The organism is Catonella morbi ATCC 51271 (genome assembly GCF_000160035.2).
In the GTDB taxonomy this organism is placed as follows: domain Bacteria; phylum Bacillota; class Clostridia; order Lachnospirales; family Lachnospiraceae; genus Catonella; species Catonella morbi.
The window spans coordinates 420,112-477,782 of record NZ_KI535366.1 but is presented as its reverse complement, the minus strand read 5'-3'; the positions used below and the strand labels follow the sequence as shown (position 1 = coordinate 477,782).

47 protein-coding genes and 1 pseudogene (1 of these 48 running past the window's edge) are annotated in these 57,671 nt (G+C 37.9%); 37 read left to right on the top strand and 11 right to left on the bottom strand.

The features are described from left to right. Together GCWU000282_RS02170 and GCWU000282_RS16175 are read left to right on the top strand one after the other, a co-directional pair. On the top strand, window positions 1–121 hold the 3' portion of the coding sequence (locus GCWU000282_RS02170) for a transposon-transfer assisting family protein (protein WP_035039039.1). It extends 86 nt beyond the left edge of the window; only the last 121 of its 207 coding nucleotides appear in the window; its start codon lies beyond the left edge, outside the window; the stop codon is at window positions 119–121. Then, window positions 118–483 (top strand): annotated as a pseudogene (locus GCWU000282_RS16175) (cysteine-rich VLP domain-containing protein). Before GCWU000282_RS02170 ends, GCWU000282_RS16175 begins: the two are co-directional and overlap by 4 nt. A 169-nt stretch (window positions 484–652) precedes the next feature. Here the strand turns inward: GCWU000282_RS16175 and GCWU000282_RS02165 are convergent. From GCWU000282_RS02165 to GCWU000282_RS02145, 5 genes are all read right to left on the bottom strand, one after another. Continuing rightward, entirely contained in the window at window positions 653–1,075 is a 423-nt protein-coding gene (locus GCWU000282_RS02165) for a nuclear transport factor 2 family protein (protein ID WP_023353346.1), read from the bottom strand. A 21-nt stretch (window positions 1,076–1,096) separates the two neighbouring features. After that, window positions 1,097–1,429: a DUF6050 family protein gene (locus GCWU000282_RS02160; RefSeq protein ID WP_023353345.1), complete on the bottom strand. Its 333-nt coding sequence runs from the start codon at window positions 1,427–1,429 to the stop codon at window positions 1,097–1,099. 114 nt (window positions 1,430–1,543) lie between these two features. Continuing rightward, window positions 1,544–2,887 carry a relaxase/mobilization nuclease domain-containing protein gene (locus GCWU000282_RS02155; protein ID WP_023353344.1) on the bottom strand — a complete coding sequence of 448 codons (1,344 nt, stop codon included), beginning with the start codon at window positions 2,885–2,887 and terminating at the stop codon, window positions 1,544–1,546. After that, the gene (locus GCWU000282_RS02150) at window positions 2,848–3,177 is read right to left on the bottom strand and encodes a plasmid mobilization protein (protein WP_009220372.1); all 330 of its coding nucleotides are present in this window, start codon (window positions 3,175–3,177) and stop codon (window positions 2,848–2,850) included. The genes GCWU000282_RS02155 and GCWU000282_RS02150 overlap by 40 nt, the downstream gene beginning before the upstream one ends. Before the next feature lie 564 nt (window positions 3,178–3,741). Further along, the gene (locus tag GCWU000282_RS02145; RefSeq protein WP_002982989.1) at window positions 3,742–4,356 is read right to left on the bottom strand and encodes a TetR/AcrR family transcriptional regulator; all 615 of its coding nucleotides are present in this window, start codon (window positions 4,354–4,356) and stop codon (window positions 3,742–3,744) included. A gap of 199 nt (window positions 4,357–4,555) precedes the next feature. Between GCWU000282_RS02145 and GCWU000282_RS02140 the strand changes: the two genes are divergently transcribed. The 21 genes from GCWU000282_RS02140 (at window position 4,556) to GCWU000282_RS02045 (ending at window position 28,727) form a co-directional block, all read left to right on the top strand. Next, on the top strand, window positions 4,556–6,343 hold the full coding sequence (locus tag GCWU000282_RS02140; RefSeq protein ID WP_023353342.1) for an ABC transporter ATP-binding protein: 1,788 nt from the start codon (window positions 4,556–4,558) through the stop codon (window positions 6,341–6,343). Beyond that, a complete protein-coding gene (locus GCWU000282_RS02135; protein WP_023353341.1) occupies window positions 6,336–8,078 on the top strand; it encodes an ABC transporter ATP-binding protein in 1,743 nt (580 codons plus the stop codon). The genes GCWU000282_RS02140 and GCWU000282_RS02135 overlap by 8 nt, the downstream gene beginning before the upstream one ends. Window positions 8,079–8,113: 35 nt before the next feature. Beyond that, entirely contained in the window at window positions 8,114–8,716 is a 603-nt protein-coding gene (locus GCWU000282_RS02130; RefSeq protein ID WP_009220375.1) for an MptD family putative ECF transporter S component, read from the top strand. Further along, on the top strand, window positions 8,716–9,447 hold the full coding sequence (locus GCWU000282_RS02125; protein WP_009220376.1) for an energy-coupling factor transporter transmembrane component T: 732 nt from the start codon (window positions 8,716–8,718) through the stop codon (window positions 9,445–9,447). The genes GCWU000282_RS02130 and GCWU000282_RS02125 overlap by 1 nt, the downstream gene beginning before the upstream one ends. A 27-nt stretch (window positions 9,448–9,474) precedes the next feature. Further along, the gene (locus tag GCWU000282_RS02120; protein ID WP_002983007.1) at window positions 9,475–10,941 is read left to right on the top strand and encodes an ABC transporter ATP-binding protein; all 1,467 of its coding nucleotides are present in this window, start codon (window positions 9,475–9,477) and stop codon (window positions 10,939–10,941) included. A gap of 505 nt (window positions 10,942–11,446) precedes the next feature. Continuing rightward, window positions 11,447–11,890 carry an RNA polymerase sigma factor gene (locus GCWU000282_RS02115; protein ID WP_009220377.1) on the top strand — a complete coding sequence of 148 codons (444 nt, stop codon included), beginning with the start codon at window positions 11,447–11,449 and terminating at the stop codon, window positions 11,888–11,890. After that, a complete protein-coding gene (locus tag GCWU000282_RS02110) occupies window positions 11,871–12,122 on the top strand; it encodes a helix-turn-helix domain-containing protein (RefSeq protein WP_023353339.1) in 252 nt (83 codons plus the stop codon). Before GCWU000282_RS02115 ends, GCWU000282_RS02110 begins: the two co-directional genes overlap by 20 nt. Before the next feature lie 429 nt (window positions 12,123–12,551). Then, window positions 12,552–12,755: an excisionase gene (locus tag GCWU000282_RS02105; protein ID WP_002983016.1), complete on the top strand. Its 204-nt coding sequence runs from the start codon at window positions 12,552–12,554 to the stop codon at window positions 12,753–12,755. 75 nt (window positions 12,756–12,830) lie between these two features. Continuing rightward, on the top strand, window positions 12,831–14,021 hold the full coding sequence (locus tag GCWU000282_RS02100; protein WP_002983018.1) for a site-specific integrase: 1,191 nt from the start codon (window positions 12,831–12,833) through the stop codon (window positions 14,019–14,021). Between the two features lie 10 nt (window positions 14,022–14,031). Then, on the top strand, window positions 14,032–14,157 hold the full coding sequence (locus GCWU000282_RS17255; protein WP_023353337.1) for a hypothetical protein: 126 nt from the start codon (window positions 14,032–14,034) through the stop codon (window positions 14,155–14,157). Between the two features lie 139 nt (window positions 14,158–14,296). After that, window positions 14,297–15,118: a transglutaminase-like domain-containing protein gene (locus GCWU000282_RS02095; RefSeq protein WP_035039024.1), complete on the top strand. Its 822-nt coding sequence runs from the start codon at window positions 14,297–14,299 to the stop codon at window positions 15,116–15,118. 302 nt (window positions 15,119–15,420) lie between these two features. After that, entirely contained in the window at window positions 15,421–17,919 is a 2,499-nt protein-coding gene (locus GCWU000282_RS02090; RefSeq protein WP_023353335.1) for a hypothetical protein, read from the top strand. 379 nt (window positions 17,920–18,298) lie between these two features. Beyond that, window positions 18,299–20,704, top strand: a complete 2,406-nt coding sequence (gene lon, locus GCWU000282_RS02085; protein ID WP_023353334.1) for an endopeptidase La — start codon at window positions 18,299–18,301, stop codon at window positions 20,702–20,704. A gap of 96 nt (window positions 20,705–20,800) precedes the next feature. After that, window positions 20,801–21,514, top strand: coding sequence for an adaptor protein MecA (locus tag GCWU000282_RS02080; RefSeq protein WP_023353333.1), 714 nt, complete (start codon window positions 20,801–20,803; stop codon window positions 21,512–21,514). A gap of 105 nt (window positions 21,515–21,619) precedes the next feature. Further along, on the top strand, window positions 21,620–22,906 hold the full coding sequence (serS, locus tag GCWU000282_RS02075; RefSeq protein WP_023353332.1) for a serine--tRNA ligase: 1,287 nt from the start codon (window positions 21,620–21,622) through the stop codon (window positions 22,904–22,906). Window positions 22,907–23,033: 127 nt separating this feature from the next. Then, a complete protein-coding gene (locus GCWU000282_RS02070) occupies window positions 23,034–23,861 on the top strand; it encodes a DUF5685 family protein (RefSeq protein WP_023353331.1) in 828 nt (275 codons plus the stop codon). Next, window positions 23,848–24,507, top strand: coding sequence for a J domain-containing protein (locus GCWU000282_RS02065; RefSeq protein ID WP_023353330.1), 660 nt, complete (start codon window positions 23,848–23,850; stop codon window positions 24,505–24,507). The genes GCWU000282_RS02070 and GCWU000282_RS02065 overlap by 14 nt, the downstream gene beginning before the upstream one ends. Further along, entirely contained in the window at window positions 24,492–25,028 is a 537-nt protein-coding gene (locus GCWU000282_RS02060; RefSeq protein ID WP_156913102.1) for a hypothetical protein, read from the top strand. The genes GCWU000282_RS02065 and GCWU000282_RS02060 overlap by 16 nt, the downstream gene beginning before the upstream one ends. Then, window positions 25,025–25,864, top strand: coding sequence for a leucine-rich repeat domain-containing protein (locus GCWU000282_RS02055; RefSeq protein WP_023353328.1), 840 nt, complete (start codon window positions 25,025–25,027; stop codon window positions 25,862–25,864). The genes GCWU000282_RS02060 and GCWU000282_RS02055 overlap by 4 nt, the downstream gene beginning before the upstream one ends. 1 nt (window position 25,865) lies before the next feature. Beyond that, window positions 25,866–27,194, top strand: coding sequence for a vWA domain-containing protein (locus GCWU000282_RS02050; protein WP_023353327.1), 1,329 nt, complete (start codon window positions 25,866–25,868; stop codon window positions 27,192–27,194). Between the two features lie 18 nt (window positions 27,195–27,212). Then, complete coding sequence (locus tag GCWU000282_RS02045) at window positions 27,213–28,727, top strand: ATP-binding protein (protein WP_023353326.1); 1,515 nt, start codon at window positions 27,213–27,215, stop codon at window positions 28,725–28,727. A gap of 143 nt (window positions 28,728–28,870) precedes the next feature. On the opposite strand, the gene GCWU000282_RS02040 is transcribed toward GCWU000282_RS02045, so the two are convergent. Further along, the gene (locus GCWU000282_RS02040; protein ID WP_023353325.1) at window positions 28,871–30,691 is read right to left on the bottom strand and encodes a GHKL domain-containing protein; all 1,821 of its coding nucleotides are present in this window, start codon (window positions 30,689–30,691) and stop codon (window positions 28,871–28,873) included. Beyond that, window positions 30,688–31,419: a LytR/AlgR family response regulator transcription factor gene (locus GCWU000282_RS02035; protein WP_023353324.1), complete on the bottom strand. Its 732-nt coding sequence runs from the start codon at window positions 31,417–31,419 to the stop codon at window positions 30,688–30,690. Before GCWU000282_RS02035 ends, GCWU000282_RS02040 begins: the two co-directional genes overlap by 4 nt. A gap of 218 nt (window positions 31,420–31,637) precedes the next feature. On the opposite strand from GCWU000282_RS02035, the gene GCWU000282_RS02030 reads away from it, so the two are divergent. From GCWU000282_RS02030 to GCWU000282_RS01985, 10 genes are all read left to right on the top strand, one after another. After that, a complete protein-coding gene (locus GCWU000282_RS02030; RefSeq protein ID WP_023353323.1) occupies window positions 31,638–32,606 on the top strand; it encodes a hypothetical protein in 969 nt (322 codons plus the stop codon). A gap of 272 nt (window positions 32,607–32,878) precedes the next feature. After that, the gene (locus tag GCWU000282_RS02025; protein ID WP_156913101.1) at window positions 32,879–33,109 is read left to right on the top strand and encodes an RpnC/YadD family protein; all 231 of its coding nucleotides are present in this window, start codon (window positions 32,879–32,881) and stop codon (window positions 33,107–33,109) included. A gap of 193 nt (window positions 33,110–33,302) precedes the next feature. After that, the gene (locus GCWU000282_RS15700) at window positions 33,303–37,922 is read left to right on the top strand and encodes an InlB B-repeat-containing protein (protein WP_051384104.1); all 4,620 of its coding nucleotides are present in this window, start codon (window positions 33,303–33,305) and stop codon (window positions 37,920–37,922) included. 227 nt (window positions 37,923–38,149) lie between these two features. Next, a complete protein-coding gene (locus GCWU000282_RS02015) occupies window positions 38,150–39,505 on the top strand; it encodes an ATP-binding protein (protein WP_023353320.1) in 1,356 nt (451 codons plus the stop codon). Between the two features lie 139 nt (window positions 39,506–39,644). Beyond that, the gene (locus GCWU000282_RS02010) at window positions 39,645–40,523 is read left to right on the top strand and encodes an ROK family protein (RefSeq protein ID WP_023353319.1); all 879 of its coding nucleotides are present in this window, start codon (window positions 39,645–39,647) and stop codon (window positions 40,521–40,523) included. Window positions 40,524–40,550: 27 nt separating this feature from the next. After that, window positions 40,551–41,828: an adenylosuccinate synthase gene (locus GCWU000282_RS02005; protein WP_023353318.1), complete on the top strand. Its 1,278-nt coding sequence runs from the start codon at window positions 40,551–40,553 to the stop codon at window positions 41,826–41,828. A gap of 54 nt (window positions 41,829–41,882) precedes the next feature. Beyond that, window positions 41,883–45,485 carry a DUF5717 family protein gene (locus GCWU000282_RS02000; RefSeq protein WP_023353317.1) on the top strand — a complete coding sequence of 1,201 codons (3,603 nt, stop codon included), beginning with the start codon at window positions 41,883–41,885 and terminating at the stop codon, window positions 45,483–45,485. Between the two features lie 2 nt (window positions 45,486–45,487). Further along, entirely contained in the window at window positions 45,488–46,744 is a 1,257-nt protein-coding gene (locus GCWU000282_RS01995) for a DUF5716 family protein (RefSeq protein WP_023353316.1), read from the top strand. Beyond that, window positions 46,732–47,574, top strand: coding sequence for a hypothetical protein (locus tag GCWU000282_RS01990; protein ID WP_023353315.1), 843 nt, complete (start codon window positions 46,732–46,734; stop codon window positions 47,572–47,574). Before GCWU000282_RS01995 ends, GCWU000282_RS01990 begins: the two co-directional genes overlap by 13 nt. Next, window positions 47,558–48,673 carry an AAA family ATPase gene (locus GCWU000282_RS01985; protein WP_023353314.1) on the top strand — a complete coding sequence of 372 codons (1,116 nt, stop codon included), beginning with the start codon at window positions 47,558–47,560 and terminating at the stop codon, window positions 48,671–48,673. The genes GCWU000282_RS01990 and GCWU000282_RS01985 overlap by 17 nt, the downstream gene beginning before the upstream one ends. 56 nt (window positions 48,674–48,729) lie before the next feature. Here GCWU000282_RS01985 and aroC read toward each other — a convergent pair whose 3' ends face one another. From aroC to GCWU000282_RS01970, 3 genes are read right to left on the bottom strand one after another with little or no spacing between them, the layout of a single operon-like run. Continuing rightward, the gene (gene aroC / locus GCWU000282_RS01980; RefSeq protein ID WP_023353313.1) at window positions 48,730–49,851 is read right to left on the bottom strand and encodes a chorismate synthase; all 1,122 of its coding nucleotides are present in this window, start codon (window positions 49,849–49,851) and stop codon (window positions 48,730–48,732) included. Window positions 49,852–49,868: 17 nt separating this feature from the next. Further along, window positions 49,869–50,237, bottom strand: coding sequence for a hypothetical protein (locus GCWU000282_RS01975; protein ID WP_023353312.1), 369 nt, complete (start codon window positions 50,235–50,237; stop codon window positions 49,869–49,871). Window positions 50,238–50,249: 12 nt separating this feature from the next. Continuing rightward, entirely contained in the window at window positions 50,250–50,489 is a 240-nt protein-coding gene (locus GCWU000282_RS01970) for a hypothetical protein (protein WP_023353311.1), read from the bottom strand. Window positions 50,490–50,652: 163 nt separating this feature from the next. Between GCWU000282_RS01970 and GCWU000282_RS01965 the strand changes: the two genes are divergently transcribed. Together GCWU000282_RS01965 and GCWU000282_RS01960 are read left to right on the top strand one after the other, a co-directional pair. After that, entirely contained in the window at window positions 50,653–52,455 is a 1,803-nt protein-coding gene (locus GCWU000282_RS01965; protein ID WP_023353310.1) for an aminopeptidase P family protein, read from the top strand. Further along, window positions 52,455–52,865, top strand: coding sequence for a GNAT family N-acetyltransferase (locus GCWU000282_RS01960; RefSeq protein WP_023353309.1), 411 nt, complete (start codon window positions 52,455–52,457; stop codon window positions 52,863–52,865). Before GCWU000282_RS01965 ends, GCWU000282_RS01960 begins: the two co-directional genes overlap by 1 nt. Before the next feature lie 49 nt (window positions 52,866–52,914). Here GCWU000282_RS01960 and GCWU000282_RS01955 read toward each other — a convergent pair whose 3' ends face one another. After that, on the bottom strand, window positions 52,915–53,670 hold the full coding sequence (locus GCWU000282_RS01955; protein WP_035039016.1) for an SDR family NAD(P)-dependent oxidoreductase: 756 nt from the start codon (window positions 53,668–53,670) through the stop codon (window positions 52,915–52,917). 201 nt (window positions 53,671–53,871) lie between these two features. Here GCWU000282_RS01955 and GCWU000282_RS01950 point away from each other — a divergent pair, with 201 nt between their 5' ends. Both GCWU000282_RS01950 and GCWU000282_RS01945 read left to right on the top strand, forming a co-directional pair. After that, a complete protein-coding gene (locus tag GCWU000282_RS01950; protein WP_035039013.1) occupies window positions 53,872–54,333 on the top strand; it encodes a hypothetical protein in 462 nt (153 codons plus the stop codon). Between the two features lie 8 nt (window positions 54,334–54,341). After that, window positions 54,342–57,671, top strand: a 3,330-nt coding sequence (locus GCWU000282_RS01945) for a calcium-binding protein (RefSeq protein WP_023353306.1), incomplete at its 3' end; no start/stop codon positions are given.

The window sequence follows — 57,671 nt, the reverse complement described above, 5'->3', positions numbered from 1 at the left end:
TACTCTATCCTTTATGGATAAGGATATGCGGAAGCTTGCAAAGCGTACGGTAAAAAAGGTAAACAGCCTGTCCGATCAGGAATTTGCCACGCTTTCCATTGATCCCGCCGATGAAATATGAGGAAATCAAAAACGCTTTCACCCAAACAGGTAAAGCTTGTCAATCGCCTTGTGAGAAAAGAATGCTGTAACTATGATAATGGAAACTGCATTTTACTTGACGATGGGGAAGCCTGTCCTTGTCCGTAGCTTATATCCTGTTCGCTTCTTTGCCATTGGTTTTCCGATGCGGTGCTTCCTCTTGATAGAGAGCTTTTTTCAGAGCTTTACGCACCGGAGGGAAAACGCCGTTGCACTGTATGCGGAGCGCCCTTTGCATCAAAGTCCAACAATGCAAAATATTGCCCCGGCTGCAGAAAGAAAATCACAAGAAAGCAAGCGGCGGAAAGGATGAGAAAAAAGAGAAGCCTTGTTACGAAATAGAAGGTGTAAATGCCTTGTAAAACCTTGCTTTTTAGAAGCGTTTCAGCTTATATTAAGGGTTTATATCTATATCCTTAAAATCAAGGTTTAACTGCGTAACATAGGGGGCAAGAAAAAACGGACGCGACAGCCATGAACTTGTGGCCGCTGCGTCCGCTATTTTTATCTATTAGAACCATAAGGATTTTTTATTTCTGAATACGGGATTTTCACCATCCGCATAAGGATCATATCTTTCTATATTGCATCCGTATTCCTGAAGCTTTGTTATTTTCTCATTCGTGCTCCATGTTATAGCTGATATTCCGTCAAAGCTCTGTTTTATACCGTCTTTCATTTCGCATTCAAAAAACCAAAAGACAATCGTTTGATTTTCATTATGAAAAATCTGTTTAATATCCCATTTTAGAACTTCTCCGCGAGTATTCCATTCATAAAACCAATGTTTAATTTTCTCTGCTCCGTGATATTCCGGTCCCCAACTTTCTATATACACGGCATTTTCCTCAAACAAATCTTGAATATCCGTATCTTCTTTATGAAGCCACATTTCAAACCAGCTTCGGATAATTCTTTCTTTTTCCCTTTTCATAAAAACACTTCTTTCTGCAATTTATTCTTTTACAAGCCTGTATATCGTAAGCGGAATATACCATGCCGCAGCCAGAAGCTGCCATATAATCACAATGCAGCCGATCAATCCGCCGACAATGATATTTACAGCAAATATTCCTACCGTTGCAGTAAAGTCATGATTTATCGGAATCAGCCATAAAAACATTCTTCTGATACCGAAAGGAACACCGCAAAACAACCATACATAAAAATAGTTTGTTGCCCCGTTTTGCGTAAATATTTTCGTTCCCCAATAAAAGAGAAAGGCTGTAAGTAAAACCGGCACTATTACTTTCTTAAAAAAATCTTTCCATATTTCCCCGCGTGTCATAATATCAGCTCCTTTTCTTCCGGAAACTGTTTTCTGTCCTTAATATTTTTTCTTTCCCGTTTCTTTAGTTAGCCATATCATACCATGGATTTTACTCATCATCCACAAGAGGAATTATTCAAGGGCTTTTGTATGCGCCTTGCCTGATTTTTCCTTTTGTAAAATCGTATCAACGTTCTGCTTGATCTTTTGATATTCCTTGACTTTCTTTTTCAGCTTTCCGTAGTCGGAATATATGGCTTCTTTCTTCTTTTGCAGGGCGGTATATTCTTTCTGCAAAGCTGCCAATTCCGGAAGCTTTTTAATGCCTGCATCCTTTAGTGCCTTTCCGGAAGCTTCATAAAGGATCAGGCTGCTTTCATATTTACGCCTGTATGCTTCCTTATCCTTTGCCTTGATATATCCTCTGTGAATATCCTTTGTCTTTTGATAGGTTGAGATATTTTTTATAAGAACAGCCATATCGGATAGTTTCTTTTCGACCTGCTTTAAGCTATCTGCCGTCTGTTCACTGTCAAGGATAATTTCATCTATTTTCTTTATCAGATATTCATACTGCAAGATGTTATTTTCCGTAAGGAAATTCATTGTCTTTGCAGCCTGTTTCAGATTATGGATCTTCGCCCAATGCTCATAGCCTGCCGATTGCTGCGCCTTGATATTGTTTTCAATATCAATCAGCAAGGATATTCCTTGTTCCTGTTTCGGTATCTTAACATTACGGCTTCTTATTCCTGCAATGCGTTTTTGGATTGCTTCTTCTGTATAATCAATACCGAGAGTTTTCAGCCTTGTAAATCGCTCCTGTCCGGGAGCTCTGCAGGAAACATATTTGCCGAGTTTGATTTCATATCCGGAAGCTTGCAGCTTCTCTAAAAGCTCTTCAAAATCCTTTATCTGAGGAATCAGAAGATCAACCGCTTCTTTCAGTTTCCCTTTCCAGCTTGTACCTGTCTTTGCTGTCTGATACTCAATATAGCTTTTTCCTTTTCGCCCTTTTTCCGGAGTGATAACCGACAAGCCGTTTTCATAGCATAAACGGTCGTTGATATTTCTGATTCCGTAATAGCTTCTTTTGTTGGAATTATATTTGTGATAATCCACGAAATTAACGGCACAAAAAATGATGTGATTATGGACGTGCCCTTTATCAATATGAGTGGTTAGGACATATTCATACTGTCCTTTCGTTACGGCATCTGCAAGCTGCTTTCCAATCTCATGGGCTTTTTCAAAGCTGACCTCTCCCGGTTCAAAGGACTGTATCAGGTGATGGGCTAAATTGTTTCCTTTATCAAGTGCCTGTGAAAGCGTAAAGGCAAATTCTATATCTGCGGTTTCATAGCTGCATCCGAAAGAGGAAACGAGCATTTTGTCATCGGTTTTATCGGGATTTTGGATATATTCAAGAGCTTTTTTTAATGTGCTTTTAATAGGTTTAATCTTTGTAACCGCCATATCTCTTTTAAGGCTCCTTTGATTTCTTCTATATCTTCCTGATACACATTTCCCGTCGCGTTCGCTCTTTTTGCAATCTGATTGATGTTGACCCCGATTTTTTGAAGCTCTGCCGTCATTTTCTTTATATCGCTGTGATCTACCTGAATGATATATCCGTCTATCGCCATTTTCCGAAGGTACGCTTCCACATTTCTTGTAGGCACCTGTTTCATTTTTTCTTCAATCAAAATGCGTTCTTCTTCCGTAACACGAAATTTAATTTGCACATTTCTTTTTCTGTTATTCATAGGTGAATTTCCTTTCCGTTTTCATAGAGGGTTTGGGACACTTCCCAACAAGCAATTTTCAACCTATGCACTAATAGTGCAAGGAGTTGAAAATACGGAAAGGGTACCCCTTTCCTATGCTTGCTATTCCACTTATCCCTTAATCTCTACAACAACGGGAATTCACATTTTGCCAAAAGAGCGGGAGGAAAATTGCTTATTTCAAGGAGTTTTTCTGTTCGGTATCTGCGCTTTCTTTAGCGGCGGGGTGATGATCCACAGATTGTTTTCGCTGATACAGTCAATTAGGGCGTCGAGCTGACGTCGTTGTATGGTCTTTGTGGTGCCCTTCTACGAGAAAAAATTGATCGACGGATATATCCAAGTGAGTAACGAGTCGATAGAAAACTTACAGGAGGGGGGTTGCTCGCTGTTTTTAATAGAAGCTATGTAACGGTGAGAAAGATGTATATGCGCTGCAAGCTCTTTTCGCGTTAATATTTCATCAAGTGGAGACAGACACTTCTGGCAGAAAATAAAATAGGAGAAAGATTTCTGTTGTCGAGTTTCAGGACAACAAGGTCCTTATCCTTTTATCAGATAACTTATTCCAGCAACAAAAAACACACACAATTTATCAATGTAAAAGCGAGCCTCACACCGATTCTTACCGTGACGCAATGGTTCAAACATAGAAGAATAAAAAGAGTTTGTCAGCATGTGAAGGACACCTCGCATCAAATCTTCGTCAGTACCGGACATGCTTGCAATATTGCTCTGTGTATAGACATAAGAAAGATTTATTTCTGTTAGCTTATCAATCAGAGTTGTTTGCCGTGTGCCATCCAAAGAACATTGAAGCAATAAAAATTCATCTCTATGATCATAAATATAATCAATCATATCAAGATAGATTGCTGTATCATCAATAGAGGCGAATGCAGCACTGCGGTTTTCTTTGTTTTTTAACCAGAATTGGTCTGCGTAATTCTGATATAACTCTACGAGTCCATCTGAAATCGGTAAAACAATCGCATCAAACAGACCTTCTTTGTTAGGAAAACGCGTATAAACAGCGCGAGCGCTAGTATTCGCTTTTTTTGCAATATCACGTATGGAGGCAGATTGAAAACCTTTATCTAAAAATTCATCTCTTGCGCATTCCAATAGGCGCTCTGAAACACCGGTAATTCTTTTCATATGATTCTTCTCTCCTTGACTGAAACGTTGTTTTCATTTTATGAATCAAAATAAAATGTGTCAAGGAAATTTGTCTTGACAGCATCTGATAGAAGTTGTATATTTTTATTGAAACATCGTTTCAATGCCGCCGAAGCGGCATATATTTTTCGCCTGTGGTTAGCAAGATCTAACTTAATGGCAGAAAGGGGCTGATATTATGAAAGAAAACAAGGTAATGAGCCGTTTGTTTGGTTACATGGGCTTATTCAAAATCACAATGATAATTTCTATTATCTTGTCCGCGGTTTCCGCAGTTATCAACCTATATGCTTTCGTGTGTGTGTATAACGTTATGAAAGAGATTGTCCAATCTCTCGGTGACATACATTCCCTCGACCAAGCATATATGGTGAATATGGGCTGGCGTGCTGTATATTTTATCCTCACGTCCTTTGGAATGTATGGTATGGCATTGTTATTTTCCCATATTACCGCCTTTAATACAGTAGCGAGGTTGCGGATCCGGCTTGTTCGGCATGTGGGACGCTTGCCTTTGGGGTATCATACCCAAAATCCCAGCGGAAAACTGCGAAAGATTATAGAAAAGAATTCAGACAATTTAGAAACACTGATTGCGCATCAAATCCCCGATTTTGCGGGAGCTGTTGCGCTGCCAATTGCTTTTTTGTTTTTTATGTTTATATATGACTGGCGGCTGTCTTTGATTTGTCTGATCCCAATATTAATCGGTTTTGGAATCCTTGTGTATATGCTGAAAGATGAGAGCGAGGGCTTTGCAAAACAATATCAAAAATCCGCCGAGGACATCAGCAATGCGGTTACGGAATATGTCAGAGGCATTTCCGTAGTTAAGGTATTCGGACAAACTGCCAATTCCTTCAGGCGCTATAAAGCCGCAGTAAAAGAGTACAGTGACTATTTGTTAAAGTATGCACTCTCAATGGAAAATACAGACGGTGCTTATCATGCGGCTATCAATGGGATATTCTTTTTCTTAATTCCCGGAGGGATTATCCTTTTTAATGCGGGCGGCAATCCTGAAAAAATGGTATTGAGTTTTCTGTTTTTTGCTGTCATTATCCCCATGGTAGTTACAATTTTAGCCCGTATTATGAGCAGCTCTTCAAATCTGATGCTGTCTAAAGCTTCCTTGGATGCAATTGATAGGATATTGGAGGAAAACCCTTTGCCGGAACCGACAAATCCTCGTAAACCTTCAGGGTATGATATTGCTTTTGAACATGTTTCGTTTGCATATGAAAAAGGAGCCGCAAAAGCTTTGAATAATGTATCTATGAATATAAAAGAAGGAACAATTACTGCACTGGTGGGAGAATCAGGCGGCGGCAAAAGCACTGTCACCAATTTGCTTGCAAGATTTTGGGATGTTCAGGAGGGGGCTATCAGGGTTGGCGGAGTAGATGTACGGGATACGGATTATAAGCAGTGGATGGAGCAGGTCAGTATTGTGTTTCAGGATACCAACCTGTTTAAGATGTCGATTGTTGAAAATGTCGCTGTTTTTAATCCGGATGCTTCTCGTGAGGAAATTCTACATGCACTTCATCTTGCTCAATGTGACAATATTATTGAGAAATTACCGCAAGGTGCAGATACAATAATCGGAACAAAAGGAGTTTACCTCTCCGGTGGGGAGATGCAGCGCATTGCTCTTGCACGCGCAATCCTTAAAAACGCACCCGTGGTATTGCTGGACGAGGCTACAGCCTTTGCGGATGCTGAAAATGAATATCTGATCCAGAAAGCTCTTGACGAGCTGCTGCGAGGGAAAACGGTCGTTATGATTGCACATCGGCTTTCCACGATTATACATGCAGATCAAATTTGCGTTTTGAAGCAAGGGAGTATTGTAGAACGAGGGACTCACCGCGAATTAATGGATTTGGATGGTGTATATGCCGGAATGTACAGAGAATATCAGAGCAGCATTTCATGGCGGATTGGAGGCACACACTATGCTTAAAAAAATATACTATATCAGCGACGAGGGAAACAGAGCAATCCTAAAATCCGGGCTGTATATGGGACTGTTCAATATTGCCACTCTGCTGCCGGTAATATTACTAGCAATGGTGGCGAATGAAATGGTGAACCGTTATTTTGGAATAACACAGGGAGATATTCCGCTTTTGGGGTACTGGGGCGCCGCTTTTGTATTGCTGCTTGCAATTTTCTTTACATATCGCATAACCTATCGGAATAAGCATCTAACATCGACATCTGAAGATATGAGGCTTCGTATGGACATTGCGGATAAAATCCGAAAGCTTCCATTGTCTTATATCGGACGGCGTGACCTGAGTGATCTGACATCCACAGTTATGGATGATGTTGCCACTGTGGAAGCGGCTCTGGCAACAAGTGTAGCGGAGTTTATAGGCGGCTTTTTGTCAGGTGTTTCCTGCCTTATTGTTATTGCCTTTTATAACTGGAAGCTGGCTGGCAGTCTGGCTATCTGCCTTCCTCTGGTAGTTATTATAATGTCCCTGTGCCGCGTTATCTCCGAAGGAACAAATAAAAGAAATCGACAAAAGAAACTTGACATTAGTGACGGACTTCAAGAGTATCTGGAAAACATTAAGGTGTTGCGCTCTTCAGAAAAAATGGAGGGATATCAAAACCGTCTGGCTGTAACAATCAAGCGCGTTTTGACAGGACTTGTTTTATATGAGTTTTTGTCAGGATCCACGATTTGTTTTTCTCATAACATCATGAGAACCGGCGTAGGTCTGGTTATCGTTACTGGATCTACACTTCTGATTTCAGGGGAAATCAGTGTGTTTACATTTCTCCTTTTCCTTTTGGTTGCCGTCAGAATTTACGAGCCGCTGACAAAGGCCTGTGAGTCCTTAGGCGTAATGATTTCATCGCTGGTAAGCGCCAAACGGATCCGGGAGCTGATGGATTATCCTGAGCAGAAAGGAGCTGAGAATCTGCATCCCGAAACCTTTGATATTACCTTTGAACATGTATCCTTTGCCTACAATGAGGAAGACGTCCTGCATGACATTTCTTTTACCGCTAAGCAGGGACAAATCACTGCGTTAGTCGGACCATCAGGATGCGGGAAAAGTACACTCTGCCGACTGGCTGCCCGTTTTTGGGATGTAAACAGAGGAAGCGTATCTTTAGGCGGAACAAATATCAACGATATTGCGCCAGATGAGCTTTTGAAGAATTATTCTTTTGTGTTTCAGGATGTGGTGTTATTCAATGACACCATCTACAACAACATAAAGATAGGGAAAGAGAATGCAACTCGTGAGGAAGTCATGAAGGCGGCGAAACTTGCTCAATGTGACGAGTTTATACATCGGCTCCCTCAGGGTTACGATACAGTGATCGGAGAAAACGGCAAGACGCTTTCCGGCGGTGAGCGTCAACGGCTCTCGATTGCACGGGCATTTCTGAAGAACGCTCCTGTGATTCTGCTGGATGAAAGTACGGCTTCGATTGACCCGGAAAACGAAACAAAAATCCAGCAGGCGATCGGCAGACTGATTGAGAATAAAACAGTCTTAATCATTGCTCACAAACTTCGCTCTATCGTGGAGTGCGACAAGATAGTCGTTTTGAAGGAGGGTCAGTTATTGGAAACCGGTACGCATGAAGAGCTTATGAAACATAAGGGCTTATATCACCGCCTCTACTTACTGCAAAATGAAAGTTTAGCATGGACTGTAAAAAAATCTATATAATTATGAAAAATTTATTAACGAAAGGATCGAATAAAATGAAAAAAGAAGTGAACCAGAACCGACTGAATGGTAAAGATTTGATGAATGTAGGAATTTTTACGGCAATCAATGTTATTCTAGGAGTTGTAGTTGCAGTTGCTATTGGTCTAACCCCCATCGGTTTTATGATGATACCCTTTGTTGCAGCGATCATAATGGGCATTCCAATGATGCTTTACTTTACGAAAATAAAAAAGTTCGGCATGATTCTGATTTTTGAGCTCGTAAACGGAATAGTTCTTCTTCTGACCGGAATGGGACCTGATGCGTTGATTTGCGGAGTTGTAATTGGTCTGATTGTGGAATTTATTATCAAATCCGGCGACTATCGAAGTGCGAAGCGTGCCGTTTTTGGATATGCTCTTTTGATGCTCACCTCATGCGCCAACTATATCCATTGGCTGAATGCCAGTGCAGAATGGCTCAATAAAAATGCGGCGACATACGGACAGGATTTCATGTACACCATCTCCGGATGGCTTGACTATTGGTGGATGTTCCCTGCAGTTATCCTTTCCGCTTTTATCGGAGGCATACTTGGCGGTTTGCTTGGTCGGGCTGTACTGAAAAAGCACTTTTTGAGAAGTGGGCTGGTCTGATGAACACGATATTACGAAATACAAGGCCGACAGCAAAGCAGATGTATCTTGACCCACGTACAAAGATCCTGCTTTGCCTGACGGTTTCCTGTGTCATGATGTCAAGTGATATTATCGGAATAATGAGATTCGTGTTGCCATGCCTTGCCGCTATTCCTCTTTTATTTCTTGTTTTTTTGAAAAAAACAAAGATTGCAGCCTACTATGTTGTTATGTATATAGTCACCGCAACCGTACCGAGGCTATTGATGCCTCATGTGTCGCCACTGTTCAACCTCCTTTTCACCGGTATGATTGCCATGTTTACAAAGCTGCTGCCAGGGATGTCCATGTTTTGCCTTTTGATATTAACAACAACGGTAAGTGAATTTGTTGCAGCTATGGACAGACTGCATATATCCAAAAAAATTTCAGTTCCGGTATCCGTAATGTTTCGATTTATTCCTACAATTCGGGAGGAGTACAAAGCGATTCGTGATGCTATGCGTCTGCGGGACTTAAGCTGGCGCAATCCGATGGAAATGTTGGAATACAGAATGGTGCCTCTTCTGACAGGGTTGGTAACAATTGGAAATGAGCTGTCTACGTCAGCTCTCACGCGGGGATTGGATTCCCCACAGCGACGCACAAATATGTGCCCGATAGGATTTCACTGGCAGGATGCAGTCGCACTGTTGTTCTGTATTGCCATTATTATTTGCTATGTTCTTTCCGCATTCTTTGGGTGGTAGCTAAAATGTTTAGAAGGAGATTTTTCTTTGATAAAAGTTGAACATGTATCTTTTACTTATGAGAATGCCGAAAACGGTGCGGCGATTCTTGATAACTCCGCACAAATTTCCAAAGGAGAAATTGTATTGTTGTGTGGGGAGTCCGGCAGTGGGAAAACCACATTCAGCCGTTTGATTAATGGACTGATTCCAAACTATTATGAAGGGACACTCGTCGGTAAGGTTCAGGTTAATACTATGATTCCAAAAGAGCTTGAACTTCATGAACTGGCTCCTTATATTGGTTCTGTGTTTCAGAATCCTAAAGCACAATTCTATACCCTGGTAACGGATACCGAAATCGTCTTTTCCTGTGAAAATATGGGCATGGAGCGAAAAGATATACTAATGCGGTTTGATGATACGGTGACCGCAATGCGATTGGAACCACTGCTTGGCCGAAACTTATTTACACTAAGCGGCGGCGAAAAACAAAAAATAGCGTGTGCCTCTGTCCATGCTTTGCTGCCTGATATTTTGGTTTTGGATGAACCGACATCCAACCTGGATATTGGTACAATCCATGAGCTTGAGAATATTTTGTCTTTGTGGAAGGCGCAAGGAAAGACGGTTATTGTAGCAGAACACCGACTGGCTTGGCTTCGCAGACTTGCAGACCGGGTTCTGTATTTCAGGAAAGGAAAAATTGAACAAGAGTTCACCGGTGAGATTTTTTTCCGAAAGCCGCTTCCCTCTTTACATGAAATGGGCTTGCGTGGGATAAGCCACTTTGTGCCGCTGCGAGTGAGCAGCAAAAGGACAGATGAAGGGATAGAACTCCGGGATTTTTCTTTTACTGTCGGAAAGGAAAATCTCCTCAATATTGACTACCTGAAGATTCCAAAAGGCTCCGTTGTTGCAGTGCTGGGGAATAATGGTGCAGGAAAGACAACTCTGGCCAGGTGTTTGTGCGGCTTAGAAAGAAAAATTAAAGGAACCTTTTCATTCCTTGGGAGAGAATATAAATCGAAACAGAGACTGAAACTCTGTTACATGGTGATGCAGGATGTCAACCACCAGCTTTTTGCAGAAAGCGTTTTTGATGAGATAACACTTGGGGCTAAAAATATTTCTGAGGAAGAGAGAAAAAATTACACGGAGAACATTCTGTCCATGTTGGATCTGCTATCGTACAAGGATAGCCATCCCATGTCTCTTTCAGGCGGGCAGAAACAACGTGTGGCAATAGCCGGTGCCATTGCTACGCACAAGGAAATCATCGTGTATGATGAGCCAACCAGCGGATTGGACTACCGCCATATGAAAGAGGTCGCAGCTTGCATCCAAAAACTATCTGATATGGGCAAAACCCAATTTATTATAACCCATGATCCTGAACTTGTCGCATATTGTTGCGATTATATGATGTTTATGGACAACGGTATTGTGTCACATTTTGGGGAATGGACAGATGAAAATATAGCTTTTATTTCCCGCTATTTTGAAAATGAATAGGAAAATCAAATTACATTATTTGGCGCAATGAAAAATGCTATTTCATCTATCTTTACAAAAACAAAGCTGCTGTCAAGGATATGCTGTAACCTGAAAAGTTAATATGATTTGATCTGACGGCGATTTTGAAAGTGTCACAATTTCAAACCGCCGTTTTCTGTTTTGAAAAAGGATGCGGAGGATGTATAGCGTCACTCTATTCACAGAACACAGCGGTATCAAAGGAGGTATCGTCGTGTTTATTTTTCGTCATCTTAAGTTAAAGGGGATATATTCTATTTCCGGGTTTCCGTACCCTTACGGATAACCTGTTACATCATATCCATATAGCTATCTTTTCATGTCCGATCCCGGCTGCCCTGTGCAGTCGGGATTTTTTGTGCCTACAAAAACTTTTTTTCAAAAATATTCGCTTTTCTTTGGCAGTTTTCAACTCTGTGTTGTTGAGGGTTTACGAAAGGGGAAATTCTACCCGCTTTCGCGGCTGCGAAAGGAGGTGAATACCATGAATGAACCTGAAAGAACCGAATGGCAGATACGCTGCGCATTTAACGGCTTCTGCAAGCGGACATTGAAAAACGAAAGTATCAATGCCCATCGGGATCTTAAAAAGCGGCAGGCACACGAAATTAACTTTTCCGACCTGACACCGAAAGAGGAAAACCAACTTTATACCTGTGAAGATTTTTTTACGGAAGATAAAGAAGAACAAACATTTTTCGCAGGTGGAAAGGAATTGAGTGCAAATCTTATTGCCGATGCGATCCACAGCTTGCCGGAAGAAAAAAGAAGAGCTGTCCTGCTCTACTACTTCTTTGATATGAGCGATGCGGAAATCGCAGCACTCTATCAGATTCCGAGAAGCACAGTGCAGTATCGAAGAACCAGCTCATTTGAGCTGTTGAAACGCTATTTGGAGGAACACGCTTATGACTACCCAGGCTGGTAAAACAACCGATGATGAACGCGGCTTGTTGCCTTATCCGGTAATCATAGCCGCAACCAAAGGAGAGCCACAGGCAATGAATATTGTCTGCCAGCATTACGCAGACTATATCGCACACCTTTCTATGAGAAAGCTCCGTGATGAACGGGGAAACACCTATTACGGCATAGATGAGGATATGCGAGATCGCCTTCGCTCAAAGCTCATGCAGGCTGTCCTGATTTTCAAGATTTAAGATTGTAACAATCTGCGCTCCCCTTTCCGCAGACAAGGCAGAAAATACTTGCCGCCTGTTCTTTGACAAATATACCCGCAAGATAACGGCGGCGTATCATAGGGCAAACCGGACACTTTCCTTTTGTGCCTTAGCTGTGCGGAGAATACGCCATGACACTTCCCTACACGGAAGCCGAGCGAGAAATATTCTACCGCAAAGCAAGCGTAGCACCTTGCAAGCCATGACAGCACAAAATATATAATGATACTCCCTTACAGCCACAGTCCGAGCGTTAGAAGCGTCGCAGGCAATGGGTAGGGCTACATGAGAACCATGCAGGGGTGAGATTCCCGTGAGGCTAATGCTTACAGCCATCCGGTAATGCCTTTCTTAAATATGAATATCAGAACTTTTACTTATACCTATTTTGAGAAAAGGGGCGATGAGATGAATCAAACGGATGTGCCTATCTGGGAGAAATATACCCTTACCATAGAAGAAGCGGCAAAGTATTTTCGCATCGGAGAAAATAAGCTGCGAAAACTGGCAGAAGAAAATCCTACTGCAAATTGGGTTATATTAAATGGCAACCGTATTCAGATCAAGCGCAGACAGTTTGAAAAAATGATCGATACGGTTGACACAATCTAATGGAGATCGAGCCTTGACGATGGTATAATAGATATAGCATATCAAGGCTCTTTCCGTCTTGGAAAGGAGCATAAAATGTCAGGAAAAAGACGGGACAGCAAGAACCGAGTTTTGCGGTCAGGTGAGAGCCAGAGAAAAGACGGGAGATATGCTTACAAATATACAGATACCTTTGGGAAACCGCAATTTGTGTACGCATGGAAATTAGTTCCTACGGATAAGACCCCTAAGGGTAAGCGTGAGGATAAATCCCTGCGTGAAAAGGTTAAGGAAATACAAAAAGACCTTGATGACGGGATTGACCCTGTAGGAAAGAAAATGACCGTATGCCAGCTTTATGAGAAGCACATACGAAATCATGCAAATGTAAGGCATGGTACAAAACAAGGTCGAAAGCAGCTCATGAGAATACTTGAGAAAGATACAATCGGAGCATGCAGCATTGAGAATGTAAAAATGTCTGATGCAAAGGAATGGGCTTTACGCATGAAAGAAAAAGGCTATTCTTTTATCACGATTAGCAACCATAAGCGTTCTCTAAAGGCAGCTTTTTACACCGCTATTCAGGATGACTGTATCAGAAAAAATCCTTTTGACTTTCATATCAATACAGTTATTGAGGATGACACCGAGCCGAAAATTCCTCTTTCGCCCATGCAGGAAGAAAGCCTGCTTTCCTTCGTGAAAAGCGATAAGGTCTATTACAAGTATTATGATGAGCTTATCATTCTGCTTGGAACAGGACTTCGTATTTCCGAGTTTTGCGGACTAACGGACAGTGATATTGACTTTGAGAATCGGACAATCAATGTAGATCATCAGCTTCAATACTCCGGTAAAAAGTCCTACCGCATAGAAACTCCGAAAACGGAAAACGGCATTCGTAAAATTCCAATGAGTGACCGCGTACTGGAAGCCTTGCAGAGAGTGATGCAGAACCGAAGAAAAAGCGATTTTACTGTTGACGGTTATACAGGCTTTCTCTTTCTTACAAGAAACGGAACACCTCAAAACTACATTAACTATGATATTATGTTTCGCAAACTTGTAGAAAAGTACAACAAGAAACACGAGGAAGTTTTGCCGGTGGTAACAACACCTCATACTCTGCGGCACACATTCTGTACCAATATGGCAAATGCGGGAATGAATCCGAAAGCCTTGCAGTATCTTATGGGACACGCCAACATAACGATGACCCTGAACTATTACGCACACGCCACCTTTGACAGCGCACAGGCGGAATTTTTCAGACTGGTGGCTTAAAGGAAAAGAGATGTTTTACTACTTCTTTACTACCTTTCAAAGCGAAAACACAAGCGGATTTAAGAAAATATGTGAGTATCTCCCGATAGATAAAATACCGGCAATGCCTGTAAAGACAGGCTATACCGGCATATAAGAAGTTTTGAGAAGATAGTTAAAAATCGTATTAGAGTTTATGAATAAATTGTAAATTAATAAAAAATAACTTGCATTTGGTTTCAAAAAGAGTTATTATTATACAAACAATCCATAAAATGTTACCAAAGGAGAATGATATGAGAAGTATATATAAATATATTTTGGTTATGACTTTATTATTTATAGCTTGCCTTGCAAAACCTGAGAGGGCTTTTGCAGACAGTGCGACTATTGAAAATGCAAATGATGGTACAGTTAAACTCACATACAACAACGAGTATGATGAAAAGGTTAAACTTTTAGTTCAACTTACCGGAGGGACTCAATATAAGTATGACATTCCTAAGGGAAATGTTGATATTAATATTCCGCTTACACAGGGCAACGGCGAATATAAGCTTATACTGTGCAGAAATATATCCGGTACAAAATATGCGGTGGTACAGACTGTAAGTGTGACTCAGAAACTTGCAAATGATAATGATGCATTTCTGTCTTCAAGTTATATAATAGATTGGAACAAAACCAATGAAGCAATAAAGAAGGCTCAGACACTGGCGAGTAAGGGCAGTAATAATAACGATAAAATTAAATATATCTATGAATTTGTAGTTAAAAATTATACTTATGATTATGAAAAGGCCAATAATATTAATGATATAGCAAAGACGATTGCTTATATACCTAATGTTTCTAAAGTATACAGTGAGAAGAAAGGTATCTGTTATGATTACTCGGTGCTTTTGGCATCAATGCTTAGAAGCGTCGGCATACCGACAAAGGTAGTGACAGGGTATACGCCTAATGCTACAGTTTATCATGCATGGAATAATGTGTATGCAAACTCTAAGTGGAATGTAATTGATTCAACTTATGATGCTCAGATGTATAGGGCAAAGAAAAGCTACTCTATGTATAAGAACCACAATGATTACAAAGATGTTGTATATACTTATTAATTGCAGATAAGTACCTGATTCGGGAAAAGATTACTGAATTAAATTCCCTTTTTTATCAATAAAATAAACTGATAAAAAGGGAATTTTTTTATTTAATAGGAAATTTCTTCGAAATTTCCCATTAAATAAAAAAGGCAGTTTTAAGATTATTTTACATAAATATAAAATATAATTTATTATTACAGCTTATAATTTATATTTAAATAATTGACTGGAAAATGCTTATAATTTAAAATGGGTTATATATTCGCCGAATTGTAACGAATAATTAGTTAATAGGGAACTAAATTTAGGAGGAATTAATGAAAAGCAAGAAAATTAAAGTATGTGGTTTAATTTTGGTGACAGCAGTATGCAGTACACTTTCGATGGTGCCAAATAAAACGGTGGCAGCAACAAAAAAGAATGGTATTGTGTATTTGACAAAAAAAGATGTAAAGAACGGCAGAATAGTAATCAAGGATACAGAGGCAAAATCAATTGTAGTAAAGAGCGATGTTAAGAAGGCTACAATTCAGTTAAAAGGGGTCAAGCTTTCAAATGAGCTCAGAATAGAAAAAGGCGATTATATATTAAAAACTTCAAGAACTAAGATAAAAAGTATAAAAATCTCTGGCAAGGATACTAAGGTAAAACTTGACAGGTCTTCTGATTTAAATAAAAGAAATTTTGTGCTTAAGGTAGAAAAGAATACTACCGGAAATCTTGATTTATCGGAGTTTGGTAAGAAAATAACAACAGAGCTTGGTAAAAACAGTGATATAAATATAAAGGTCGGAAATAATGATAAGGCAAGTGTTGTAGTTAGGAAGGCATATATTACTTCAAAACTGGAACTTACAAGTGCAAGTGAAGGGGCTTCGATTTCAAAGATAAGAGTAGAAAGCCCTGTAAAGCTTACGGTTAAGGTAGATACGACAACTCTTGAAACTACCGGGAAGGCGGCTAAAGCTGATATAACACTTGAAAATAAAGTTACAAAAGTAAAGAATGAAGCCGGCTCTGATATTGTTGATAAAGAAGCTAAAAGAATGGAAGAAGAAAAAGCAAAGGAAGAGAAAGAAAAGGCAGAAAGAGAAAAAGCAGACAAAGAAAGAGAGAAAAAAGCCAGAGAAAATAGGGCTAATTTAGGAGGCGGAAGCTCGCAAACCCCAAGCAAAACGGAGAAGAAGGCTACAGCTATTACCCTAAGTAAAGAAGGCGGAGAACTTAACGAGGATGGTAAAACTATAATCTTAAAGGTTACGTACACCCCGGCTGATGCTACAAATAAGAACCTTGATTGGGCTATAAAGGAAGGATCAGACAAAGTAAGAATCATATCTTCAAGCTCTAATGAAGCCAAAATAGAAGCCCTGGATAATGGTGCCTATAAAATAGAAGCAAAAATTAAAGGCAGTGATGTTAAGGCTGAGATATCAGGAAATGTTACCAATCAGGGTGATAAGGCCTTTGAAAAAAGAATAGACGAGTATTTGAAGTTTACTGAGGCTAAGATTAACAAAGATAATTATGAAGATATAAAGAAAATGGGAGATGAGCTTGTTGCGAAGATTACTGATAAAATTAATGCTACAAGCGGAACTGAAAAGGCAAAGTGGGAAGCTAAGAAGAACGAAGTCAGCTTAAAGAAAAATGTTCTTGATGCAGCAATAGAAGTCATTAAAGGAAAAGTTGAAGAGGCTAAAACAGCAATAACTAATGAGTATAATAAAATTAAAACAGGTAAGCCGGAAGCAAATATTGCAAAGGAAGCTGTTAGAATTATAGAAGAAAAAAGAAAAGAATTATCAGAAAAGGACTTTAAAGCTGTTGTAACCGATGCAGAACGTTACAATAAGATAAAGGCTGAAGTAGATAAGATTAAGGATTTGGTTGCAACTACATTGACTGTTGATGAGAATGGAATAGCAAGAATCGGAAGGTCACAAAATGCTGAGTTAAGTTATAAGATTATTCGTACACATACTTCTATGGGAGCTGTACTTCCTGCCAATGAAGTAAAAATAAAAGCAGAAGGCACAGTTGCAGCCGGTCAGGAGAGTTTTTCTTTGCTTAACGAGCTCAGAAAAGCCGGTTTAGGCTGGTATAAAGTGATTGTATACAAAAAAATGAATGACATAGAAGATTTTACTGTAGCTGATACATATAATGCACATGTGAAAGTACAGTTATTAGAGAATACTTTAGGTTCAACAACTTATGAGTATGATAACGGCAGTTTTGTTAAGTCAGCCGGAACAGGTAAAGTAAGGCTTAATTTTGAAGGCGGAAAACATCTTTTGGAATGGGATGATGTACCGGGAGCAGAGTTTTATGATGTTGCAGCACTGCTTACTTTTGAGTCTCAGGAAAAAACTGCCGGAGCATATATGTTAAAATCATCCAATGGTAATGATACTGATTACAGTAATATTGAGAATGAAACCGAAGGTGAGTTTTTAGGAGTTGATAAACATATTTGTCAAAAAGGAAATTTAGGTAATGCCAGAAGACTTTGTGCAGTGGGAGTCAGGGGTAACAGTGTCGATTTAAATACAATAGTACCATATAAAGGTTCTTTTGTTGGTGAAGATAAAGATTTTTGGAATGAAGCTAAAGATTACCAAATGGCTATTGATATTCTTATAATACCACGAAGTGTAAAAGGACTTTATGTGAGTGATATAGAAAAGCTCTTAAAGAATTTTTCTACAGTAGGTAAAAATGCTTTGGTTAAAGGTAAAGGATTGCATGGCAGCTTTAAAGTTAAAGAATTTTATGAAAAATTTTATGGAGAAGCATTTCCAACAACTCCATAATATATAATTTCTTGCATTCTCTTAATATTTTAGGCATTTCTTAGGATGAAATGCTAAAATACAGAGAACTAATTAAAATACAAGATAACAACTAAAATATATCCCCTTAATAGGTAGTGTAATAAACTGCTTACTAAGGGGATTTTTAGCTATAACTCCTATGTTTATCAAACTATAATTATATAGTTGGTGGGAGTGAATTTCATTATAAATTAAGAAGCATACAAGATTTGCTTACACAGTATTTACACAAACAAGTGTTAATATTTATTCAAGTAAGAGACAAATCAAAAAGTTAGCCTAAAACCTTGACAAATACCCGACAAATGGTATCATTTTATAGATTAGATTAAGTAAAAAGGAAGAATGGGGGTGTAAGATGTTAGTTATACCTATTTATAATACAATAATATTACCGGATGTACAATACAACCTTGAGCCGGATTCTTTGACTGAAAGAGAAAAGAGTTCGCTTAGGTTAGAAGATACAGTAATTCTTTTGCCGCTTAAAGAAGAGAAAACAAGAGAAGAATTAAAAGCAGAAGATTTTTATCCGATTGGCTTAATCGGAATTATCAAAGGAATCAGAAATAACGACGGAGATTTTATTATAGCGGTCAGAACTGATGTGAAGGTAAAGACCTATAATGTTTCTGCCAACAGAGAGGTGCTTTCTGCCGACTATGAGGTAGTTTATGATGAAGCGGATATAGATGAGAGGGAGCAGAGAGCAGTATTTAATATGGTAATCGAGAACCTGGCACAGATTTCTTCGTATTTTCAGTGGGGAAGCTGGGCTATGCGGTTTTCTGAGAAGCTTGACAATGTAAATGAGGTTATAAGTATAGTAGGACCTTATACAGATTTAACTGCCGCTGAAAAATATGCCATGCTGGAAACTGATTCGCTTATGGAAAGGTATCATCTCATTTCGGAGGCTATGCTTAAATATAAGGATCTTGTAGAACTTCAGGTAGATATAAACAAGAAGATTCAGGATAAGCAGGGAGATAATTACAGGGAAAACATGATCAGAAGGCAGATAGATCTGCTTAATGATGAACTTTCTGAATATAATCCTGATGAGACCTCAGATATAAAAAGACTTGAAGGAAAGATTGAAGAAGCAGGCTTTCCGGAGGAAGTTAAAACAGAGATAGACAGGGTGTTTAATAAGTTCAAACAAATGGGAAGCGATGATCATGAATATGGTTCTACCTTAGAATATCTTGAATTTGTTACTGCACTTAGCTGGAAAACACCCGAAGATACAGAGATAGATATTAAGAAAGCCAAGGAAATACTTAACAAGAGCCACCATGGACTTAAAAAACCGAAGGAAAGAGTAATAGAACAGATAGCTGTTATGGCATTAAAGAAGCAGAATGCCGGATCTATTATTTTATTTACAGGTGCACCCGGTACGGGGAAGACCAGTATGGGTAAGGCTATAGCCGAGGCTTTGGGAAGAAAGTACATCCGTATAAGTCTTGGCGGTATAAAGGACGAGGCTGAGGTAAGAGGACATAGGAGAACTTATATAGGAGCTATGCCGGGACGGATAATGGAAAGTATCAAGCGTTCAGGTGTAAACAATCCTGTCATTGTGCTTGATGAGATAGATAAATTAGGTTACGGAAGCTTTAACGGAGATCCTGAAAGTGCACTTCTTGAAGTCCTTGATCCTGAGCAGAATGTGACATTTACAGACCACTATATGAATGTGCCTTATGACTTGTCTAAAGTGCTTTTTATTTGTACTGCCAATAATATAGATGAAATGAGCGATCCTTTGCTCGACAGAATGGAAATTATAGAGCTTTCGGGTTATACTGCCGAGGAAAAGTTTCATATAGCCAAAGAACATCTTATGGCAAAGTCTCTTGAAGAAGCCGGGCTTTTGAAGAAAAATATAGGGATTTCAGATGCGGTACTTAAAAACATAATTGCAAACTACACTATGGAAGCAGGTGTCAGAGGGCTCAAGAAGCAGATAGATAAGCTTATGAGACAGGCTGCGGTGAAAATCCTTGAAAAAGAAATAGAAAAAGTAGTTATTAAAAAGGAAGATTTGCCTAAGCTGCTTGGCAATAAAAAGGCCTTACATGATAAGGTGCTTAAACATAACATTCCGGGTGTGGTAACAGGGCTCGCGTGGACCCAGGCGGGTGGTGAGATACTTTTTATAGAGACTACGGCTTTATCCGGTACAGGACAGATAGTAATTACAGGGCAGCTCGGAGATGTAATGAAGGAGTCGGCAACAATAGCTGTGAACCTTGCAAAGTCATTATTATTTGATAAAAAGATTGACTTCAGAGACAAAGACATACATATTCATGTGCCGTCAGGTTCTGTGCCTAAGGATGGCCCATCGGCAGGTATTACCATGTTTACGGCAATAACCTCTTTGGTGCTCGGAATAAAGGTAAATCCTGAACTTGCAATGACAGGTGAAATTTCGCTTCGCGGACAGGTGCTTCCTATAGGCGGGCTGCCTGAGAAGTTGATGGCGGCAGAAAGGGCAGGGATAAAGAAGGTATTGATTCCTCTTACAAATAAGGAAGATCTGATAGATGTTCCTGAAAGTACCAAAAAATCTCTGGAGATAGTACTTGTGGATACGGTTACAGATGTAGCAAGAGAGGCTCTCGGGCTTTCGCTGCATCCTAACAACAAAGGCTTTTTCAAGGAAGATAGCAAAAAGAAGAAAAATGAAGACAAAGATAAGTTGGAGATACCTGTTAAGAGAAAAAACAAGAATTCGGATTTTATTACCAATTAAGATTATTGTCATTTAAAATACCTTGAAAAAACCTTAGAAATATGCCATTATAAAGGAAAAAAGATAAGTAAACCGCTCACACAAAGAAGGTAGTGAATGAAATTTATAAGATTAAATAAGGGAACTGTCAGATGTATTCTTACAGAGGAAGACATGGAAGAGTACGGAATCGGCATAGATGACTTTATAGAACAAAGTGATCAGGCTTCTGACTTTATCCATGAACTTCTTGAAAGAGCAGGTGCAGAAGTAGGAGATATTTCTAAAAGTGGCATGGTCACTCTCGGAATAATGCAGATGCCGGGCGGAAAGGTGTCTATTACCATTACTGATGCAGGTATGGAAGATATCGTGGAAGGCGGCCTGGCAGAAAGACTTGAAACATTATTTAAGAAAATGTCAAAAGTAGATCAGCTCCGACAGGTCATCAGCGAGATGGGTGCTGCCAGGGAGAATGCGGAAGAGGAAGAAAAGACTCCGGAAAAGTTAATTACAGACTCTATTGCCGGGCTGGATGGAGAAAAAACAACTACAGTATTGCATTTTGATGCTCTTGATGATATAACTGAATATGCAAAATCAATTTCTTATGGGAGACCGGTTAAGAGTGATTTGTATAAGGTAGATGACGGATATGTTTTGGTTGTACACAAGGCATCCATGTCAACTGTTTCTTATGCCAAGATTTGCTTTATGGCGATAGATTTCGGTGCTAAGATTAAAAATCTGCCTGCAATAGAAGCTTATCTTATGGAACATGGCAACCTGTTAGTGGCAAGAAAAGCAATCCAGGTTATGAAAAATATTTAAAATATAAGAGTCAAAAGACTTAAGCCCTGTGCAAGCTTGCTTGTAAGAGGGTTTATAGTCTTTTGAGCTGTATTTACAAAAAATAAACAATATAGGAGAGACATTATGTTAGATATCAGATTCGTCAGAGAAAACCCGGACGCAGTAAAACAGAACATAAGAAATAAGTTTCAGGATGATAAGCTTCCTTTGGTGAATGAAGTAATAGAGCTTGATGAAAAAAGCAGGGAGTTAAAAACCAAGGGTGATATTCTTCGTGCAGAAAAAAACAAACTGAGCAAGCAAATCGGAGCTTGTATGGCACAGGGTATGAAGGATGAAGCAGAGGAGCTTAAGAGAAGGGTCAGTGCTGATGCAAAAGAGCTTGAGGCCATGGAAAAGGAACAGGCTGAACTTGATGAGAAAATCAAGAAGATCATGATGACCATACCTAACATAATTGATGCAAGTGTTCCGATAGGCAGGGATGACTCACAGAATGTAGAAGTTCAGAAGTTTGGTGAGCCTAAGGTGCCCGATTTCGAAATTCCTTATCATACCCAGATTATGGAAAGCTTTAACGGTATAGATCTTGAAAGTGCAGGCAGGGTTGCGGGTAACGGTTTCTATTATCTTATGGGAGATATCGCGAGACTTCATTCTGCTGTACTTAGCTATGCAAGAGACTTTATGATAGACAGGGGCTTTACCTACTGTGTACCTCCTTTTATGATTAGAAGTGATGTAGTTACGGGAGTTATGAGCTTTGCTGAAATGGACGCTATGATGTATAAGATTGAAGGTGAGGATCTTTATCTTATCGGAACCAGTGAGCATTCTATGATAGGTCGTTTTATTGACCGGATGCTTGATGAGGAGAGCCTTCCTCAGAAATTTACCAGTTATTCACCTTGCTTTAGAAAAGAAAAAGGTGCGCACGGTATAGAAGAAAGAGGAGTTTATCGTATACATCAGTTTGAAAAACAGGAAATGATAGTAGTATGTAAGCCTGAAGAAGCTATGAAATGGTACGATAAAATGTGGCAGAATACAGTAGACCTTTTTAGAAGCCTTGATATTCCTGTAAGAACCTTAGAGTGCTGTTCAGGTGATCTTGCTGATCTTAAGGTAAAATCTGTCGATGTGGAAGCTTGGAGCCCAAGACAGCAGAAGTATTTTGAAGTAGGAAGCTGTTCAAACCTCGGCGATGCACAGGCAAGGAGACTTCGTATAAGAGTACGCAATAAGAATGGTAATTATTTTGCAACAACCCTTAACAATACAGTTGCGGCACCTCCTCGTATGCTTATAGCTTTTCTCGAAAATAACTTAAATGAAGATGGAAGTGTAAATATTCCTGAAGTTTTAAGACCTTATATGGGGGGCAAGGAAAAACTTGTGCCTAAGAAGTAAGCGGTAAGTACTTGTAAGTATTTCTTAAGAATAAAATTTCTCCGTTTTAATTGACATTGATGGATATTAGGGTTAATCTTATCTTGTCGGTTAATTCGGAGATTTTTTATTTGTAATTTGGAGGGATATGTACGGATATGTAAATGTTAATAAAATGGAGTTGAAAATGAAAGAGTTTTACGAGTTTAAGGGGTTTTACTGCGGACTCTGTGAGACTCTGGGAGAAAGGTATGGTGTCAGAGGAAGATTTTCGCTTTCCTATGATATGACATTTCTGATAGTACTTTTAACTTCGCTTTATGAGCCGGAGATTATAATAAAAAATAAACGCTGTATGGTACATCCTCTCCGTAAAAGCCTCGTAATTACAAATAAATTCAGCGAGTATGCAGCTGATATGAATATAATTTTGGCTTATGAACATTTTGCCGATGATTATAAAGATGAAAAGAAGCTTAAGGCGGCAGCAGGGCTGTTGGCATTTAAACATTCATATAAAAAGGCAGCGGATAAATACGAAAGACAGGTTAAAGTTATAAAAAAAGAACTGGGAGAACTTAGCAGGCTTGAAGCAGAGGCTTGTGAAGATATTGAAGAAGTGGCAGGGACTTTCGGAAGGCTGATGGCTGAGATTTTTGTATATGAAAAAGATAACTGGGAAGAAGATTTAAGGAGAATCGGATTTTTTATAGGGAAATTCATCTATATAATGGATGCCTATGAAGATGTTAAAGAAGATGTGAAGAGGGGAAATTATAACCCTTTTAGGAATATTTACAAAGAAGATAATTTTAAAGAAAATGTAAGAACTATGCTTGAAATTACGCTTGGCGAGTGTGCGGCTGCATTTGAAAGACTGCCGCTTATAAAGGATATCGACATTTTAAGAAATATATTGTATGATGGAGTTTGGTCAAAGTTTGAGACAGGAGGAGAGATAAATGAATCCGTATGAGGTACTTGGCATATCAAGTAATGCCGATCTTGAAGAGATAAAGAAAGCTTACAGAGAGCTTAGCAGGAAGTATCATCCCGATTCTTATGCAGGTAATCCGCTTGCTTCACTTGCAGAGGAGAAATTTAAGCAGGTTCAGGAAGCTTACGACACTATTATGAAAGAAAGAAACAGTGGACATAGCTATTCCGATTCATATAACAGAACTGATACATATGACAATAGGAGCTCATATAATAATTCGTATAACAATACAAATTATTACGGTGGTGATACCGGTGAAATGGCTGAGGTCTATTATCTTCTTAACAGAAGAGCTTACAGTCAGGCACTCAGAATCCTTGAAGGTATGAGGGACAGAAATGCCAGATGGTATTACTTCAGTGCGATTGCCCAGGTAGGACTCGGAAATACTATGCGTGGCATAGAATTTGCAAAGACTGCAGTAGCTATGGAGCCCGGAAATATGGACTATCAGAATCTGGTAAATCAGTTAAGTTTTCAAAGTAACAGATATACAACTGTAAGAAATAATTACAGAGGTGGGAGAAGCACCTTAGATGATGCTACAAATATGCTCTGTAACCTCTGGTGTGCAGATACACTTTGTGAATGTATGGGAGGAGATTTGTGTTCATGCATGTAAATGTGAAAGAATTAGTGTATGCGGGACTTTGCCTTGCAATTTCGATGGTTTTAATTCTGCTTGAAGGCGTATTCGGAATGAGTACGCTTTTTTTACTGAGTCTGTCAGGATTTTTTGCGGGAATAGTAATCAGGGAATCCGGATTTAAAATGGGAGCCGCCTATATTGTATCTTCTTTAGCACTTGTTTTTTTTATAGCTCCGGATAAAATTAAAATAATAACTTATGCAGTGGTGGAAATTTATATATTCGCAAGGGAAGGTATATGGGAATTGCTTGCAAAAAGAGAAATTAAAGATATTAAAAAGACTAATCTGGTATATATTTTCTCAAAGCTCATTGTGTTTAACCTGCTTACCATCCCTATGATATTAATATTTCCTCAGTTATTTTTAACACAGACAGATATAAAATGGATACTGATAGGGATAGCGGCAATCCAGCCGGCATGGTTTATAGGAGATAGAGCCTATGATGCATTTCAGATAGGGATATGGAACAGGATTAAAGGTTTGATATGATATTAAATAAATATTTGGGAAGTGCCTACAATGTGGCAGAACTTAATGAGGCTCTCTATGAAGGCGAGGGTGAAGTGACTAAGGTAGCTGCTTATGCATTTAAGGAACACAGGGAGCTTACAGAGGTAAATCTGCCTGAAAATGTAGAAGAAGTAGGAAATAATGCTTTCTACAACTGTAGAAATCTATTGAAGTTTACATTTTTTGATAAAGTAGCAAGCTTTGGAGACGGGGCATTTCGTAATTGCGGTAAACTTGATTATATAGAAGTAAAAAGGGCAGGTGGCAGTCTTAGAGGGCTTAAGGAGATACTTTTTGCCATGTCAAAAAGCGTGACGGTTTCAGTATATGGGAATGAACTTTTTTTCCCGCATTTTCAACCGGAATTCCAAGATAATGTGGGAGCCAAGATAGTGGCTGAGATTATGCACGGAGCGGGAATGAATTATAGGGAATGTGTGAGCAGGGAAGGCATTGATTATGTGAAATATGATACCCAGTTTACCATTCAAAAATATTCTATGGAGTTAAATGAAGCGGTTGAGGTCTGTAAGGCCAGACTTATTTATCCGGTAGAGTTAAAAGAAGAAAAAAGAGCGGAATATCTTGAATTTCTTATAAATAATAAGAAAGCTCTATTAACTGAGGTTGCACTTAACAGAGACAGTGCTTCGGTTACAGCCTATATAAATGCGGGAATATTTGATACTAAAGAAGCTGCGGATGAGGCTGCCGATTTCTTCTGTGAAAATGATTTTGCGGAAGGTGTTAATATAATGATTGATTACAGGAATAAAAATTTTAAGAAAACAAGCATAATGGATATGGAAATTTAAAATGGGAAGAAGCAATAAGGAATGGGAAAATCTTGGACTTAAGATATTTAATGCAGCTAAAAATGAGTTGTATCTGTCTATGCGTTATCTTTATCCTGCACTTGACGGACTGACCATAGTGCCTGACCTGAGGGTAGACTTTCTTGCTACAGATGGGGGAAAGCTGTATTTTGTGCCTATGCTTTCGGCTGAGAAATATATGGAGAATCCTTTGCTTATAAACAGGGCTTATCTTCATAGTGTACTTCATTGCCTGTTTGGACATATGTACAGAAGGGAAGGCAGAGATGAGGATATATGGAACTTAGCCGCAGATATTATGGTAGAGGGCATTATAGATGAGATGGGGGTTGCAAGTGTGGAAATGGTCGTTCCCCCGCTTAAAGAAGAAGCTACAGCAAGGATAGCAAGGGAATGCAAGATATTTTCAGCTGAATACATTTACGATTATTTGAAGAAAAACAAAGAAGATATACTTGCTCTTGAAAATTTTTATAAGGTGGATGACCATTCACTTTGGACTGGTAAAAATAATGATGAAAATAAAACCGATAAAGATAAAAAAGAAGAAAATGCACGAGAAGAGGAACTTTGGAAGGATGTAAGTACAAAGATTCAGACCGAGATTGAAACTTATTCAAGAAGTATAGGTATTGAAAATACAAAACTTTATCAAAGCCTTGTGACCAAAAACAGAGAAAAAGTATCTTATACAGACTTTTTAAGGAAATTTAAAGAGCCTGTTGAAGAAATTAAGCTGGATTTTGAAACATTTGATTATGGTTTTTATAATTATGGGCTGAGACTTTACGGCAATATGCCGCTTATAGAGGAGCCGGAGTACAGGGTTTCTGAAGCGGTTAAAAATTTTGTGGTTGTAATAGATACCTCCGGCTCGGTAAGCAGGGAGATTGTTACAGGTTTTTTAGAAGAAACTGTTAATATTCTTACCGAAGAAAGTACAGGGGAAGACTTTGGCATAACCAAACAATGCGTGATAATTCAGTGTGATAATCAGATTCAGGATGTGAAGGTACTGAAGAGCAAAGATGAATTAGAGCTGTATATTAGGGAGTTTGAAATAATCGGGCGTGGCGGTACGGATTTTAGGGTAGCTTTTAGCTATATAGCTGAGGAAGTAAAAGCAGAGAGGATGAGCAAGCCTTCGGGATTGATTTATTTTACGGACGGATATGGAACTTATCCTGAAATGAAGCCTGAATATGATGTGGTCTTTGTTTTTCCGGAAACTGCTTATCCTGATGGAAAACTGCCTTATTTAAGTACAGAATTTCCGGTTTGGGCTATGCATTTGGTTGTAAATGTTTAATTTTAGAAAGGTAAAGACATGAATATAGAAGCAGCAAAGACAGAAATAAAGCGTACTTTGGCATTATATTTGGAAAAGGATGAGATGGGAAACTATCTGCTTCCGAGGGTGAAGCAGCGTCCGTTATTTTTGGTAGGACCTCCGGGAGTGGGAAAGACTGCCATTATGGAGCAGGTGGCGGCAGAAGAAGGGGTTGCGCTGGTTTCTTATACTATTACCCATCATACAAGGCAGAGTGCGGTGGGACTTCCTTTTATTAAGGAAAGAGAGTATGACGGGAAAATGTATTCTACTACCGAATACACTATGAGTGAGATTATAGCAAGCATTTATGAGAGTATAGAACAGACCGGAATCAGAGAAGGAATCCTGTTCCTTGATGAAATAAACTGTGTGTCTGAAACCCTTGCACCTATGATGCTTCAGTTTTTACAGGAAAAAAAGTTTGGTAATTTCAGTGTGCCAAAGGGCTGGATTATAGTTACGGCAGGCAATCCTGCAGGTTATAACAAGTCTGTGAGAGAATTTGATACTGTAACCTTGGACAGAATAAGGCAGATAACCATAGAAGCAGAATACAGCGTATGGAAGAACTATGCAATAAAGCAGGGGGTACATCCTGCGATTATGAGCTTCTTAGAGATTAAAAAAGAAAATTTTTATCATATGGAGACAACTGTAGAAGGAAAACGCATAGTTACACCAAGAGGCTGGGAAGATTTTTCTGTGCTTCTCCGGGGTTATGAAAGAAAAGGCTTTGAAATAACTAATGAGGTGGCTCTTGAGTTTATAAAGGATAAGAGGATAGCTGTAGACTTTGTTAATTTCCTTGAACTTTACCGTAAGTATGAGAATAAATACAGGATTAAAGATATACTGGAAAACGGAGATATAGGTGCAGAACTTCCGGGTTATGAAGGTGCGGGCTTTGATGAGAAGATAAGCGTGGTTTCTATGATGCTTTCGGGACTTAATAATTATTTTATAAAGACTTACAGAGAAGAAGAATATATTAAACGTTTGTTTAATGTACTTAAGAAGGCTAAGGAAGAAGAGGGATACAGAACTGTATGTGAGCTTTACGATAATGAAAGAAAAGAATATGAAAAACTGACTCTTGGAAGAGCCTTAGACAAAGTGCGGGACAAAATATATGTTAAGACAATAAGTAAGCTTGCTGAACTTATAAAGCTTGGCGAAGGTATTGATGAGGAAGTTTTTGCAGGTGAAATGTCAGCATTTTTTGCAAGGGAAAAGAAAACGGTGCTTGAAACCACGGAAAAGGCAGAAAAGGCACTTTCAAATGCGGTCAATTTTATGGAGAGATATTTTACCCCTGCTGATGACAGTGAGGAACTTGTTGTAGCTTCAGGCTCAGAGATGGTTTATTTTATCTCGGAACTTGAAACCAATTATTACAGTATGAACTTTATAAGAGAACATTCAAGTGTGGATATAAAGAAATATGGCAAGCTGCTCAAAACTTCTGCAACAAGGGATAAGCTGATGAGTGAAATAAGAGATGAGCAGTAATATATTTGCAAGAAACCGGAGCAATCCTATATCAGTGGGGCTGTCGCAATAAGTAAAAGTACAACAAGAAATAGTAAATTTGTCATCAAATTATCACTGTATTTTGAGTATTTCATTCTTAATGCAACAGTCCCTAATCATTTTTATATGCCTTCTATACTCATATATACAGACGACTGAAAATATTCGCCTTTTCCCTCAAACTTCGCATCTCCATGATACTTTCTTGCAACAGACTGTATAGAAGAAAGACCTATGCCGAAACCGTCTCTTTTGGTGGAACGAAATCGCCCATCTACAGATATAAAATTTCCGTCATAAGAATTATCCATAGTGATAACAAATGTATCATATCTTACGCCGCTGCATATTCTTATAAATCTTTTATCATTATCTGTTTTCCTGCAGGCATAAGTAGCATTTTCAAGCAGATTGCCAAATATTACCGAAAGCTCACTGTTAAAGCCGGTATTTTCTATATTAGGCACAACGAGCCTGGTAGTAAATGTAATGTTCTCATCCTTGCATATAGCAGCATAATGAGAAATGATTGCATTTACAGCAGTATTTTCGCAGTATCTTTCCTGTGGTTTTGGAACATTGTCTATGAGCGAGTTTATGTAACTGTCAAGCTCACCATTTGCGCTATCTGCAAGCTCTTTGATGGTGATTAGATGGTGACGGAGGTCATGTCTCTGTTTTTTAAGAGCTTTTTCACTATTTGCAATCAATTCGTTATACTTTCTCTGCTCGTCCATTTGTATTCTTATAAATTCAAGTTCTGAGGTAAGTTTTTCATTATCATTTTTTATTTTGGCTGTATCTCTTGTATAAAAGCCTATGATAAATCCCATTACCATAATGAACAGCAGGATTCCGTATTGAAATAATGAAGCAAGCTTGTAAGTAAATCTGAAATAATAGTTTGTAACTTCAATAAGTGCGGAAATTGCCAAAATCATTATAGGAAGGATGAACCTTTTTGCCTGTAAACTGTCATTTTTAAATGCTTCATAGAGGATGAAAAACAAAAGAAGAGAAAGTGCACAAGGATTAATAATATGGAAGGCATACATACTGCTCGACAGAGGATATATACCTAAAAGCTGTAATATTAAAGAAAGGATGGCTGCTATAGTTATAAAAGCCGAGATTATATATAGCGGTTTTGGATTTTTAAAATCAACCGATGCAAGGGTAAGGTGTATCAGAGGTACAGTTAAAGTAAAAAGCCCTAGGAATGCGCAAAGGTAGAGAAAAGTCGGATTCTTAATTACTAAGGCTGTGAGAGTGGTTTCTCCAAATGCCCAAACTCCTGATGTAAGGGCAAATATGCCAAGCCAAAAAAATATAAGGCTTATTTTCTTTTCAAAAAATTTAAGTATGAAGGAAATTACAATAAGAGATATGCTTGTTCCGATTTCAACAATGGCAAGCAAAAATATATATCTGTACTCTGTTATCCTATCCTGAAATATAGACTTGATAGAGCCTATAATCGGAGGATATATAGTCATGGAGCCGCGGGTTTTGGGAGAGAGAAATTCGATTTTAAGTTCAGTTTTTTTGTTCCGTACAGCTGGTTCCGCTATAAATACTTCAGTGGCAGGATCTCTCATAAAAGACGGATAGGTTTCTTTCTTTCCGAACTTATAAATCTCTATATCGTCAGTATACACTGTTGCAGGCGTATATGCGGTTTTTACATAGATGAAATCCTCTTTTTTAGGATAAATATAAGCTCTGACAGTAACAGGAGTTTCGGAGGTTATGCCGGTAAGAGTATATGGAAGTGTGGTATCTTTTTCGACACCGTTTATAATCAGCTTTACGTTTTTGATGTAAGAAGCTTCGGGCAGCCCTGTTTGGTACATATTAAACCCAAATGATGAGAAAATTGCGATTATTGTAAGTAAAACTAAAATAATCTGTAAAGAAATAAAAAATTTAGTATTTATCTTCAATTCATAAGCCCCCTTGTACGGTTAAATAAGTAATTTTCCAAAGTATTTTTAGCTTTTGTCAATAATTCTCTGCGTATGGGAACATTGGCATGGTTTACCATTGCAAAGCATTTGAGCTCAGTATCAATATATCTCACAAAAGAAAGGTTAACCGCAAAACTTTTGTGAGGGATGAAAAACTGTTTTTCAAGAAGCTGCTCATTTAAATCAGAAAGTTTCCCATATATGTACACATCCTCGTTATTATTTATACAAATAAATATTTTATGTACCTGCTGTTCAATATAAATAATATCCGCAAAAGGAATTTTTTGTAAACTTCCGTTTTTTTGTACCAAAAGCGAGGGTGTATCCTGCTTTTTTAAGAGTGCCAGACTCAGTGTGTCTTCTATGTTTTCTTTTGAATAAGGTTTTTCAATATATTTTATTGCGGACAGGCGGTAGCTTTCAAGTGCATGGTCTTTGCTTGTAGTTACGAAAGCAACAGAAATATCTTTATCTTTTTTGCGAATAAGCTTTACTGTTTCTATTCCGCTTAATTCGCTATCCATATAAATATCCATAAGGATAAGGTCATACTTTCCGCGTTCAAAGACTTTGAGTAATTTTTCGCCATTTTCAAAAACGCTGTATGTGTTTTTTATACTACTCTCATCAAGTAATGCAAGCAGTCTGTTTCTTTGGTCTGTTTCATCTTCACATACTGCTATTTTTAGTACATCCGACATTTTAATGCTCCATTCTTTTTATAAACAACAATAAAAGTATATCATACCATCACATTTTATTCAATTTGTCAACTACGAAATATGTCATCCAAATAGGAAGGAAGGTTATTGATATTCTTGAAATAATTCATGTTACTGCTTTAGAGTAGGATAAAGTATATTGTATAAAACTGCTTAGTGAGTTATAATATAGATATAAGCAAGATAAAAAGGAGTAAATGTTAGTGGGTTTTAAAAACATGATAAAAGCAACGGATATAAATGCACAGTATGATGCAAGTGCAAAGCGATTGCTTGGAAATAAGAGTATATTAGCTCATATATTGGTAAAAGCGGTAAGTGAATTTAGGGGAATGAAGTGGGAAGAGGCAGTTAAGTTTATTGAAGGAGAACCATATATAAGCCTTGTACCTGTAGAACCGGGGCTTACCAATGTAGAGATTAAAAGTAACGGAGAAAGGCTGGTTGGGCTTAATACGGAAGACTGTGAGATAAATGAAGGGCTTGTAAGATTTGATATAGTTTTTTATGTAAAAATGAAAGACGGACTTTCACAGATTATCATAAATATAGAAGCACAGAAAGATGAACCTAAAGGATATGAGATATTGAACAGGGCAATCTTTTATGTAAGCAGGCTTATTTCATCTCAGAAAGAAAGAGATTTTGAGAATTCTCATTATGATGATATTAAACGGGTATACTCTATATGGGTATGTATGAATATGAAAGAGAACAGTTTAAGTCATATACACCTTACAAGAGAGGATCTTGTAGGAAGGTATGATTGGAAAGGCAAGATGGATCTTTTTAATATCGTAATGATAGGTTTGACAAGAGAACTTCCGGAAAATAATGAAGTATATGAACTGCATAGACTTTTGGGAGCATTACTGTCCGGAAAACTTACGGCAGATGAAAAAATAAACATAATTGAAAATGAATATGAGATTAATGTTGAGGATAATCTAAGAAAGGACGTGAGCGACATGTGTAACCTGAGTCAGGGACTTGTAGAGGAAGGAATAGCAGAAGGAATAGCGAAAGGAATAGTAGAAGGAAGAGCAGAAATTATCATTAAAATGTACAATAAGGGTTTTACAGTAGAAGAGATAGCAGAAACAATAGACAAGGATGTAGAAGAAGTTAAGGAGATAATTGAGGCAAAAACCTTGTCATTGGTTTAGATTTAAGTTATGTTGAACGAAATTTCAGGACAAACACATTTTAACCAATTTATCAACTACGAATTTTGTCATCCAAAATGACATTTTTCGTAGTTTTTGCTTTCAAATTTATTATAATTAAGAAAAATAAAGCTATTATAAAGAGCCGGTGTATCTGTCATGTTTAAGCATTTCATGATAAAATATAAAATAGTCTAATGAATTAAGATGAAAAAATAAACATAATTAAAAATGAATATGAAATTAATGTTGAGAATAATCTAAGAAGGGATGTGAGTGATATGTGTAACCTGAGTCAGGGACTTGTAGAGGAAGGAATAGCAGAAGGAATAGTAAAAGGAAGAGCAGAAGGAATAGCAGAAGGAAAAGCAGAAGAAAGAGCAGAAATTATCATTAAAATGTACAATAAGGGCTTTACAGTAGAAGAGATAGCAGAAACAATAGATAAGGATGTGGAAGAAGTTAAGGAGATTATTGAGTCAAAAACCTTGTCGTTAGTTTAATTTAGATTTAGGCTGTGTTGGACGAAATTTCAGGGTAAGCACATTTTAACCGATTTGTCAACTACGAATTATGTCGTCCGAAATGACATTTTTCGTAGTTTTTACTTTTAAATATTTATTATAAAATGATATAGATGTAACTTGTACCATAATAATGGTGACAAGAAATTTTCTAAAACCAGGAGGTAACAAAATGTATGCTAAAAGCAGTAATGTAAAAATTTTTAGGGGGGGGGTACGGGCTTTAATAGCCTGCCTCATCGCCTTTGCGGTAGTATTTACCCAAATAAAGGTGGAAGCCTTTGCCGACACTAAAAAGGTAAGGTACTATGACAGGGATGCGAACACGGAAAAGGAAGTATCCGCAGAAGTTGTAACAGAAGATTTAAGAAATTGGGGAGCAGCAGGTGAGACAAAGTGGTATGTGGTTAAGGATAATATTACACAGGAAAATATTTTAGGCGGCGAGAACAAGAGAATTAAGGTGACAGGCGATGTCCATCTTATTTTGGCAGATAATGCAGTCCTTAGAGCCAATCCCGGAATAGAGGTATCTGAGGGGAGTTCCCTAACCATATACGCTCAGACGGCAGAGGTTACATTAAGTACAGGTAAAATAATTGCCAGCATTCAAGGAAATCCCGATAGTGCAGCAATCGGCGGAAATGAGGGCAAAGCTTGCGGTACGATTAAAATCACAGGAGGAAATATAAGTGCTGCAGTAGCCCTTGATGGAGCCGCCATAGGAGGCGGGAAAGGCGGCTCAGGCGGCACGATAACGATTACGGGAGGAGTGGTAACTGCTCAAAACTCAGGCGAAGGAGCCGTCATAGGAGGCGGCTCAGGCGGCTCAGGCGGCACGATAACGATTGACGGAGGAGCGGTAACTGCAAGCAATCATAATTCAGGAGCAGCCATAGGAGGCGGGAAAGGCGGCTCAGGCAGCACGATTACAATTAACGACGGAGTGGTAACTGCAAGCAGTCATAATTCAGGAGCAGCCATAGGAAGCGGCTCAGGCGGCACGATTACAATTAACGGCGGAGTGGTAAATGCGAGTGCTACATCAGGAGCTGCAGGCATAGGCGGAAGCGTCGGTGCATACGGAGGCACAATTACAATTAACGGCGGAGTGGTAACTGCAAACAGTAATAGTCGAGGAGCCGCCATAGGAGGCGGAGCAGGTGGAGATGGAGGCACGATAACGATTACAGGAGGAGTGGTAACTGCAAGAACGAACGGAGGTGGAGCCGGAATAGGCGGCGGCGGTTACGGTACAGGTAATAGACCCGCAGGAGCCGGCGGCACTGTAACTATTAGCGGCGGAGAAGTAACGGCAACCTCTACAGAAGCTTCAGGCATAGGCGGCGGATTAGGTGAAAAGGACAATTCTTATAATCAAGAGGACGGGGCACCGGGTTCTTTTAACACGGGAGCTGACGGCAAAGCCATTATCAAAACCAACAGTATTGCAGATAATACAAAGGAAGCAAACTGGAAAGGAACTATATTTAACGGAAATAACGGTAAGGTGTACGGCAAACAGGAATTAACCGGAGATTTGGAAATAGAAGAGGGAAAAACTCTTACAGTGCCGGAGGACGGCGAGCTTACCATTCCTTCCGGTAAAACCCTTACAAATAACGGAAACTTGGAAAATAAAGGTAAAATAACAAATAACGGCAAGATAAACAATAACAGTAAAATAAAGAATGCCGGTACAATGAGCGGTAATAGTGTAGAGGGAAGCGGACAGCTTATAGAACCTCATCCTACTCCTAAGGCGGTGATAGACTATATAGCAGAAAAGCTTACCGGGCTTAGTGTGGGCATTACCTATAAAATCACTATAAACGGCGGCAGTACGGAAGAGTTAAGCCCGCAAGCGGATGGAACAACAGCCATAAAACCTGAATGGCTCGGTAAAAGCCTATCCATAAAGGCAGAAGAGGATACTACCCATTTAGAGAGCATGGCACAAAGCCTGTCCGTTCCTGCCCGCCCCGCAGCCCCGGAAGGTCTTGAGGGTGTAAGCGAAACCGCTTTTGACAAAAAAGACGGCAAAATTACGGGAACAACAGATAAAATGCAATATATGCTTTCAGGTTCAAATGAATGGAAACAGTGTAGGGCAGGTGAGGTTTCAAATCTTGCACAGGGAAAATACCTCGTAAGGATAGCTCCTGTAATCGGAAGCGGCTTTGCAAGTGAAAGTGTAGAAGTGAGGATTAAACATAGTATACCGTTCACTGCTCCGAAAGCAAAAACAAATCTTTCCTATACAGGGGAAATGCAGGAACTTATTACTGCAGGAATGGTAAAAGCCGCCATAGGAAACTTGCAGTATAGCCTTACCGAAACGGGAGTATACAGCACAGAAATCCCAAAAGCAAAAGATGCAGGCTCGTATGAAGTATATTATAAGGTTGTAGGAACAGATAATACTTATGATTACAGCAAGGCAAAGGGCAAAGTGACTGTAATCATAGCCAAAGCCAATCAGGCTGAATTTAATATTACTAATGTTACAGGCAAAAAATACGGCGATGCCGATTTTGCATTTACAACAACAGGCGGTAGCGGAAACGGAGCAGTAACTTTCACTGTGCCTGTAAATAATGGTGTACTCTCCATAAACGGCAATACCGCAAAAATTGTAGGAGCGGGTAAGGTAACAGTTAAGGCTGTAAAAGCCGGAGATAATAACTACAATGAAATAAGTGCAGAACTTAAAATAACAATAGCAAAAGCTGCTGTACCTGTAATTACCTTCCCTACAGCAGGCAATTTAACCTATGGACAGAAATTATCTGAAAGTACTCTTACGGGCGGAAGTACCGAGTATGGAAGTTTCGCTTGGAAAAATGGCAATGTTATTCCTGCGGTAAATAATAGTACAGGCTATGAAATGGTATTTACTCCAAATGAAAAGACTAAGGGAAACTACGAAGAAATACCTGAAGCAAGTATGAAGAAGAAAGTTATTGTTACGGTGGCAAAAGCCAATCCTACTGTAAACCTTACAACGAATGTAATGGGAAATGCAGGAAACAAAACGGTTATGTTTACTATGGAGATTGAAGGAGCAAACGGTGCTGTTAAACCGAGCGGAAATGTAAAATTCTCCTATAAAACCGGCGGAAGTTTTACAGTTCTTGATACAGTAGCATTAGCAGATGGAAAAGCTACTTATAAATGGGAAAATGTAGCGGATAACGAATACGAAATTAAGGCGGAGTATGTAGGAGATAACAATTATTCTGCTATAGAGAGTGGTAACAAGATAGATACAAGGAAGAAAAACCAAAGTGACATTTCCTTTACAACTATTTCAAATAAAACTTACGGAGATGTGGAATTTACCTTATCTATCACAGGTGGAAGCGGCACAGGAGAAGTAACCTACAGCGTGCCTAATAATAACGGAGTACTTTCTATAACCGGAAATAAAGCAAAGATCATAGGAGCGGGTACTGTTGTCATAACAGCTAAAAAAGCGGCAGATACCAACTATAATGAAGCTGACAAAAGTATAAGTATCACTGTAGCGAAGAAGAAACTTAATGTTAAAGCGGAAGATAAGACTGTAGTAAAAGGTGAAGCAATGCCGGCATTTACCTACAACAAGACGGAAGTAGATAAAAACCTTGCAAGCGGAGATACCTTTAAGAATCCTGATCTTGCAGCAAGTGTAACAAATACAAACTATACAGGCGAGTATGAGATAACAGTAAGTGGCGGTGAACTTAAAAATGTGGCAAATGCAGATGTAGCAAAGAACTATATAGTTACCTACCGAAAAGGCAAACTGACCATTGTAAAAGCACTCTATGAAGTAAAAGTAATAAACGGAACAGGAAGCGGTAAGTATAGCGAGGGACAGAGGGTTAATATAACGGCAAATGACAGGTCGGGTTATACATTTACAAACTGGACAAGCTCCGACGGGGTAGTTTTTGCAAATGCTTCATCAAAAACAACAAGCTTTACAATGCCTGCAAAAGCCGTTACGGTAACAGCTAATTACAGTGCAAACGGTGGCGGTTACTCAGGTGGAGGAAGTTTTTCGGGCGGCTCATCATCTACATCACCTAAAGAAGAAAATAAAGATTCTAAAGATGATAAGAATAAAACGGCAGATTCTGATAAAACCTCTGTACCTGCAAAAGCGGAAATTAGCGTAAAAGCTAAAAAAGGAAAAAATAAAACAGCAACTGCCAAAATTTCCGAAAAGGTAGTAGAAAATGCCATTAAAAAGGCAAAAGAAGAAGTCCTGAAAAACGGTAAGAAAGCAGATAAAATAGCTCTTGAATTAAAGGTAGATATGCCAAAGGGTACTAATAAAATAAAGGTAAATCTTACCGGAAATGCTTTAGAAAGAATTGTAAATGAAGAAGTTGACAGCCTTACCATAGACAGCCTTATTTCAAAAACGGTGTTTGACAAAAAAGCCGTTTCTGAGATAAAGAAAAAGAGTAAGGGAGGTATTGTATTAAGTATCTCTCCTGTTAAAAAGCTTTCCAAACAGGCTAAAAAGCAGATAGGAAAAAGACCTGTCCTTGCCATAAGCCTAAGTTATTTAAAGGGAAAGAAAAAGATAACAAGCCTCGGAAAAGGAAAGATAACAGCTTTCATTCCTTACACACTTAATAAAAACGAAAAAGCAGACGGATTATATGCCGTATATGTTGATAAAAAAGGAAAAGTAAGGAAGATTAAAGGCTCGTATTATGACGGGGAAAACTCTGCTGTGGTATTTACCGCAGGCAGATTGGCTGATTTTGGTATAGGATATAAAAAAGAGTCAAAATAATGTAGTCGGATTAAAAAAAGAATAATTAGAGCCTGTCTGATATTTGGGCAGGCTTATCTTATATGCAGAACTACCGCCTAATGAAAAAAGTTCAGAATTATGTTACATAACTGCTATAAAAACTATGGAATTATGTTACGAATTATGTTACAAATATACTTGAAAAACCATAGAAAAATGTTACAATAATAGTAGATGAGAAAAATGCTGACATTTGGAGAGGAAAAATGTTAAAGAGAAAAGCATATGATGAACTTCTAAAATGGAAGAAAAAATCCGAAAGAAAAGCTTTGTGCATAACCGGAGCAAGGCAGATTGGGAAAACTACGCTTATAAGAGAATTTGGTAAAAATGAATATGAAAACTTTGCTGAAATAAATTTTGTAAGAGACGAAAATGCAAAAGATATTTTTAAGGGGGATTTTACATCGGAGTCTATAATTACAAATCTGACCGCTTACTTGAGAACCCCTTTAGAAAAAGGCAAGACTTTGATACTTTTTGATGAGGTACAGGAATGTCCTGATGTGAGGACTGCAATCAAGTTCTTAGTAGAGGATGGGAGATTTGATTATATTGAATCAGGTTCATTGCTTGGAATAAAGTATAAAGATATAAAATCATATCCGGTTGGCTTTGAACAAGTTCTACAGATGTATCCTTTAGATTTTGAAGAATATATGTGGGCAAACGGAGTTCAGGATAAGACAATAAAATACCTAAAAGAATGTTATCAGAAGAAAGAAAAGGTGTCAGCAGTCATACATGATACATTATGTAAGTTGTTTTACAGCTATCTTGTAGTGGGGGGGATGCCCGAAACAGTACAGATTTATGTTGATACACATGACATTTCTAAGGTAATTTCAAACCAAAACAGTATTTTAGACTTATATAGACTTGATATTGCAAAATATGCGACAGGGAATGATAAAGCTAAGATACGGGCTGTTTTTGACAGTATTCCTTCACAATTAAATGATAAAAACCGCAGATTTAAAATAAACAGTATAAGCCCTTCTGCAAGACTTTTAAGGTATGAAGAAAGCTTTAATTGGCTTGCGGATGCGGGAGTAGCTCTTCCATGCTACAATGTAGCTACGCCACAGCCACCGTTACAGCTAAATGAAAAAAGAAATCTATTTAAACTCTATGCAAATGATGTAGGATTGCTTTGTGCATCTTGTATGGAGAACATTCAGTTTGAACTGTTGATGGGCAATGTAGAAGCGAATATGGGTAGTATCTTAGAAAATGCTTTTGCACAAAACCTTAAGTCAAATGGGTTTGAGCTTCATTATTTTGATTCAAAAAAAATTGGAGAATTGGACTTTGTTTTGCAAAAAGGACTAAGCACCGGACTTGTGGAAATAAAATCGGGAAATGATTTCAAAAAACATCCGGCTATGAGACATGCATTAGCAGTAGAGCAATGGAAATTTGATGAAAGCATTGTTTTTACAAAGGCTAATGTAGAAAAGGATGGAGAGATAACATATTTGCCTTGGTACATGGTAATATTTTTCAATAATAAAGTTGAACTTAAAGAGTTGATATACTCAGTGGATTTGAGTGGATTATAGACTGTTGTGGAATCTTTATTCTGCATTTAGGCAAAATATAACTATTTTGAAATAATTACCCTTTATTATATCCAAATAAAATGTTATAATGAAAAGTAAGTTTGTCAACTTAATATTGTAAAATCCGGGAGGAAGAGAAATGAGATTAGGTGGTCTTGAAGCAGGCGGAACTAAGATGGTTATGTGTGTTGGAGATGAAAACGGTGAGATTTTCGAGCAGGTGTCCATTCCTACAAGAACTCCGGCAGAAACAATACCCGAGATTATCAAATGGTTTTCAGACAAAAACATAGATGCGCTGGGTATAGGGTGTTTTGGTCCAATAGATGTATCACCTGAATCGCCTACCTATGGGCAGATTTTAGAAACACCTAAACTTCCTTGGGTACATTATGACTTGCTTAAAGAATTACAAAAAGAATTAAAAGTTCCAATGAAGGTGGACACTGATGTAAATGCTTCCTGCCTTGGAGAAATGGTCTTTGGCTGTGCAAAAGGAATTGATTCTGTGCTCTATATGACTATCGGTACGGGAGTAGGAGTCGGAATATGTATAGGCGGAAATCTTGTTCATGGAATGCTTCATCCGGAAGCGGGGCATATTTTTATAAATAAGCATCCTGAAGACAAGGGAAACTGCATCTGTCCGTATCATGACAGTTGTTTCGAAGGCCTGGCGGCAGGTCCTTCCATAGAAACAAGATGGGGCAGGAAAGCTTATGATTTGGCTGATAATGACTTAGTATGGGAAATTGAAAGCGAATATATAGCACAGGCTCTTGTAAATTATATACTTACAGTATCTCCTAAGAAGATAATTCTTGGTGGAGGAGTTATGCATCAGGAAAGGCTTTTCCCTATGGTAAGGAAGAAAGTAACCAAAATGCTTAACGGGTATTTAAATACAAAAGAACTTAAAGATATGGATAATTATATAGTTCCAAACAGCCTGAGTGACAATCAGGGTATACTTGGTGCTATAGAGCTTGGCAGACAGGCATTAGAGGAAGCCAGATAATTTGCTATAGAGAAAGGGATAAGACAAATGGTAAGAGCAATAGTTGGAGCAAACTGGGGAGACGAAGGCAAGGGCAAACTTACGGATATGCTTGCAGAGACATCCGATATCATTGTAAGATTTCAGGGCGGAAGCAATGCAGGGCATACCATAATCAATAATTATGGGAAATTTGCCCTCCATTTACTGCCTTCGGGAGTATTTTACAATCATACTACAAGTATTATAGGTAATGGAGTTGCACTTAATATTCCTTATCTGATTAAAGAAATTAATTCTTTGGTTGAAAAGGGTGTGCCTAAGCCAAAAATACTTGTATCTGACAGGGCACAGATTATTATGCCTTACCACATTAAGTTTGATGAGTATGAGGAGGAGAGACTTGGCAAGAACTCATTCGGTTCCACAAAGTCAGGTATAGCTCCGTTTTATTCAGATAAATATGCAAAAATCGGGTTTCAGGTGTCAGAGCTTTTTGATGATGAAATTCTGAAAGATAAATTAGAAAGAGTCTGCATTCAAAAGGATGTAATCTTAGAGCATCTCTACCATAAGCCTGCTATAGATAAGGCAGAGCTGCTTAAGACTCTGAACGAATACAGAGATATGATTGCGCCTTATGTATGTGATACAGCACTTTTTATACAGAAAGCTATTAAAGAAGGGAAAAATATACTTCTTGAGGGACAGCTCGGAACACTGAAAGATCCTGATTTCGGTATTTACCCAATGGTTACCTCATCTTCAACTCTTGCTGCCTATGGAGCAATCGGAGCAGGTATACCTCCTTATGAAATTAAAGATATAATCGCTGTTGTAAAGGCTTATTCAAGTGCGGTGGGAGCGGGAGAATTTGTAAGTGAAATCTTTGGCGATGAAGCAGATGAATTAAGACGCAGAGGCGGAGACGGAGGAGAATATGGTGCTACTACAGGAAGACCGCGAAGAATGGGCTGGTTTGATGCGGTAGCAAGCCGTTACGGTGTAAGAATGCAGGGTGCTACGGAAGTGAGCCTTACTGTGCTAGATGTACTTGGATATCTTGATGAACTACCTATTTGCGTGGGTTATGAAATAGACGGAAAGGTAACAAAGGATTTCCCTGTTACGGCAGAACTTAAGAAGGCTAAGCCTGTATATGAAAAGCTTCCGGGTTGGAAATGTGAAATAAAAGGAATCAGAAAATACGAAGAACTCCCGGAAAATTGCAGGAAGTATATTGAATTCATTGAAAAAGAACTTGGAGTACCTGTTACTATGGTAAGTAACGGACCGGGAAGAGAGGATATAATTTATAAAAAATAATAAATAAATTTTATAAAAACAGCAGTAAAATTTTGATTAAAGGAGGTTAGGCTAATGGAGAAGAAAATAGAAGAATTTGCGGTAGAAAAATTTGCTTTTGAACTGCCGGAAGTATTAGTCTTACCTTCCTTTTTAAATCTTTCAATTAGAACCGACACTGGTGCTGTCGGTTCTTTTAAGCTAAGGTATAAGGATGATGTAAAATATCAGAATAGAAAAATAAGAGGTTATATTACCTGTAATGATTACAGATTCAAATTCGATCTTCTGACGTTTTCAAACAATGAAGTGGAGGTTGATTATGAATTTGACGGAAGAGGACTGGAAGCGGGGCAGGAGTATAATGGGAATATCCATCTCATCACTGATTGTGGGGAAATAAACATTCCGTATTATATAAGTATTAAAGAGGCGGGAATAATAACGGGAAACGATGAAATAAATAATATTTATCAATTTATTTCTCTTGCAAAGAATGATTTTGAACAGGCAGTAAAAATATTCTATTCCGATGAATTTGAAAAATTTATACTTAAGGATAAGGAAGAAGAAAAGCTGGTAAGAAAAGGACTTCTTGCAAATAAGGATAAAAAAAGAGCTTTGGAAGAATTTCTGTGCTATACCAAGAGCAAGCAGCCTGTAAAAATAACAATAGATAAAACTGTCTATAATTATCACATATCGGGAGTACCGATTAAGGATAAGATAATAATTAAAAAGAGCGGTTGGGGATATTTTAAAGCAGACATTATCACAGAAGGCCAATTTATAAAGATTAATAAAAAGGAACTTACCGATGATTTATTTGAAAATGATATTTGTGAACTTGAAGTGGTTATCAATCCTGAATGTGTAACAGTTGAAAAGGCATATGGAAAGGTGATTTTTCATACTGTAGAGGAAGATATCTGCGTAGAACTTAAACTGATAAATACTTCGGTTCCTCCTGAAAAATTTTCAAGCAATAAAAAAAGATTTGAATATATCAAAAAACTCATAGAGGAATATTTTTCATACCGTATGGGAGTAAGTACGGTGAAAAATGTTACAACTACTATGAGAACAGCTTTATATGGTATAGGTCTGTCCGGTAAAGACAGTGAAATAGTTGACTATGTTAATATTTATCTTGACTTAATAAATAAAAATGAGGCTCAGGCCAAGCAAGAACTGTTAAAGCTTAATGCGGGTAATTTATCTCCTTTATTCAGATTATTGCATATTTACTTTGAGTACCGGCTTGCAAGAGAAGAAGAGAAGGACGGGTACAGAAGAGAAGTAGAAAAACTCATAAATATAAAGGGATATCAGGTAGGTTTGTATTTTCTTATTCATATGGATGGAAGATATAAATTAAATTTAGAGCGAAGATTGGAATTCATTAAAGAACTGTATAATACCAATTTTCATAGTGCTTTTTTACTGATGGAAGCCTGGAGCATATATAAATCCCAACCGGATTATTTTAATAAGCTGGACCCTTTCGCAATACAGGCAGTGAACTGGGCTGTAAAACATGGATATTTTATGGGCAAGCTTGTTACGGAGAAATTTGTGGTACTGGCCAATGCTTTGCGTGAATATAATCCGCTTGTACTGAAATTATTGAAAGAAGTGTATAAAAACTGGGGAGTTGAGGAGGTTGCACAGGCAATCTGCGCACAGCTTATCAGGAAAAACGATATAGAAGAAGCAGATCATGAATGGTTCAGAATAGGTGTAAGACGAGGAATCAAACTGACCGGCATCTTTGAACTTTATATGAGGACAATGAAGGATGATACGGATGAAAGGATAGAACTTTCTGTATATTCCTATTTTCTCTATGATAACACCCTGAGTACAAGTAAGAAAGCTTTGCTATATTCATATTTAATTAATAACAGAAACAATCCGGATTTTCAGGATATATATAAGGAATATCTGAACCGGATTAAACAGTTTGCATCAGAACAATTAAAGAAAGGTGAGATTAGCACCAATCTTGCGCTGGTATATAAGACAGTATTTAAGGATAGTGTATTTCTAAATGAGCACTATGCTTATTTGCCGTTGGTTATTTTTAAGAAAAAATATATATGCAAAAATAAGAACATACAGTTTCTGACAGTTTATAACAAAGGGCTTATGATAGGTTCTTCTTTCAAATTCATAAATGGAGTTGCTTTTGCGGATGTACCCGGAGAAACTTCCGTGGTAATGGTGGCTGACAAAGAAGGAAACTTATATCCGGCTGAAAATTTTTGCGTTCCTGAGAATCTTATAAGTTATTACGATTATTTGGACGGATGCTATGAAGCCGGGAATAGAAGCCTGATGGAACTTCTTACTGTGGTTGCCGAAAATGATAAATATCATAGGGAAAGCAAACATTTGAATGAAATATGTGAGGAATTGCTTAAAAATAAAACTGTGACGGAAGAATATAAGTATTTCATCAGAGGAAAGCTTTTGGAGAATTATTTTGCGGCATCAGAGGGTGAGAAACTGGAAACCGTACTTAACAACTATGATTTTTCCAAGGCAGGAACAAAACTTGCCGAGCAGGCTGCCAATATTGCAATTATAAGGAATGTTTATCCTTTGTCTTTGGAAGCATTAAGGATTATAGACCGGAATAAAGTCAATGCGGGGAAACTTGCCAAGGTCATTTCTTCGTATATTAAGGATGGAGATGAAATCAGAAGAACCGAGAATTATTCACTTATAATATCTTTAGCCTATAAATTGATGACGGACAAAAAGGCTGATGATGAAATAATGATCTTTATAAGGGATAATTATGAGGGTGGAGTGACAGAACTGGATGCTATTTATAAGGAATTGAATGACAGAAATTTGCTTACAGCCGACTTTGCATCAAGAATGATTCAACAGATGTTATTTTCAGAGGAGATGGCAGTTGATTCTGATGAAATTTACAAATACTATGAGCAGTTTAATGAGGAAATAATAAATAAGGCATTTTTATCTTATGTGTCATACAAACGGCTTGTAAGAGATATGAGATTGGGAAAATATTTTGAAAAATGCATTTATGAAGAGGCATATAAAACCCAAAATACTTTATTTATCATTACATATTTAAAGATTCTGAGTGAAAAAAAGTTTTTATCGGATGAGGAGAAAGATTATATTGCAGTTTGGGTAGAAAAGCAGGTTGATGATGGTATAGTGCTTCCGTTTTTCAAAGAATTTAAGAATAAATGCAGGCTGCCGGCTGAAGTTGAGAACTTGAATTTTGTGATGTGTTATGCAGATAATGATGATGAGGTAACCATAAATTACAGAATTTTATCTTCAACCGATGTAGGAGATAAGGATTTCATAGTTGAATGTATGAGAAATGTATATCAGGGAATCTTTGTAAAAGAGTTTTTGGTTTTTGCTGATGAAGTAATACAGTATTATATTTCTGTCAAGGAAAAGGATGAAGACGATGCAAGGATTATTAGCAGTGATAAGCTGGTTATTAAACAGGATGTTTTGTTTGAAGAAGCTCTTGGCTTAAGCCTTTTCTCGCAGATAAATATGATGTATGTGTGTAAAGATTTATCGGATGAAAAAACACTTAAAGAGTACATGAAAAATTATGTGGTTCAAAGAGGAATAATAGCTGAAATTTTTTCTGATGAAGCTGTAAATGAGGAGTTTTAATAATGATGGAAGAAACCGGACTTTTGGTTGGAATGGATATATGTGAAGATTTTATCCAATTAACTTATTTTGACAGTAAGCTTCTTTCACCTGAATCAGTCAGCAGAGAGGAGGGGGAAGAACAGTATCTTATACCTACAAGGTTTGCATACAGAAGAAATAAGAACGAGTGGATAATCGGAGATGAGTTGGATGATGAAAATCCTGAAGATATTACTGAGATAAAAGACTTTGTTAATACTATAACAAACAAAGAGAGAATTAAAGTCTATGACAGGGTTTATGAAAGAGATAAACTGATGCAGATTTTTATTCAGTCAGTATTAAGGATACTGAATATTTATCATCCGTTTAAAGAAATAAGGCATATTGGCATTACTTTTCAAACCGTAACAAAGGAAATTGCCGAGATGATGGCTTCTTCCCTTAAAGGACTTGGAATTGAAAGAGAAAATTATATTCTTTTAAATCATGATGAGGCATTTTTATACTATACAATCAATCAGGAACAGGAACTCCCGGCAAATGATACTGCTTTGTTTGAACTTGAAGAAGATGGACTCCATTTCAGAATTCTGTCTATTGATAAGCAGTCAGAGCAGATGATGGCTAAAATAAGCAGAAAAGAAAAATCTGAAAAGCTTACAAAAGAAATGGTGGAAGCAGATAGAAAGGAAAGCAGTAATATATTCTATACACTTTCACTTATGGCGCTGGAAGACCATGTGGTTTCGACAATATATGCTGTGGGAAGAGGTTTTATAGATAACTGGGGAGACGATACTCTTAGGAAGTTGTCTCCCGGAAGAAGAGTGTTCAGAGGACAGAATCTATATGCCAAGGGAGCCTGCCTTGCTGCGAGAGACAGGACATTGGATGAACCTGCGGATATAGTTTTGATGGGAGAAGACAGGACAACAGTCGGTTTTTCGATTATGGCTGTTAAAGATGGAAGAATGAGAGAAGTGGTTCTTCTAAAACCTTGGATTAAGTGGTATGAAGCAGAGACGGAAACGGACATTATCTTAAAGGGAGAAAATGAACTGGGCATACTGATTAAAGATTATATTACCGGGAAGATAAGCCGAAGATTTATTTCATTTTCGGGAGTGAATGCCTCAAAGTCGGGAATGACCAGAATTAGGCTGTCTTTAAAGTTTAAGGATAGAGATACCTGCATTATAAAGGCTGCCGATCTTGGCTTTGGTGTTTTGGTTCCTACCACAAACAGAGTTTGGGAGTTGATATGGGAAAAGTAATAATATGTAGCGGGAAATTGGCAGTAAATCCGTATATAGTGGAGGAAACAGAAAAAAAGCTATACTCTGTGGAGGAAATCTGTCACTATGTCAGCACTAATATATATAGTATAGATTTAGAATTTTTCAGCCCTGAACTTATTCGGTTTATAAGAGAAGAGTTGGAACTGCCTGAAGTTGCAAATAAGTTAAATAACCTGATAACCGGGAATTACAGTATAAATGATGTAATTACGGCACTTTTTTGCGGTTGTGACCTGTACAGCAAAGAAGAAATCCTCGAAAAAATCGAATTGGTTAAATCATTAGCCAATATGCCTGCCTGGGAGAGAAGAGCTTATATAGGGTATAAAAAACTGGAGGAAAAAAAGTATTTAATTGCATTAAAGTACTTTAGAGCAACCCTTAAAGAAGAAAACATAGCTGAGAAAGACTATGGAATAATACTGAAGGCGGTTGGAATATGTCTGGTTCATGTATCGTCATTTAAAGAGGCAGCGGATTATTTTTATAAATCATATAAATATACACATAATCCTAAAGTGCTTGAACTTGCGGTTCTTGCACTCAGGCTGGGGAGTCATGGCAAAGAATTCACCGAAAAGGTGAGTGAGTTTACGAAGGATGAGACGGTGATTGCCGAGGCGGACAAAGTATGGAAGGAAGCTGAGAAGCAGGCATTAAATGGGGAGAGTGTAAGGAATATTGAAAATATTTTTGAAAAGCTTAAAACTTATAAAGTAACAGAGGGATATAAAGAAATAGATAAAAAACTGGAAGAATTTAAGGCTGAATACAGGGAAGGAGCTTGGAATGGGCTTATTTCATAAAAAGGATAAGGATAGCAGCCGGATTGAAATAAAAGAGGATTACGATAATGAAGTCCGCACGCTTTGTGAAACTATTGACAATGCTAATCTTCAAATAAAAATAATCAGGAAAGAATACGATGAAGTGAATCGTTTTCTTCAAGATGCCCAGATAATTGATGATTTACCTGCCGAGCCAAAGGAAGAACTTGTTGAGGTTGCAAAGCATATACTTGAACTTAGAAAAGATATAACAAAATTAAACAGCAAACGGACTGAACTTACCGAATTTGAATTTGGCATAATGGAGAAATATGAGGACGTGTTGCCTGAAGAGATTAAACGCTTGAAAAAAGAAGAGGAATATGAGCTTGTAATAAAAAGTGACCTAAAGAAACTTTCGGGAGAAAAGGCTGTACTAAGATATGAGGAAGAAACAGAACTTGGCAAAAAGTCATTTTTAAGTAAGCTTGGTATGATATCGGGGATAGTTATAGGCTTACTTTTGGTTATGTACCTTACTCTTTATATAGTTTTTGATACTTTTGCAGACGTTGCATTTTTACTTACTGTTATCGGAGGAATTTTTATGGCATTTTATATATTCCTGGAAACCGATAAAAACTCTAAAGCCTTGAAACTAAATGCTGCTAAGGAAAATAAGCTTATATCTCTAACCAATACAGTTAAAATAAAATATGTTAATCAGAAGGCCTCTTTGGATTTCAGCCATGACAAATATGCCGTAAACAATGTTATGGAACTTGAATACAGATACAATCAGTACAGAGCCTACAAAGAGGATGAAATGAAACGCAAGAAGGCATCTTCAACTTATGAGTTTTATAATAATAAATATAAAGAGATTCTTAACGAATACAGGGTGCATGATGCGGAAGTCTGGTCTTATCAGGCGGATGCGGTTGTAGACCGTAAAGAAATGGTTGAGATAAGGCATAAGTTAAATGACCGCAGGCAGAAGATAAGAGAGAAGCTTGAAAAGAATGCCAATATTATAACTGAGTCGGGAGTAAGGCTGACTGAGATAGGTGAGAAGTCTCCGGAACTGAGTGTAATGGTAAACGGAATGATGGAGCTCTATGGAATCGGAGCTGCGTAAGATATAGGGTAAAAATAAAAGCTGAAGATGCAAGAGTGCAGGTTCAGCTTTTTACTCTATTTCTTGCCATAAATTTTCTTCAAATTATCAAGTCTTGAAACTGAATTTTGAAGCAATAAATCAGCAAGTACAAGGGCTGTCATAGCTTCTACCACAACTACTGCACGGGAAACCACAATAGGATCGTGACGTCCCTCTATATTTATTTCGATTTCTTCTAAGTTTTTATTAACAGTGTGTTGTGTAGCAGCAATTGAAGGAGTAGGTTTGAAAGCTGCTCTTACTACAAGAGTAGAACCATCGCTTATTCCACCAAGCACGCCTCCTGAATGATTTGTAGCCTTAGCTATTTTGCTGTCTTTTAATATGAATTCATCATTATTGCTAAGACCGGTGCTTCGGCTTGCTACAAATCCGCTACCTATTTCAACAGCTTTAACCGCACCTAAAGAAAAGAGTGCCTGTCCCAGCTTTGCATCTAACTTATCAAAAACAGGTTCACCAAGACCTGTAGGAAGTCCCTTGGCTATACATTCTACAACACCGCCTGAAGAGTTTAATTCTTTCTTTATATTGTAAAGATATTCTTCTGCTTTTTTTGTTGTTTCTTTATCCGGCATAAAAAGAGAGCTGTTAAGTACGGCTTCTTTGGTTATATTTTCTTTATTATCAAGTACTTGTTTTGGAAGGGTGATATCCCCTATTGAGTGTGTGTAAGCAAGAACCTCTATACCGAACTCTTTAAGTAACTTGGCGGCAACCGCACCTGCGGCTACCCTTGCAAGAGTTTCCCTGCCTGAAGAGCGTCCTCCGCCTCTGTAATCTCTGAAACCGTATTTTTCATCAAAGGTATAGTCAGCGTGCCCGGGGCGGTAGTATCCGGCTATTTTATCATAGTCTTTTGAGTGCTGGTCGGCATTTCTAACCATCATAGATATAGGAGTGCCGGTTGTAAGTCCGTTAAATACACCTGAAAGAATTTCTATTTCATCAGCTTCCTTTCTTGATGTGGTAAAATCATTGGCTCCTGGTTTTCTTCTGTTCATATAAGGCATAATATCATCTTTACTAAGTGAAAGCCCTGCGGGACAGCCGTCTATAACCACTCCGAGTCCCGCTCCATGCGATTCTCCCCAAGTGGAGATATGGAATAAAGTACCAAAATTTGAACCTGCCATACTTACCTCCTGAAATTTTATAGTTTGGAAAAAATGATTCTATCATATGCTCCATTTTTCTTATCTTCTGGGTGAGGCTCAAGACCTATTATTGTAATTTCATTAGGATTTGGACCATATACCCAGTACATTCTCATTGCATTACTTTTATTATTTTCTAAATATGATTGCCATACTTTCATTCCGTATCTCTTTGATAAAGGTTCAATCTCATGAGTATTTAAACTTGGATATTTAGAGTCATTTGATAGTTTTTTTATTGCATTTCCCCATTTTTGATAAAGTATTTTATCACTTTTACTTATTGTACCATTGCGATAGCTTGCTTGTAGTTTATTCCATGATTCTTCCATTTCAGGAATTCCCATGCGTATAAAAAATGCCATTATATTTCTCCATTAGAAGTCTGATAAATCAATAGGTTCAGAAATTTTGCCTGATTTGAAATTATTAACTGCTTTATCCATATCTTCTAATGTTTTTACAGAAATTCCATCAGGAATAGTTAATTCTCGAGGTTCAAGAACAATACATCCATTATCATATTCTTTTACATTATAGTATTTATATAATGCTCCCCTAAGAGTAATTCTTTTTTTACTATCAATATGAACTGTGTAATCTTTTACTGCTGTCATAGTTTATACCTCCTAGTATAAGTAAGGGTGGGATATCCCACTAATTTTATAATATACTTTGTAATAGTATATGTCAAGATGAAAATCAAGGCTTTAAAAAACTACCCTATTGTGTTAGACTTTTCCTATAAAAATTAGTTCCATCTAATGCAAGGAGGACAAAATGGAAGTTAAAGAAAAATTGGCAAAATTAAGAGAAGGAATGTCAGCATCAGGAATTGACCTTTATCTCATACCTACTGCTGATTTCCATGAATCGGAATATGCCGGAGAGCATTTTGGAGTAAGAAAATATATGTCAGGTTTTACAGGTTCAGCCGGTACTCTTTTGGTAGGAAAAGAAAAGGCTGCACTTTGGGCAGATGGCAGATACTTTATTCAGGCAGAAAGAGAGCTTACCGGAAGTACTATAGAGCTTATGCGTATGGGTGAAGAAAATGTTCCTACTATTGAGAAATATATAGAGGACAATATACCGGAAAATGGAGTGCTTGGCTTTGATGGAAGAGTTATAAACTCTGCCTTGGGTAATAAGCTTAAGAAGGCTATAGCTAAGAAAAATGCGGATATTAAGTATGATAAAGACTTAGTTGATGAATTCTGGACAGACAGACCGGCACTTTCTGTTAAACCGGCATTTTTCCTTGAAGAAAAATATTCAGGAAGACCTGCATCAGACAAGCTTGCCTTTGTAAGAAAAACAATGAAAGATGAGGGAGCGGATGCCTTTGTGCTTACTTCCCTTGATGATATAGCATGGCTGTATAATATGCGTGGAGATGATATCCCTTGCAACCCTGTAGTGCTTTCTTATACAGTTGTATTTATGGACAAGGCAGTACTTTTCCTTAATGAAGCAGTACTTAATGACAAGCTTAGAGCTGAATTCACGGCAAATAATGTAGAAATAATGCCATACAATGATATTTATGAATATGTAAAAGGTCTTAAAGAATGCAAGAAGGTAATGCTTGACGGCAAGAAGGTAAACTATGCAATCTATAGCAACATACCTGAAAATGTAGAAAAGCTTGACAAGACAAATCCAACAACACTTGAAAAATCTAAAAAGAATTCTACAGAGATAGAAAATATTAAAAAGGTTCATGTAAAAGACGGAATCGCTATGGTAAAGTTCATTTACTGGGTTAAGAAGAACGTCGGCAAGATGAAGATTACAGAGATTTCTGCAAGTGATTATCTTGAGGCAAGAAGAAGAGAGCAGGAAGGCTTTATTGAACTTTCCTTTGATACTATAGCTGCATATAATGCAAACGCTGCAATGATGCATTACTCAGCTACTCCTGAGCATGATGCCGAGCTTAAACCTGAAGGCTTCTTCCTTGTAGATTCAGGCGGACAGTATTATGAAGGAACTACAGATATTACCAGAACCATAGTGCTGGGACCTGTTAAGGATGAGTGGAAACGTGATTATACCCTTACTCTTAAAGGGCATATGAATCTTTTGAATGCAAAATTCTTATATGGGTGCACAGGTATCAATCTTGACATACTTTGTCGTGCTCCGCTGTGGAATATCGGTATAGACTACAAGTGTGGTACAGGTCATGGAGTTGGTTACCTCTTAAATGTACATGAGGCTCCAAACGGTTTCAGATGGAAAATGGTTCCTGAAAGAAATGACAGTGCTTTACTTGAAGAAGGCATGATAACTACAGATGAGCCGGGTGTTTACGCAGAGAACAGCCATGGTATTAGAATTGAAAATGAACTGCTTTGTAAGAAGGATATTAAGAATGAATATGGACAGTTTATGTGCTTTGAGTCTGTAACCTATGCTCCTATTGACAAAGAGGCTATTGATGTAAATTATCTTGAAAAGAAAGATATAGAGCAGATAGATGCTTATCACAGACTGGTATTTGAGAAACTTTCACCTCATTTTGAAGGTGAGGAGTTAGCTTGGCTTAAGGAGGCTTGTGAGCCGATTAAGGAGGACTAATGGAAGTTATACTTAAAGAATACGCAGGATATAATGAAGAAGAAATTCTCGGATTATATGAAAGTTTAGGCTGGACAAATTATACTGACAACCCGGCATTGCTAAAAAATGCTTATTTGAATTCACTTAAGATATACGGGGCCTATGTTGATGACAAGCTGATTGGCATAATCAGGGTGGTTGGTGACGGATTTTCTGTAATCTTCATACAGGACCTCTTAGTTCATCCTGAGTTTCAGAGAAAAGGAGTTGGCACGCTTTTGTTAAAGAAGGTTCTTTGTGAGTATGGGTCTGTCTACCAGAAGCATTTAATAACCGAAGATACTGAAAAGACCGAATTGTTTTATAAATCACTTGGCTTCGTAGACAATAGCGATATTGGGTGTAAGGCTTTTTCTAAGTATAATTAAATAAATAAGAGGAAGTAAAGGTTAATCACCAATACTTCCTCTTATAATCTTACATAAATTTACTTCTTTGTATCCTATAGCTTATTTTAGTAAGCAGGTTAAAAGGTAAAAATTTAGTTCCAAAGGCTGCAAGGGCTATCAGGTTATCAGAGAAAACTACAGGCTTTCTTCTAAACATAGCTCTTAAAGCCCTTTTTGCACAGGCTCTCGGAGTAGCGGTTGCAAATTCCTTAGAAGCACCTGCCCTGGTAAAAAACTCTGTTTTCATAGGTCCCGGGCAGAGAGTAGTTACAGATATGGATTTTCCGCTATGCTTAAGCTCTTCATTAATGGCGGCAGAAAGGCTTAATACATAAGCTTTTGAAGCATAATAAGTAGAAAGCAGAGGCCCCGGAAGAAAGGCTGCGATACTTGCGACATTAAGTATATAGCCTCTTTTCTGTGTTTTGATAAATTCTTTACTAAGAAGGGTAAGGGCTGTAATATTTGTATTGATTAAATCTGTATTTTCTTCATTTGAAATATTGTGAAATGCCTTAAGTATGCCAAAGCCTGCATTGTTAATAAGTACATCTATATCATTTTTATAACAATGTTCTGCAAGCTTTTCCACTTCTGAAACTTTAGATAAATCAGCAGGAAATACCTCGACATTTATCTTGTACTTCTTCTCCAAAACTTTCTTAACCGACTCCAGTCTGTCTTTTCGCCTTGCACTTATAATCAAATCATAGCCATTTACAGCAAGCAGTCTTGCAAATTCTATGCCAAGTCCGCTGCTGGCACCTGTAATTAAAGCTAACATAAATTTCCCTCCGATGAAAAAAATTATAAATATCCAAAGGTATTGTAGCATAAATTTTGATTATATAACAGATATGAAATTACGAAATTACTGTAAATTTTTTTGGTCTCAACATTAGGTATTTTAAATGTAGTTGACATTAATATAGTGCTTATGATATAAACCAAATATAAAAATTAAACCAAAATGGGAGGAATGAAAATGGGTTTTGTAAATGACTACCTAACAGTTGAAGAACAGGAAATGTTTGAGAAAAGAGCTATACCTATGGGAGTATGGTGGCAAGGAAAAGGAGCAATATTGGGGTGTGATCTACCTAATAAGGTAAGATGCACGATTGATCGCGAAAACCATGTTTACCTGTTTAACCTAGGAAAAGATCATAGTACGTATGATCTCGATGTGGAAAATTTTAAAATGGTATGGGATTATTTAGGGAAAAACAAAGGAATAGCATTCACAATGAAGCGTGAGTTTGTTGGTGAATATAAATTTGGTATTGGAAACGATATAGTATGGAATAATTTTAATCTCTATTTATCTGATGAATTGTATCCCAAAAGAGAAATTATAGTAGATAAAATTAAGGAAGCTATGCGAACTTATGGTACGGGTGGAGGAGTTGGTACGAAACCAAAGTATAAGATAGAATTTGATTTTTAGAGGTGAATATGAGAAAGTATAAGTTTGACTTCAAATCTTTGATTTCAAAATATGATGTAAATAAAGTAGGTCTTAAAGATATATTGCAGCTTGCAAAGAATGTTTCGATTAATAAGATTGTTGATGATTATAAAGAAATGCCGTTTTGGCATACTGATACAACATATCTGTACAGTGGCAGAGTAACTATAAATGATATATCTATTAGTGCTGGTGATATTGCAAATGCATTTGATAATGCAAGGACTTTGGATAAGACGGTTGCAGCGAAATTTTTTAATAGCGATGAATATATAGACCTATTAAAATCTGCATTAAAAAATGATATAATTAACGGCACATTAGATTTGACTTTGATTGAAGGTGGCATTAGAAATCCATTGGATTTGACGAAATTAAAAGGAATTTTAGCAGGAACAAATCTGAATAGCCAAGACATAAATGAAGCTGTGAATATTGCAATAAACGGCTTCAACTTTGAACCAACGAAAGGTCCATGGGCAATAATATCAGAGAGATTTATAGAAGCTACTCCTGTTACCTCAAAAATACAGTCTATTGTCCCGGAAGCTGATACGAACAGAACTTGGGGTCAGGTTGAAGTACCAACTATGCTTGAAAAACTCAGTGATGGACATAAGATTGGGGACACAACAGCTGGTGATTTGAAGAAACTCATAAAGATTGTTAATGGCGACAATAACTATTATGATGTGTACAAAGCGTTGCTGCATCAGTCTTCGGACTTTACTAAGAGTTCATTATCAAGAGGGGATTCGTTTATACACTATAACAGTGAAGGGGAATACGCTGGCTTTGATTTAGTTGGAAAGACTCAGATTCCAAGGGATAATTACTTTATTTCAGTCAAAGACCTTAAGCAACTTGAAAGTGATAAGACAGTTCAGGCAGTATTCGGTGCTGACTATGACAAGTTTAATGCCGCACAGAAATTACAGGCAAGAGAGATTTTTGGATATGTCAAACAGATATCAGCTTCTGATGGTGTACCGGTTCAGGAGGATATATTGTTACGCTATATGCAGGCAACCAATAAGACGGCTGACAAGCTAGATGATATCGATAGAACTATGCTGAAACTTGCATATAATATTGGAGACAAGACAAGTCCTGCTGCTAAGTTGTTAAAAGCACTGTCAAAGTTTAAAACTGTAGCTAAAGTTGGAGCTAAGGCTTTAAAGGTAGTCAGTATTGTAGGCGATGCAAAATTGGTAATTGAACTTGGCTTACAGGCAAAAGAGGCCTTTGAACAGGGGGATACAAAAAAGGCCGTAACGATGCTATCAAGGGCTGCTGTTACGAAAGTAGGCAGTGCCATAGGTGGCACCATGGTAACCAGCCAGATAGCACCTTATTTTATGGGACTTGGAGCTGCAGTTGCGGGAGTTCCGGGGCTTTTTGTGGGTGCATTTATTGGAGGTGCAATAGCCTTTGGTGTCACAGAGAAAGTTGTTGAAATTGTATATGATGTCTCGTATGCATTAGGTGAGGAGATATATGCATTAGGTGAGGCGACATACATTTTCGCAAACTGGCTTCTCGGAAGTCTTATAGATGACGGAACCAGAGGCAGAATGGAAGCCCTTGTTACACGGGCGGCAGGAATACCGGGTAGAATAGATCCTCTTGCCCTGGATCTTGATGGAGATGGTATAGAAACTACAGACGTGAAAAATGGTACATACTTTGACCTTGATAACAGTGGATTTGCTGAAAAAAGTGCATGGATTAAAAGTGATGATGGAATACTTGTACTTGATAGAAATGGTAATGGAAAGATAGACGGTGGAAAAGAGCTTTTTGGAGACCAGACAGTTCTTAAAAATGGAGAGAAAGCTTCTGGTGGATTTCAGGCACTGGAAGAACTTGATGACAATAAAGATGGGAAAATTGACTCAGCTGACAGCAAGTTTTCTGAACTGAAGGTGTGGAGGGATCTAAATCAGGATGGACAATCTTCAGAAGAAGAGCTTTTCAGTCTGGATGAGCTGGGAATAAAAGCGCTTAATCTTGCAAACAACAATGTAAATTCAACCGATGCCAATGGAAACATAATCTCACGTGTCGGAAGTTATGAAAAAACAGATGGCAGTACAGGAACTATGGGTGAGTATCTGCTTAACAGAAGTACAACAGATACGACAAATGATAAATGGCTGAAAGTTCCGGAAACATTAGCTTCAATGCCTGATGTTATGGGCTTTGGAAATGTACACTCATTAAGGCAGACAATGATAAGAGATGAAAGCGGAGAGTTACAAGAACTTATAAAAGAGTTTTCAAATGAAGTGGATATTTCAAAGCGAAACTCCCTTATGGACAGGATATTATTTAAATGGACAGGTTCCGAGAATATTGCTCCTGACAGTAGGGGTAATAATTTTGATGCAAGAAAACTTGCCGTGCTTGAAAAATTTAATGGAAGAAGTTATGTTGGAATAGGTGGAAGTACCCCGGTACCTCAGGCTGTACCACTGCTTAATCAGGCTTATAATGAACTTGCAGAAAAGGTTTATGCAAAACTCATGTATCAGACACATTTTAAAGAGATTTTAGGAAAAGTAAAATATGCTTTTGATATGGAATTGGGTAGAATTACTGTAAGTGGAGATGAGCTTAGAAGTGTAGTGGAAAGAAAGATGGCTGAGAATCCCGGTAAGGAAGCAGAGATTTTATCTGAATATTCAAGGGTGGTAAAAAGTGCAGGCTTAATAAAGAATCAGGACTTAATTAACTTTAGAAATTATTTTGCAGATAAGTCAGAAGAATATGCAGCAGCAATAGATCTGTCAGGAATTGGAACAATCTTTAGAAGTTCGTCTTCTAATGAAAATGGAACTATAACTGATGATATAATTTCTGGAAGCAGTGCAAATGATTCAATAAATGGAGATGCAGGAAATGATATTATTTATGGAAAAGAAGGCAATGATACCATTTATGGCGGTAACGGCAATGACAGCCTGAACGGCGGAGAAGGAGACGATTCGCTATATGCTGATGTAGGAAATGACGTCCTTATCGGCGGAGCAGGAGATGATACACTGGTTGGCGGAGAAGGAGAAGATATCTTAGACGGTGGAGCAGGAAATGACAAACTGTATGGAGGAAATTCTAACGGCTATTCAGTAGGAGGAAATGACACCTACATCTTTGGAAGGGGATATGGAGTAGATACAATAAGAGATGCAGATACCACGGAAGGCAACCTTGATGTGATAAAGACGAAGGAAGACATAAAACCTGGAGATATCCTTATAAAAAGAACCGGCAATAATCTTGAACTGATAGTAAAAGGAACATCAGACAAGCTGATA

Excerpts from the sequence above, each read along its gene's own strand:
- GCWU000282_RS02165 (WP_023353346.1), bottom strand. The coding sequence starts at position 1,075 with ATGAAAAGGGAAAAAGAAAGAATTATCCGAAGCTGGTTTGAAATGTGG.
- GCWU000282_RS02160 (WP_023353345.1), bottom strand. The coding sequence starts at position 1,429 with ATGACACGCGGGGAAATATGGAAAGATTTTTTTAAGAAAGTAATAGTG.
- GCWU000282_RS02155 (WP_023353344.1), bottom strand. The coding sequence starts at position 2,887 with ATGGCGGTTACAAAGATTAAACCTATTAAAAGCACATTAAAAAAAGCT.
- GCWU000282_RS02150 (WP_009220372.1), bottom strand. The coding sequence starts at position 3,177 with ATGAATAACAGAAAAAGAAATGTGCAAATTAAATTTCGTGTTACGGAA.
- GCWU000282_RS02145 (WP_002982989.1), bottom strand. The coding sequence starts at position 4,356 with ATGAAAAGAATTACCGGTGTTTCAGAGCGCCTATTGGAATGCGCAAGA.
- GCWU000282_RS02140 (WP_023353342.1), top strand. The coding sequence starts at position 4,556 with ATGAAAGAAAACAAGGTAATGAGCCGTTTGTTTGGTTACATGGGCTTA.
- GCWU000282_RS02135 (WP_023353341.1), top strand. The coding sequence starts at position 6,336 with ATGCTTAAAAAAATATACTATATCAGCGACGAGGGAAACAGAGCAATC.
- GCWU000282_RS02130 (WP_009220375.1), top strand. The coding sequence starts at position 8,114 with ATGAAAAAAGAAGTGAACCAGAACCGACTGAATGGTAAAGATTTGATG.
- GCWU000282_RS02125 (WP_009220376.1), top strand. The coding sequence starts at position 8,716 with ATGAACACGATATTACGAAATACAAGGCCGACAGCAAAGCAGATGTAT.
- GCWU000282_RS02115 (WP_009220377.1), top strand. The coding sequence starts at position 11,447 with ATGAATGAACCTGAAAGAACCGAATGGCAGATACGCTGCGCATTTAAC.
- GCWU000282_RS02110 (WP_023353339.1), top strand. The coding sequence starts at position 11,871 with ATGACTACCCAGGCTGGTAAAACAACCGATGATGAACGCGGCTTGTTG.
- GCWU000282_RS02105 (WP_002983016.1), top strand. The coding sequence starts at position 12,552 with ATGAATCAAACGGATGTGCCTATCTGGGAGAAATATACCCTTACCATA.
- GCWU000282_RS02100 (WP_002983018.1), top strand. The coding sequence starts at position 12,831 with ATGTCAGGAAAAAGACGGGACAGCAAGAACCGAGTTTTGCGGTCAGGT.
- GCWU000282_RS17255 (WP_023353337.1), top strand. The coding sequence starts at position 14,032 with ATGTTTTACTACTTCTTTACTACCTTTCAAAGCGAAAACACAAGCGGA.
- GCWU000282_RS02095 (WP_035039024.1), top strand. The coding sequence starts at position 14,297 with ATGAGAAGTATATATAAATATATTTTGGTTATGACTTTATTATTTATA.
- GCWU000282_RS02090 (WP_023353335.1), top strand. The coding sequence starts at position 15,421 with ATGAAAAGCAAGAAAATTAAAGTATGTGGTTTAATTTTGGTGACAGCA.
- lon (WP_023353334.1), top strand. The coding sequence starts at position 18,299 with ATGTTAGTTATACCTATTTATAATACAATAATATTACCGGATGTACAA.
- GCWU000282_RS02080 (WP_023353333.1), top strand. The coding sequence starts at position 20,801 with ATGAAATTTATAAGATTAAATAAGGGAACTGTCAGATGTATTCTTACA.
- serS (WP_023353332.1), top strand. The coding sequence starts at position 21,620 with ATGTTAGATATCAGATTCGTCAGAGAAAACCCGGACGCAGTAAAACAG.
- GCWU000282_RS02070 (WP_023353331.1), top strand. The coding sequence starts at position 23,034 with ATGTACGGATATGTAAATGTTAATAAAATGGAGTTGAAAATGAAAGAG.
- GCWU000282_RS02065 (WP_023353330.1), top strand. The coding sequence starts at position 23,848 with ATGAATCCGTATGAGGTACTTGGCATATCAAGTAATGCCGATCTTGAA.
- GCWU000282_RS02055 (WP_023353328.1), top strand. The coding sequence starts at position 25,025 with ATGATATTAAATAAATATTTGGGAAGTGCCTACAATGTGGCAGAACTT.
- GCWU000282_RS02050 (WP_023353327.1), top strand. The coding sequence starts at position 25,866 with ATGGGAAGAAGCAATAAGGAATGGGAAAATCTTGGACTTAAGATATTT.
- GCWU000282_RS02045 (WP_023353326.1), top strand. The coding sequence starts at position 27,213 with ATGAATATAGAAGCAGCAAAGACAGAAATAAAGCGTACTTTGGCATTA.
- GCWU000282_RS02035 (WP_023353324.1), bottom strand. The coding sequence starts at position 31,419 with ATGTCGGATGTACTAAAAATAGCAGTATGTGAAGATGAAACAGACCAA.
- GCWU000282_RS02030 (WP_023353323.1), top strand. The coding sequence starts at position 31,638 with ATGTTAGTGGGTTTTAAAAACATGATAAAAGCAACGGATATAAATGCA.
- GCWU000282_RS15700 (WP_051384104.1), top strand. The coding sequence starts at position 33,303 with ATGTATGCTAAAAGCAGTAATGTAAAAATTTTTAGGGGGGGGGTACGG.
- GCWU000282_RS02015 (WP_023353320.1), top strand. The coding sequence starts at position 38,150 with ATGTTAAAGAGAAAAGCATATGATGAACTTCTAAAATGGAAGAAAAAA.
- GCWU000282_RS02010 (WP_023353319.1), top strand. The coding sequence starts at position 39,645 with ATGAGATTAGGTGGTCTTGAAGCAGGCGGAACTAAGATGGTTATGTGT.
- GCWU000282_RS02005 (WP_023353318.1), top strand. The coding sequence starts at position 40,551 with ATGGTAAGAGCAATAGTTGGAGCAAACTGGGGAGACGAAGGCAAGGGC.
- GCWU000282_RS02000 (WP_023353317.1), top strand. The coding sequence starts at position 41,883 with ATGGAGAAGAAAATAGAAGAATTTGCGGTAGAAAAATTTGCTTTTGAA.
- GCWU000282_RS01995 (WP_023353316.1), top strand. The coding sequence starts at position 45,488 with ATGATGGAAGAAACCGGACTTTTGGTTGGAATGGATATATGTGAAGAT.
- GCWU000282_RS01990 (WP_023353315.1), top strand. The coding sequence starts at position 46,732 with ATGGGAAAAGTAATAATATGTAGCGGGAAATTGGCAGTAAATCCGTAT.
- GCWU000282_RS01985 (WP_023353314.1), top strand. The coding sequence starts at position 47,558 with ATGGGCTTATTTCATAAAAAGGATAAGGATAGCAGCCGGATTGAAATA.
- aroC (WP_023353313.1), bottom strand. The coding sequence starts at position 49,851 with ATGGCAGGTTCAAATTTTGGTACTTTATTCCATATCTCCACTTGGGGA.
- GCWU000282_RS01975 (WP_023353312.1), bottom strand. The coding sequence starts at position 50,237 with ATGGCATTTTTTATACGCATGGGAATTCCTGAAATGGAAGAATCATGG.
- GCWU000282_RS01970 (WP_023353311.1), bottom strand. The coding sequence starts at position 50,489 with ATGACAGCAGTAAAAGATTACACAGTTCATATTGATAGTAAAAAAAGA.
- GCWU000282_RS01965 (WP_023353310.1), top strand. The coding sequence starts at position 50,653 with ATGGAAGTTAAAGAAAAATTGGCAAAATTAAGAGAAGGAATGTCAGCA.
- GCWU000282_RS01960 (WP_023353309.1), top strand. The coding sequence starts at position 52,455 with ATGGAAGTTATACTTAAAGAATACGCAGGATATAATGAAGAAGAAATT.
- GCWU000282_RS01955 (WP_035039016.1), bottom strand. The coding sequence starts at position 53,670 with ATGTTAGCTTTAATTACAGGTGCCAGCAGCGGACTTGGCATAGAATTT.
- GCWU000282_RS01950 (WP_035039013.1), top strand. The coding sequence starts at position 53,872 with ATGGGTTTTGTAAATGACTACCTAACAGTTGAAGAACAGGAAATGTTT.